The sequence below is a fragment of the Thalassolituus sp. ST750PaO-4 genome (assembly GCF_020320405.1).
GTDB classification, from domain to species: Bacteria; Pseudomonadota; Gammaproteobacteria; order Pseudomonadales; family Oceanobacteraceae; genus Venatoribacter; species Venatoribacter alkanivorans.
Window position 1 is genome coordinate 180,819 of the sequence record NZ_JABVCB010000012.1, and the last position, 57,671, is coordinate 238,489.

47 protein-coding genes and 4 tRNA genes (1 of these 51 only partly in view) are annotated in these 57,671 nt (G+C 52.9%); 37 read left to right on the forward strand and 14 right to left on the reverse strand.

Translation table 11 applies throughout. The features are described from left to right. Positions 1 to 186 precede the first annotated feature (186 nt). The 4 genes from HUF18_RS13935 to HUF18_RS13950 all read left to right on the forward strand — a co-directional run bounded on the left by HUF18_RS13935 (position 187) and on the right by HUF18_RS13950 (position 3,219). Positions 187 to 747 (forward strand): KdsC family phosphatase, encoded by a 561-nt coding sequence (locus HUF18_RS13935; protein ID WP_145468448.1) that lies wholly within the window; start codon positions 187 to 189, stop codon positions 745 to 747. Beyond that, the gene (locus HUF18_RS13940; protein ID WP_225692621.1) at positions 744 to 1,751 is read left to right on the forward strand and encodes an NAD-dependent epimerase; all 1,008 of its coding nucleotides are present in this window, start codon (positions 744 to 746) and stop codon (positions 1,749 to 1,751) included. The genes HUF18_RS13935 and HUF18_RS13940 overlap by 4 nt, the downstream gene beginning before the upstream one ends. Before the next feature lie 7 nt (positions 1,752 to 1,758). Further along, positions 1,759 to 2,526 (forward strand): 3-deoxy-manno-octulosonate cytidylyltransferase, encoded by a 768-nt coding sequence (kdsB, locus tag HUF18_RS13945; protein ID WP_145468452.1) that lies wholly within the window; start codon positions 1,759 to 1,761, stop codon positions 2,524 to 2,526. A gap of 276 nt (positions 2,527 to 2,802) precedes the next feature. After that, positions 2,803 to 3,219, forward strand: coding sequence for a DUF3429 domain-containing protein (locus HUF18_RS13950; RefSeq protein WP_225692622.1), 417 nt, complete (start codon positions 2,803 to 2,805; stop codon positions 3,217 to 3,219). Between the two features lie 23 nt (positions 3,220 to 3,242). Here the strand turns inward: HUF18_RS13950 and HUF18_RS13955 are convergent, their stop codons facing one another. The 3 genes from HUF18_RS13955 to purB form a co-directional block, all read right to left on the reverse strand. Next, on the reverse strand, positions 3,243 to 4,154 hold the full coding sequence (locus tag HUF18_RS13955) for a GNAT family N-acetyltransferase (protein ID WP_145468456.1): 912 nt from the start codon (positions 4,152 to 4,154) through the stop codon (positions 3,243 to 3,245). Beyond that, positions 4,144 to 5,313 (reverse strand): cupin domain-containing protein, encoded by a 1,170-nt coding sequence (locus tag HUF18_RS13960; RefSeq protein WP_225692623.1) that lies wholly within the window; start codon positions 5,311 to 5,313, stop codon positions 4,144 to 4,146. The genes HUF18_RS13955 and HUF18_RS13960 overlap by 11 nt, the downstream gene beginning before the upstream one ends. 78 nt (positions 5,314 to 5,391) lie before the next feature. After that, positions 5,392 to 6,759 carry an adenylosuccinate lyase gene (gene purB / locus HUF18_RS13965; RefSeq protein ID WP_145469057.1) on the reverse strand — a complete coding sequence of 456 codons (1,368 nt, stop codon included), beginning with the start codon at positions 6,757 to 6,759 and terminating at the stop codon, positions 5,392 to 5,394. A gap of 263 nt (positions 6,760 to 7,022) precedes the next feature. On the opposite strand from purB, the gene HUF18_RS13970 reads away from it, so the two are divergent. Continuing rightward, on the forward strand, positions 7,023 to 7,583 hold the full coding sequence (locus HUF18_RS13970) for a DedA family protein (protein ID WP_145468460.1): 561 nt from the start codon (positions 7,023 to 7,025) through the stop codon (positions 7,581 to 7,583). A gap of 96 nt (positions 7,584 to 7,679) precedes the next feature. On the opposite strand, the gene HUF18_RS13975 is transcribed toward HUF18_RS13970, so the two are convergent. After that, positions 7,680 to 8,516 (reverse strand): 6-carboxytetrahydropterin synthase, encoded by an 837-nt coding sequence (locus HUF18_RS13975; protein ID WP_225692624.1) that lies wholly within the window; start codon positions 8,514 to 8,516, stop codon positions 7,680 to 7,682. A gap of 317 nt (positions 8,517 to 8,833) precedes the next feature. Here HUF18_RS13975 and HUF18_RS13980 point away from each other — a divergent pair, with 317 nt between their 5' ends. Beyond that, positions 8,834 to 11,761: a hypothetical protein gene (locus tag HUF18_RS13980; protein ID WP_225692625.1), complete on the forward strand. Its 2,928-nt coding sequence runs from the start codon at positions 8,834 to 8,836 to the stop codon at positions 11,759 to 11,761. Between the two features lie 79 nt (positions 11,762 to 11,840). Here HUF18_RS13980 and HUF18_RS13985 read toward each other — a convergent pair whose 3' ends face one another. Continuing rightward, positions 11,841 to 12,785 (reverse strand): nucleoside recognition family protein, encoded by a 945-nt coding sequence (locus tag HUF18_RS13985; protein ID WP_225692626.1) that lies wholly within the window; start codon positions 12,783 to 12,785, stop codon positions 11,841 to 11,843. Between the two features lie 297 nt (positions 12,786 to 13,082). Here HUF18_RS13985 and HUF18_RS13990 point away from each other — a divergent pair, with 297 nt between their 5' ends. From HUF18_RS13990 to dinG, 6 genes are all read left to right on the forward strand, one after another. Continuing rightward, a complete protein-coding gene (locus tag HUF18_RS13990; protein WP_145468469.1) occupies positions 13,083 to 15,260 on the forward strand; it encodes a malate synthase G in 2,178 nt (725 codons plus the stop codon). A 159-nt stretch (positions 15,261 to 15,419) separates the two neighbouring features. Then, complete coding sequence (locus HUF18_RS13995) at positions 15,420 to 18,437, forward strand: hypothetical protein (protein WP_225692627.1); 3,018 nt, start codon at positions 15,420 to 15,422, stop codon at positions 18,435 to 18,437. A gap of 140 nt (positions 18,438 to 18,577) precedes the next feature. Continuing rightward, positions 18,578 to 19,486 carry a hypothetical protein gene (locus tag HUF18_RS14000; protein ID WP_225692628.1) on the forward strand — a complete coding sequence of 303 codons (909 nt, stop codon included), beginning with the start codon at positions 18,578 to 18,580 and terminating at the stop codon, positions 19,484 to 19,486. 163 nt (positions 19,487 to 19,649) lie between these two features. Continuing rightward, positions 19,650 to 21,170, forward strand: a complete 1,521-nt coding sequence (locus tag HUF18_RS14005) for an ExeA family protein (protein ID WP_225692629.1) — start codon at positions 19,650 to 19,652, stop codon at positions 21,168 to 21,170. A 1-nt stretch (position 21,171) separates the two neighbouring features. Then, positions 21,172 to 21,852: a general secretion pathway protein GspB gene (locus HUF18_RS14010; protein WP_225692630.1), complete on the forward strand. Its 681-nt coding sequence runs from the start codon at positions 21,172 to 21,174 to the stop codon at positions 21,850 to 21,852. A 16-nt stretch (positions 21,853 to 21,868) separates the two neighbouring features. After that, positions 21,869 to 23,959, forward strand: coding sequence for an ATP-dependent DNA helicase DinG (gene dinG / locus HUF18_RS14015; protein ID WP_225692631.1), 2,091 nt, complete (start codon positions 21,869 to 21,871; stop codon positions 23,957 to 23,959). A gap of 66 nt (positions 23,960 to 24,025) precedes the next feature. On the opposite strand, the gene HUF18_RS14020 is transcribed toward dinG, so the two are convergent. Then, a complete protein-coding gene (locus HUF18_RS14020; RefSeq protein WP_225692632.1) occupies positions 24,026 to 25,303 on the reverse strand; it encodes an alpha/beta fold hydrolase in 1,278 nt (425 codons plus the stop codon). Between the two features lie 187 nt (positions 25,304 to 25,490). Continuing rightward, the gene (locus HUF18_RS14025) at positions 25,491 to 26,129 is read right to left on the reverse strand and encodes a hypothetical protein (RefSeq protein WP_225692633.1); all 639 of its coding nucleotides are present in this window, start codon (positions 26,127 to 26,129) and stop codon (positions 25,491 to 25,493) included. Positions 26,130 to 26,398: 269 nt separating this feature from the next. Here HUF18_RS14025 and HUF18_RS14030 point away from each other — a divergent pair, with 269 nt between their 5' ends. Both HUF18_RS14030 and HUF18_RS14035 read left to right on the forward strand, forming a co-directional pair. Continuing rightward, positions 26,399 to 27,649 carry a lipoprotein-releasing ABC transporter permease subunit gene (locus tag HUF18_RS14030; RefSeq protein WP_145468485.1) on the forward strand — a complete coding sequence of 417 codons (1,251 nt, stop codon included), beginning with the start codon at positions 26,399 to 26,401 and terminating at the stop codon, positions 27,647 to 27,649. Beyond that, positions 27,642 to 28,331 (forward strand): ABC transporter ATP-binding protein, encoded by a 690-nt coding sequence (locus HUF18_RS14035; protein ID WP_145468487.1) that lies wholly within the window; start codon positions 27,642 to 27,644, stop codon positions 28,329 to 28,331. Before HUF18_RS14030 ends, HUF18_RS14035 begins: the two co-directional genes overlap by 8 nt. 50 nt (positions 28,332 to 28,381) lie before the next feature. Here the strand turns inward: HUF18_RS14035 and HUF18_RS14040 are convergent, their stop codons facing one another. Continuing rightward, positions 28,382 to 28,927 carry a DUF2062 domain-containing protein gene (locus HUF18_RS14040; protein WP_145468489.1) on the reverse strand — a complete coding sequence of 182 codons (546 nt, stop codon included), beginning with the start codon at positions 28,925 to 28,927 and terminating at the stop codon, positions 28,382 to 28,384. Between the two features lie 57 nt (positions 28,928 to 28,984). Between HUF18_RS14040 and HUF18_RS14045 the strand changes: the two genes are divergently transcribed. The 8 genes from HUF18_RS14045 (at position 28,985) to murB (ending at position 36,992) form a co-directional block, all read left to right on the forward strand. Beyond that, positions 28,985 to 31,327, forward strand: coding sequence for a DNA internalization-related competence protein ComEC/Rec2 (locus HUF18_RS14045; RefSeq protein WP_225692634.1), 2,343 nt, complete (start codon positions 28,985 to 28,987; stop codon positions 31,325 to 31,327). A 115-nt stretch (positions 31,328 to 31,442) separates the two neighbouring features. After that, the gene (locus HUF18_RS14050) at positions 31,443 to 32,075 is read left to right on the forward strand and encodes a MotA/TolQ/ExbB proton channel family protein (protein WP_145468493.1); all 633 of its coding nucleotides are present in this window, start codon (positions 31,443 to 31,445) and stop codon (positions 32,073 to 32,075) included. Further along, positions 32,076 to 32,498 (forward strand): ExbD/TolR family protein, encoded by a 423-nt coding sequence (locus HUF18_RS14055; protein WP_225692635.1) that lies wholly within the window; start codon positions 32,076 to 32,078, stop codon positions 32,496 to 32,498. A 5-nt stretch (positions 32,499 to 32,503) separates the two neighbouring features. Next, the gene (msbA, locus tag HUF18_RS14060) at positions 32,504 to 34,243 is read left to right on the forward strand and encodes a lipid A export permease/ATP-binding protein MsbA (protein WP_225692636.1); all 1,740 of its coding nucleotides are present in this window, start codon (positions 32,504 to 32,506) and stop codon (positions 34,241 to 34,243) included. Positions 34,244 to 34,251: 8 nt separating this feature from the next. Further along, positions 34,252 to 35,259, forward strand: a complete 1,008-nt coding sequence (lpxK, locus tag HUF18_RS14065; protein ID WP_225692637.1) for a tetraacyldisaccharide 4'-kinase — start codon at positions 34,252 to 34,254, stop codon at positions 35,257 to 35,259. Next, positions 35,252 to 35,467, forward strand: coding sequence for a Trm112 family protein (locus tag HUF18_RS14070; RefSeq protein ID WP_225692638.1), 216 nt, complete (start codon positions 35,252 to 35,254; stop codon positions 35,465 to 35,467). Before lpxK ends, HUF18_RS14070 begins: the two co-directional genes overlap by 8 nt. Positions 35,468 to 35,472: 5 nt before the next feature. Further along, positions 35,473 to 35,970, forward strand: coding sequence for a low molecular weight protein-tyrosine-phosphatase (locus HUF18_RS14075; RefSeq protein WP_225692639.1), 498 nt, complete (start codon positions 35,473 to 35,475; stop codon positions 35,968 to 35,970). Beyond that, positions 35,967 to 36,992, forward strand: coding sequence for a UDP-N-acetylmuramate dehydrogenase (gene murB / locus HUF18_RS14080; RefSeq protein ID WP_225692640.1), 1,026 nt, complete (start codon positions 35,967 to 35,969; stop codon positions 36,990 to 36,992). Before HUF18_RS14075 ends, murB begins: the two co-directional genes overlap by 4 nt. Positions 36,993 to 37,081: 89 nt before the next feature. On the opposite strand, the gene HUF18_RS14085 is transcribed toward murB, so the two are convergent. Then, entirely contained in the window at positions 37,082 to 37,807 is a 726-nt protein-coding gene (locus HUF18_RS14085) for a UDP-2,3-diacylglucosamine diphosphatase (protein WP_225692641.1), read from the reverse strand. After that, complete coding sequence (locus HUF18_RS14090) at positions 37,807 to 38,301, reverse strand: peptidylprolyl isomerase (RefSeq protein ID WP_145468505.1); 495 nt, start codon at positions 38,299 to 38,301, stop codon at positions 37,807 to 37,809. The genes HUF18_RS14085 and HUF18_RS14090 overlap by 1 nt, the downstream gene beginning before the upstream one ends. 161 nt (positions 38,302 to 38,462) lie before the next feature. Between HUF18_RS14090 and HUF18_RS14095 the strand changes: the two genes are divergently transcribed. Together HUF18_RS14095 and cysS are read left to right on the forward strand one after the other, a co-directional pair. Further along, positions 38,463 to 40,133 (forward strand): glutamine--tRNA ligase/YqeY domain fusion protein, encoded by a 1,671-nt coding sequence (locus tag HUF18_RS14095; protein WP_225692642.1) that lies wholly within the window; start codon positions 38,463 to 38,465, stop codon positions 40,131 to 40,133. Positions 40,134 to 40,141: 8 nt separating this feature from the next. Further along, the gene (gene cysS / locus HUF18_RS14100) at positions 40,142 to 41,512 is read left to right on the forward strand and encodes a cysteine--tRNA ligase (protein ID WP_225692643.1); all 1,371 of its coding nucleotides are present in this window, start codon (positions 40,142 to 40,144) and stop codon (positions 41,510 to 41,512) included. 79 nt (positions 41,513 to 41,591) lie between these two features. Here cysS and folD read toward each other — a convergent pair whose 3' ends face one another. Next, entirely contained in the window at positions 41,592 to 42,449 is an 858-nt protein-coding gene (gene folD, locus HUF18_RS14105; RefSeq protein ID WP_225692644.1) for a bifunctional methylenetetrahydrofolate dehydrogenase/methenyltetrahydrofolate cyclohydrolase FolD, read from the reverse strand. A gap of 225 nt (positions 42,450 to 42,674) precedes the next feature. Here folD and HUF18_RS14110 point away from each other — a divergent pair. The 10 genes from HUF18_RS14110 (at position 42,675) to HUF18_RS14155 (ending at position 51,464) form a co-directional block, all read left to right on the forward strand. Continuing rightward, a tRNA-Pro gene (locus HUF18_RS14110) sits at positions 42,675 to 42,751 on the forward strand. Between the two features lie 23 nt (positions 42,752 to 42,774). Next, a tRNA-Arg gene (locus HUF18_RS14115) sits at positions 42,775 to 42,851 on the forward strand. Positions 42,852 to 42,878: 27 nt separating this feature from the next. Beyond that, positions 42,879 to 42,954: transfer RNA gene (locus HUF18_RS14120), tRNA-His, on the forward strand. A 171-nt stretch (positions 42,955 to 43,125) separates the two neighbouring features. Further along, positions 43,126 to 44,439 carry a trigger factor gene (tig, locus tag HUF18_RS14125; RefSeq protein ID WP_145468513.1) on the forward strand — a complete coding sequence of 438 codons (1,314 nt, stop codon included), beginning with the start codon at positions 43,126 to 43,128 and terminating at the stop codon, positions 44,437 to 44,439. 114 nt (positions 44,440 to 44,553) lie between these two features. Continuing rightward, positions 44,554 to 45,177 carry an ATP-dependent Clp endopeptidase proteolytic subunit ClpP gene (gene clpP, locus HUF18_RS14130; protein ID WP_145468515.1) on the forward strand — a complete coding sequence of 208 codons (624 nt, stop codon included), beginning with the start codon at positions 44,554 to 44,556 and terminating at the stop codon, positions 45,175 to 45,177. Positions 45,178 to 45,272: 95 nt separating this feature from the next. After that, positions 45,273 to 46,559 carry an ATP-dependent Clp protease ATP-binding subunit ClpX gene (gene clpX, locus HUF18_RS14135; RefSeq protein WP_145468517.1) on the forward strand — a complete coding sequence of 429 codons (1,287 nt, stop codon included), beginning with the start codon at positions 45,273 to 45,275 and terminating at the stop codon, positions 46,557 to 46,559. 131 nt (positions 46,560 to 46,690) lie between these two features. Then, positions 46,691 to 49,081 carry an endopeptidase La gene (lon, locus tag HUF18_RS14140; protein WP_145468519.1) on the forward strand — a complete coding sequence of 797 codons (2,391 nt, stop codon included), beginning with the start codon at positions 46,691 to 46,693 and terminating at the stop codon, positions 49,079 to 49,081. Positions 49,082 to 49,198: 117 nt separating this feature from the next. Further along, positions 49,199 to 49,471, forward strand: a complete 273-nt coding sequence (locus HUF18_RS14145; RefSeq protein WP_145468521.1) for an HU family DNA-binding protein — start codon at positions 49,199 to 49,201, stop codon at positions 49,469 to 49,471. Between the two features lie 14 nt (positions 49,472 to 49,485). Continuing rightward, positions 49,486 to 49,562 (forward strand) — tRNA-Asp (locus HUF18_RS14150). 66 nt (positions 49,563 to 49,628) lie between these two features. Beyond that, on the forward strand, positions 49,629 to 51,464 hold the full coding sequence (locus tag HUF18_RS14155) for a SurA N-terminal domain-containing protein (protein ID WP_225692645.1): 1,836 nt from the start codon (positions 49,629 to 49,631) through the stop codon (positions 51,462 to 51,464). An 87-nt stretch (positions 51,465 to 51,551) separates the two neighbouring features. Here the strand turns inward: HUF18_RS14155 and HUF18_RS14160 are convergent, their stop codons facing one another. The 3 genes from HUF18_RS14160 to HUF18_RS14170 all read right to left on the reverse strand — a co-directional run bounded on the left by HUF18_RS14160 (position 51,552) and on the right by HUF18_RS14170 (position 55,709). After that, on the reverse strand, positions 51,552 to 52,349 hold the full coding sequence (locus HUF18_RS14160) for an enoyl-ACP reductase FabI (protein ID WP_225692646.1): 798 nt from the start codon (positions 52,347 to 52,349) through the stop codon (positions 51,552 to 51,554). A 45-nt stretch (positions 52,350 to 52,394) separates the two neighbouring features. Then, positions 52,395 to 54,128, reverse strand: a complete 1,734-nt coding sequence (locus HUF18_RS14165; protein ID WP_225692647.1) for an ABC transporter substrate-binding protein — start codon at positions 54,126 to 54,128, stop codon at positions 52,395 to 52,397. Between the two features lie 87 nt (positions 54,129 to 54,215). After that, on the reverse strand, positions 54,216 to 55,709 hold the full coding sequence (locus HUF18_RS14170; protein ID WP_225692648.1) for a lytic transglycosylase: 1,494 nt from the start codon (positions 55,707 to 55,709) through the stop codon (positions 54,216 to 54,218). Between the two features lie 126 nt (positions 55,710 to 55,835). Between HUF18_RS14170 and HUF18_RS14175 the strand changes: the two genes are divergently transcribed. The 3 genes in view from HUF18_RS14175 to dnaQ are tightly spaced (at most 1 nt apart) and all read left to right on the forward strand, a layout consistent with a single transcriptional unit that may run on beyond the window. Then, positions 55,836 to 56,606 (forward strand): class I SAM-dependent methyltransferase, encoded by a 771-nt coding sequence (locus HUF18_RS14175; RefSeq protein WP_145468531.1) that lies wholly within the window; start codon positions 55,836 to 55,838, stop codon positions 56,604 to 56,606. A 1-nt stretch (position 56,607) separates the two neighbouring features. After that, on the forward strand, positions 56,608 to 57,048 hold the full coding sequence (gene rnhA, locus HUF18_RS14180; protein ID WP_225692649.1) for a ribonuclease HI: 441 nt from the start codon (positions 56,608 to 56,610) through the stop codon (positions 57,046 to 57,048). Further along, positions 57,045 to 57,671: the 5' portion of a DNA polymerase III subunit epsilon gene (dnaQ, locus tag HUF18_RS14185; protein WP_145468534.1), read on the forward strand. It continues 72 nt past the right edge of the window; only the first 627 of its 699 coding nucleotides appear in the window; its start codon is at positions 57,045 to 57,047; the stop codon falls past the right edge of the window. Before rnhA ends, dnaQ begins: the two co-directional genes overlap by 4 nt.

Here is a 57,671-nt window from a genome sequence, read left to right on the forward strand (position 1 = left end):
TCTTTCTGACCGTTCTGGTTATATTCTTCGTATTAATAACTCATATTTTTTTGCTGTTACAGGCTGGCTTCTCTGCTGCTTTGCCATAACACTGCTTCGTTAAACGCGTTACAATAGCGGTAAAATTCTGGTTTGTTGCTCTATGCATCAGTCAGGCTCCCGTACAGGCGTTGTCAGGATGCGGTTATGGTACATATTCCTAATGTGGTTAAAGAAAAAGCCCGCGCTATTAAAATGGTTGTGTTCGATGTTGATGGTGTTCTGACCGACGGCACGCTGACCTATTCGGCGGATGGCGAACAGGTGAAACACTTTAATGTCAAAGATGGCGTTGGTATTAAGTTGCTGGATAGCTATGACATCGTGACCGCTATTATTTCTGCCAAAGAGTCTGCACCACTGGCGCGTCGTGCCGCAGATCTGGGAATTAAACATTTCTTTCCGGGCACCAAAGATAAATGGGCGGTGTTATCAGCCTTAATGGATGAGCTGTGGTTTGAACCTGGCGAAGTCTGTTATGTCGGCGATGATGTTATTGATCTGAAAGTGATGAAAAAAGTCGGTTTAAGCATTGCGCCAAAAGATGCCTTCTGGATGGTGAAAGACCATTCCGATTTAATTACTGAAGCCGAAGGTGGCCGGGGCGTTGCCCGCGAAGTGGCCGATATTATACTCGGCAGTCGTATGCCGCTGGATGAAGCTTATATCAAGGCCATGCTGCCTGAGTTTGAGGATAAAAAAATATGAAAATTCTGGTAACCGGTGCGGCCGGTTTTATCGGTGCTTTTACCAGTAAGCGCTTTGTTGAGCAGGGTCACGAAGTTATCGGGATCGATAACCTGAATGACTACTACGACGTGAATTTAAAGCACGGGCGTCTGGGCTGGTTGGCTGAACAGTCTGGTTTTACCTTTAAGCAGGTCGAACTTTCTGACCGTGCTGCGGTTGATGCGGTGTTTGCCGAGCATAAATTTGACCGTGTTGTGCATCTGGCGGCACAGGCTGGTGTGCGTTATTCCATTACCAATCCGCACGCTTATGTCGACAGTAATTTAATTGGTTTTGTGAATATTCTTGAAGCCTGTCGTCATAATGAAGTAGGGCATCTGGTGTATGCCTCGTCCAGCTCGGTCTATGGCCTGAATACCAAAATTCCGTACAGCACCTCTGACCGGGTTGATCATCCGGTATCGCTGTACGCCGCGACGAAAAAATCCAATGAATTAATGGCACACACCTATGCCCATCTTTACGGCTTGCCTGTGACCGGTCTGCGTTTCTTTACCGTGTACGGTCCCTGGGGACGTCCGGATATGGCGTACTTCAGTTTTACCCGCGATATTCTCGAAGGCAAAACCATTAACGTCTTTAATCATGGCAAGATGCAGCGCGACTTTACTTATGTCGATGATATTGTCGAAGGTGTAACCCGTATCACCCAGAAAATTCCTCAGGGTGTGAGCGGCTGGACGCCGGAAAGTGGTGACTGCTCGCGCAGTTCTGCGCCTTATAAAATTTACAATATTGGCAACCATAACAGCGTTGAGCTGGGCACCTTTATCGAAACCATCGAAAATGTGTTGGGTAAAAAAGCCAATAAAAACTATATGGAAATGCAACCGGGTGATGTATTGGCGACCTATGCCAATGTTGATGATCTGGTTGAAGATGTTGATTTTGCTCCGAACACACCGCTGGCAGAAGGCATTGAACGTTTTGCCCGCTGGTACCGTGATTTTTATAAGGTATAAGCAATAAATGGCTGATTATAAAATTGTGATTCCGGCCCGCTATGGCTCCAGTCGTCTGCCGGGTAAGCCGCTGATTATGCTGGCCGGCAAGCCCATGATTCAGCATGTTTATGAACGTGCGCTGGCAACCGGTGTGCAGGATATTGTGATTGCCACCGATGACGAGCGCATCCGCGATGCGGCTCTGGCTTTTGGCGCGGATGTGGTGATGACCTCACCGGATCATGAAAACGGCACTGAACGTATTGCTGAAGTTGCGCAGATTAAAGGCTGGGATGCTGAGGCTGTGATTGTGAACCTGCAGGGCGACGAGCCGCTGATCCCGCAGTCTTTAATCGAGATGACCGCTGCCAGTCTGCTGGAAAATCCGCAGGCAGGGATGAGTTCTGTCTGTACTCCTTTAAAACATGCGGCAGATGCTTTTGATCCGAACGTGGTGAAAGTGGTGCTGGATCGGGCGCATTTTGCTATGTACTTCAGCCGTGCTTCGATTCCCTGGGATCGTGATGCCTATAAAATCAGCACAGAGCAGATGACCGGTAAAATGCCGGTGTACCGTCATATCGGTATGTACGGTTACCGCGTGTCCTTTCTGCAGCAGTACACCCGTATGGAACCCTGTGCGCTGGAAGCTACCGAATCTCTGGAGCAGCTGCGCGCACTCTGGTACGGCGTAAAAATCCATATGTCGGTGATCGATCAGGCACCGGGACACGGCGTTGATACTCAGGATGATGTGGCGCGGGTTGAAGAACTTTTACTTGGCCTGAACTGAGTTATTTTTCTTTTTTGCGCTTTATCAGCTTAAAAATGGCTGCAGTGTCCGACACTGCAGCCATTTTTTTAGATACTTTTCTTTCTGTCTGGGCTATTTTTAGCCTGTAAGTCTTTGAAAACAGAGGCTTAAGGCTCTTTTGAATAATTCCCTTGTGTTTGCCTTGTGCATCATCACCTTTCAGATGTGGCGCTGGATGAGGTGGCTGGGGATTCCTAACCGGATTTATTCAGATTGTCCTGCAATACAGACGTTGTTGAAGTAAGGAGTACCACGATGGCATTGTCTATTTCAGAGAAGCTCGGTTATGCCGGTCTGCTGCCTTTTATTGCCGGCGCGACAGCGGTTGTGTTGGGTATCGACGGGGGCGAAGAATTTTTTAAATTATATTCGTTGTTGATTCTGGCATTTATGGCCGGTGGCTGCTGGGGCGTTGAGCAGGCGAATCCGGAGCAGATTGATGAAATCCCGCTGGAGTTATCCATCGGCACTTTCCTTTGGGGATTGCTGGCGTATTTTCTGCCTACGAATGTCGCGGTGCTGATGTTTATGGTTGGTTTTTGGTTGCTGCTCTGGACTGAGACCAATCCGATTTTTAAACGTGCTTATGCCGAGTCTTATAAGCGTTTGCGTAATATTCTGACGGCAGCGGTAACTATTCTGAATGTTATCGTTTTTATCGCCGTTCACTGAGCGGTGATTAACAGGCGGGGCGTTTAAAGCCCCAGTCTGCGTCCTTCCCTGCATGGTTGGCCGTTGCGCCACCATTCCTGAAACTTTTCCAGCTGGCGGGCTACCGTCGCCCGATCGTTCATGCAGGCGGTTACTTTATTGCGCTCAATGCTGATAAAAACCGCAGGCGTCATTAATACCTGGTTGTTATTCACCGCCGAATGAACCTGCAGTTGTATGCGGCTGCTCATTCGTTGCTGTAGCTGTAAGAGCGGATGATCAGCAATGCCCGGATATTCGTGGGCAATTAATATACGGATGCTGCGCTGACGCGCTCCACGCAAATAACGGTTAAAGCAGGAGAGTGTGGTTTTATCCGACCACAATGGGTGGCTGAGGTCGGCAATGCTCAGATGGATGGCGGCCGGGCCAAAGTGACTGGCAATCTGCAGCATCCCTTCAGCCGCTGCAGGTTGTTCCAGTACATACACTTCGTTGTCTTTTCCAGGGATAAACTGTTCGCTGCCCTGGCTGGAGCGTCCCAGTACTTTGCTCATGCGCACATGGGGAATGCCGGCATCCCAGCAGAACTCCGTTTCCGGTGAAAAACCATTGTGATGGTAAAAGCCATAAGCCTGAGTCTGAACGGTTGCGCGCAGAATGCGGCCGCGCATTTCTTTCTCGTAATGGTGTTCTACGGCGCGCAGCAGTCGGGTCCCCCAGTTCTGGTTACGGTATTCAGGCAGTACGGCCATACGTCCGAAATAACCATTGCTCAGCAGCCGGGCGCAGCCGACCGGACGCTTGCCATCGCGGGCAATAAAGTGCACCGCGTTGGCGTCGTCAGCATCCCATTCCATAGCTTCCGGGACGTTTTGCTCCTGAATGAATACGCGCTCACGGATGGCGCGTAAAATATCCCGGTGCTCTTTCCAGTTAGCGGTTTCAATCTCCAAACTCGGTCTCCGGACTGTACAGCATATGACGTTGCCAGAGGCTGGTCAGCAGGCTTTGGGCGGTTGTGCTGGCAGCCAGTGTCTGCAGAACCTCTGTTTCATATTGGCTGTTGTCGGCCAGATAGGCAACTAACGCCAGGTCACCCGCTGGCAGGCTCCAGCTGTGACCAAGGGCGAAGAAGCTGCACTGGTTATCCTGCTGGCTGTAAGCAAAGCGGGCAAATTCAGAGCGGCGCCATTGCTGGTAATGGTTCAGCTCGTCGTGTAATTCATCCCAGCTGGCTTCATCCCGTGGTTCAGGCAGTTGTTCCGGGTATTTGGCTTCGGTCATCAGCTTGCCCAGTACCTGCTGCAGACGCTCGTCATCGTTGAGGGCTGCGGTCAGCAGGGCACGCAGACGCGCGATCGCGTCTTGATCAATCAGGCCCGGGGTCTGGGTTGGGCGGATGCCGGCATCGGTGTAGCGCTGATCTTCACTGGCGCTGGCGAGAATATCGTCCATGGCGGCCTGTGCCAGTTCTGCCTGGCTTGGGGCGCGGAAGCCGATGGAGTAGGTCATGCACTCGCCCTGGGCGATACCGTAGTGGGCCAGCTGTGGTGGCAGGTAGAGCATGTCGCCGGGGTTCAGGGTCCAGCGCTCGGTTTCGTCGAACTGTTGCAGGACGCGGATTTTCGGCCCTTTAAGAATCGGTGAGTCGTCGCTGCACATCTGGCCGATGCGCCATTCGCGCTGGCCTTCGGCCTGCAGCAGGAATACGTCGTACTGGTCGTAATGCGGGCCAACGGAACCGCCGTCGACGGCATAGCTGATCATCAGATCATCGATGCGCCAGCTGGGCAGGAAGCGGAAGTGTTCAAGAATATCGGCGGCTTCCGGAATCCAGTGATCGACGGCCTGAATCAGTAAGGTCCATTTGCGTTCTGGTAGGGCGCGGTAATCGTCTTCTGTGAAAGGGCCGGTGCGGATGGCCCAGGGGCCGTCTTTGCCTTCTTCTTCGACCAGGCGTGATTCAATTTCTTCTTCCAGGCTCAGGCCGGCCAGCTCGGAGGAGCTGAGCAGGGGCTCGAAGTCCGGCCAGGCGTTGCGGATTAATACCGGTTTCTGCTGCCAGTAATCGCGCAGGAATTCTTCAACCGTCAGATGACCCAGAATATGCATAGTGTGTTACTCAGAATACGGATACAAAAAAGCCTCCGCCAGAAAGGTGCTGGCGGAGGCTTCCGATTTTAACGCGGCTTAAACGTTCTTCGCCTGATCTGCGGCATTACCGATGTAGGTAGCCGGAGTCATGGCATTCAGCTCGTCTTTGGCAGCTTGTGGCAGTTCCAGTGAGGCGATGAATTCAGCCATTGCGTCACGGGTAATGGCTTTGCCACGGGTAAAGGCTTTCAGTTTTTCGTATGGCTGTTCAATGCCGTAGCGGCGCATCACAGTCTGTACCGGTTCGGCCAGAACTTCCCAGGCGTTGTCGAGATCCTGAGCGATACGCTCTGCATTGACCTGCAGTTTGCTGATACCTTTCAGGCTGGCCTGATACGCCAGCAGGCTGTAGCCCAGACCAACGCCCATGTTACGCAGTACGGTGGAGTCGGTCAGGTCGCGCTGCCAGCGTGAGATCGGCAGTTTCTGCGCCATATGAGTCATCACTGCGTTGGCGATACCGAGGTTGCCTTCGGAGTTTTCGAAGTCGATCGGGTTTACCTTGTGCGGCATGGTCGAAGAGCCTACTTCGCCAGCAATGGTGCGCTGTTTGAAGTAACCATTCGAGATGTAAGCCCAGATGTCGCGGTCAAAGTCGATCAGGATGGTGTTGAAGCGGGCGATGGCATCGAACAGTTCTGCGATGTAATCGTGTGGCTCGATCTGGGTGGTGTACGGGTTAAAGGTCAGGCCCAGAGAAGTCACGAAGGTCTCTGCGTTGGCCGCCCAGTCGATATCGGCGTAGGCCGACAGGTGAGCGTTGTAGTTACCCACGGCACCGTTGATTTTGCCCAGCAATTCAACCGCTTTGATCTGCTTGATCTGACGCTCAAGACGGGCCACTACGTTGGCCATCTCTTTACCCAGTGTGGTTGGCGAGGCGGTCTGACCGTGGGTACGTGACAGCATCGGCAGGGCAGCGTTTTCGTGGGCCAGAGCGCGGATCGCATCGGCGACTTCCTGCATAACCGGCAGCATGACGTCGTCACGGCCGGCTTTCAGCATCAGCGCATGGGACAGGTTGTTGATGTCTTCAGAAGTACAGGCGAAATGCACGAATTCATTAACCGCCATCAGTTCGCTGTTGTCGGCAAACTTTTCTTTGATGAAGTATTCCACCGCTTTCACGTCGTGGTTGGTGGTGGCTTCGATGGCTTTGATGCGCAGGGCATCTTCTTCACTGAAGTTGGCAACGATGGCGTCCAGCTGTTGCTGGGTAGCTGCCGAGAAGGCCGGAACTTCGGTGATGGCTTCATGGGCCGCAAGGCGCTGTAACCAGCGGATTTCTACTTCGACGCGGGCACGGATCAAACCGAATTCGGAGAAAATCGGACGCAGTTGCACGGTTTTGTTGCCGTAACGACCATCAATCGGAGAAATAGCGGTCAGGGCAGACAGCTCCATTGGGTTCTGGGAGGACATAGCGACTCTCAACGGACAATGAATGTAAGAATTTTAAGGCGCGCAATTCTACCGGATTTTTTTGTATATCTCAGCACTGGCGGTGATTTAACTGCGCTTTCATGTCGCGAGTGCCCGTTGCGGGCGGTGAAGGTGTGCCGGTAAGGGCATTTTGCCGCTGGATTGGGCGTTATTGTCACTCACCCGTCACGCAGTTTCAGGTAGAATGCTGCGCAAATTTACAGGCCGTTAGCTGAGAAGTATTCATGCTGGACTCATTGCTGAGTTATTCCGACAGCCCCTTGTGGCTGGTTCTGGTGGTGATTGTGTCGACCTTTATGCTGGAAGACCTGGCGATTATTGGCGCCGGGATGCTGGCCGCGAGCGGTAAACTGGCGCCGGAAGTGGCCTTTGCGGCAACCTGTACCGGTATGTTTATTGGTGATACGGCATTGTATCTGTTTGGCCGGTTGGCGCATGTCTGGCCCTGGCTGGCGAACAAATTCCGCCATGATCTGATTCAGCGTCAGGTGAAGCCTTTGCAGCAGGCGCCCTGGCATCAGCTGGCGCTGATTCGCTGCATGCCGGGACTGCGTACTTTCGGCTATATCGCCTGCGGACTGGCACGGGTTCCGGGCTGGACCTTTACCCTGGCCAATGTGATTTCTATCGTGATCTGGGCTGCGATGATTTTTGGCGTGGCTTTCGTGTTGGGTAAACAATATGCCGAAACCCTGCATGAGTGGCTGTGGTTTGTGCTGCCGGTGGCTCTGCTGGTGTTTATTCTCGGTCAACGGCGTTTGCGGGCTCGGATGGAAGCCGCCTGAGCGGGATGTGACAGGAGAATTTGTATCATAAAAAAGCGGCCCTGGCGTTATTGCGCAGCGGCCGCTTTTTTTGTGTTGGCTGTTGTTGGCGGAAACTCAGGCCTCCGCAATGGCGCCTTTGTTAACACCTTCAAAAGCACGCACTCTGACCTGGCTGTCAGGGTGTTGCTGTTTGATGGTGTCGGCCAGATGGCGGGCGATAAATTCGACGGTGGTGTCGGTGTTCATCATGTAGTTGCGGCTGGCTGGCAGAGATAATTCGAATTCGCCTTGCTGTGCGCTGTAGCGGAACAGAAGCTGGTTGTTGTCGCTGCTGATCAGATCTTCCGCGCTGCCCAGATAAATATCGGCCCAGCGCTCTGCCCATTGTTGTTCAAGCGTACTGCTGCGCTCATCGTCAAGCCAGATCTGAATGCGTGAGCGATGACCGTGGGCGATGCGCTGGCAGTTGCCGTTGTGTTTTTTCAGGCCGTGACTGTAGTGATAAAACGCGCCATGGATGTCTTCTGCAACGAAGCTCAGGGTCAGCTGCTCGACGTTCACCGGGAAATGGCTGCGCAGCTGTTCACGGCACCAGTGAGCAACGCTGTTGGCGTCGATGTGTTCGGCATCGACCAGGGCAACGGCCTGGCGTGGTGCGCGCATTTCCAGCAGGTCGCCGTTGTCGTACTGCCAGCTGAGTTCGATGATGTCACCGCTGTGTTTCAGGGTCAGGGCCGGTGACTGAACCGGCACCAGCAGGCGGTGATCGAGCTCGTCGTCAAGCCAGTTACGCAGTGTCTTTTTGACGATGCCGAAGTCGCAGACCATGCCTTGTTCGTCGAGGGCGCCGTCGAGCACGGCGGATGCCCACCAGGTTTCACCTACCAGGCCGCGCTTGGCATCCAGATAGCTGAAATCGACATTGGTGAGTTGCTCTACGAATAACTGCATGGTGTTCCTCTGGTGTTCCGCTGAGAGGCAAAGCCCGACTGAGAGGCAAAGCCTGAAATAGCCGCGCATTCTAGCGGAAAGCGGCCATCAGGGCATAGCACTGTGCGGCCAGTGAACCCGGTATGCGCCACGCCGGGAGGGGATTGAACCTGTCTCAGCTGTCCGGGTCTATGCACCACACTGTGTTTATAAAGAGTGGCATTAAGCCGTTCCTGAGCTATCGCCGCTGACAAAGCCTGTTATGATAGGCGGCATTTTTATATCTGAAGGGTGCGTGAGTCGCTGCGTGTCCTGTATTAACTGAGTGATTCCTTTGTATGGCTATGCATAAACTTCTGACCGCTTCTCTGATGTTTCCTGCGCTGGCGGGTCTGATGTCCGGCTGCAGTGACAGCGGCTCTTCTTCTTCCTCAACTGTGTCGGTTTATGTTCAGGCCGGCCAGGAGGATATCAATCATGCCATCGTACGGTCGGTGGCGATTACCGAAGCCGGTTTGCCTAATGAGGATGCTGAAGGACGCCTGGTCCGTTCTGAGTATGTTACCGATAAGCACGGTGTGGTTAAGGCTGTGATTTCGACCGGTGAGCTGCAATTGTTTGAGCTGGTTGGTCGTGATGCTGACAGTGATACGGCGACGGCGGCAACTACTGTGCGTTGTCAGTGGGTTGCTGGTTGTTCAGCTGGTGCGTTTGCTGCGGATATGGAACAGACGGCCAATCTGGGCTGGCGTTCGGTTGCTTACGATCTGAGCAAAAATGAACGCATCCGTGTGACCCCCCTGACGGATCTGGCTGCCCAGCTGGCATTCGATTATGTCTATAACGAGAGTCTGGTCAGCGGTTCCGGCACTGTTGCGGATGTGGCAGTTGGCTGGGTCGAAACCGGCTATTACTCCGCGTATTCCACCGAACAGGCTATCTCGCAGGTTTCCAGGGTATTTGGTATCAGCAATGTGCAGACCACAGAGCCTGCCGATCTTACCCAAATTAATGAATGGCGTGGCGCCGATGCCGCCAAAGCTGCAGACAGCATTCGTTACGGTGCCTTGTTGGCGGCCTGGGCGCATCTGGCTGAAAACCATACTGCAGTCGATGGTGTTAATTTTACCCATGCCGTCGCTGCCGATTTCAGCGCCAATAAAGGCCAGATGATGCAGCAGGGTGGTACGCAGACGCTGACGCTGGCGGCACTGTATACCGATGCGATCAGCAATTTACAGGCACTGAACGTAACGGATGCGACTCTGCAGGGCTACATTGCCGGGGTTGTTTCCGCATTGCAGGCTGATATTGATGGCTTCACCGCCGATCCCCTGACTGCCAAAGTTCCCGATACGCTGTTGTCGCTATTTGGTCAGAGTGACTATGACGATTTTGTGCTGGGCATTAAACGCACCAAGGCTTTTGTCGGGGTTATGCGTAATTACAGCGATACCTTTTTTGAAGACAGCTACAAAGCCAAGGTGGATCAGTATGTTGATCTGCTGAAAAAAATCGGTGATGAGCATGCCGCTAACCTGAATACAATCGTGACGGCTTATCGTGAGACGGCCGAGCTGTATCAGCAGACCTATCTGGCGGGTGCTAATACCTGTGCGGATACTTCGGCCTATGCCTGGGTGACTTCCTGTTCTTACAGCAACCCGACGATGACACTGAATAACGGTACGATCATCGTCAGTCAGGCGGTAGCGGATGTGAACACCACCGATGCCGATGACAAGCCAACGTCATCGAATGCTATTGATGTGCTGATTCGCGGTACCTATGAGCAGGGCACGCTGCGCTTTGTGGTCGATAACGTTTATGAAGACGATAACGCTGCTAACGACATTCTTTCGGCCTCCGGTGTGCGCGTTTATTTCACCACGCCAGTGAGTACTCTGGCTGATCCGGCGGGGAATGAAATTCTGGGCTATGAAATGCGCTGGTCGGATTTTTCACTGTACGACACCAGTCGTGTCGGTGGAGCTGAAGAAGCCGAAGTAACCGGCAGCTATCGCATTTTCTTCCGCGGTGTGAAAGACCCGCAGGACAGTAACAGCGAGCGCCGTTTTAATATTGATACCGTGGTGCTGAATGGTCGTATTTCTGACAAAGTTGGCGACGACAATAAGCAGGATGTGGATTATTCAACCCTGTATGTGGCGGCGACCAGTACTAACGCTTCTGAGCATTATCCGGCGCAGCGTTTTGCTTCGTTCAACGGCTTCTTTACACCCAGTCCGGCATTTGCGGCAGATGTGGTAGATGGTCTTGTGAGCTATGTAACCGGTGAGCAGACGGTGGCCGGTCAGAATGTGCAGTATCTGGATTTTTATGTGCCGCTGGGTGAGTCGCAGCGTTTCCGTTTTTACCCGACGGTGAAACGTGAAGATGTTAATGACGTGGATAAAGATGACGATAAAACCGAACTGGTCAGTACCCATGATCTGGAGATCTGTGATCTGAGCAATTCCGGTGGTGGCTGGGTGGTCAGTTCCTGTAAGCCAAAGCAGCGTCTGTATGCAGAGCGTGATCTGCAGCTGGCCATTAACGATCTGTGGGAAGCGGGTGTGTTTTCACGGATTGAAATTCCGGGACGTGGCCTCTACTTCGTTACCTGGCCAACCAATACAGCGGACGCTAATGGCTGTCTGACGCTGGCACCTCTGGCAACGGCGGAAACATCAATGGACGGCACTTTGTATGATCCTATGGTGTTAGGGCTGAATGCGGTACGTGTTACCAGTGAAGTGCGTCTGAAGGATCAGCCGCGTACCTTGCTGGATGTACTGCTGAATGCGCCAACCATGGATCGCTATAAGCTGACTGCGGCGTTGTCGCATAATTACTCAGGTCTCACCAGCAGCGACGTTTACCTGGGAACGGGGTCGGCACTGGATCGCGTTGTGCTGAGCTTTGATACCGATTCATCGTTTAAAACCACCGGCAGTCTGGCGGTGTACAGAGATGGTGTTGCCCTGACATTAAATGATGGAACAGAAACCACCATCGACAGTGAACTGACCGCCTACCTGCAGCAGAACTACAATCTGTCGCCGCTGCCATATAAGTACATCACCGGCAGTGATGGTAAGTACGATTTGTGTGTGCTGAATAACGTAGCTGAAGTGGCGGATAACACCGTGCTTGCTGATGCGGTATTCACGCTTAACTTCCGCGATGTGGTGTACGGCCGTATCCGTCAGGAGAATGGTATCTGGCTGATCCGCTATATTGATGGCAGCTGGGAGACGCTGTAATTTCACAGCGCTTAATAGGCACAAAAAAAAGCGATCTCCGGGTCGCTTTTTTTGTGCCTGCTTGCAGGGTTGCGGATCTTCAGGCAAACAGCCAGAAATGCCCGGCGGTGCGTAAAGCGATACCAATCAGTGCGCCATAAATGGCTGGGCGGACAACGGCGGCGACAGGCTTGCCTGCGGCAATCAGAATGGCAACGCCGGCAACATCGAGCGGACATAGCAGCAGGCCGGCGAGCAGGTTGATGTCTTGCGCGCTGAGTAATCCGAGCTGCACCTGTTCCATCGCGATACCCATCATGGCGGTGCCGCCGGCGATGTATTTGGTGATGGCCAGCAGCAGAGTTTGCTGTGGAAAACCGATAGCCGTGAGCAGAGGAGACAGCAGGCTTTCGAGTTCGCTGATGGCGCCGGTCAGGCGGATCAGATTCACTGCCACCAGGGCAACGACCAACAAGGGCAGTGCTCCCATGGCGATGTCCCAGGCGTCGCTGCCGGCACGGCGTATGACCTGCAACAGTTTGCCGTGCTCGGGATCGGCCTCTGGCATCAGTTCGGCAGAGGGCGGAGCGCTTTCTTCCACACTCAGCTTGCGGCCGAAAGCATAGTAGGTTGCGGCGGCGGCAATCAGACCGGCAGGAATAGCCAGCAGCAGGGTGGTTGGTATATCCAGCCCGGCGGCGGCCATCGGGAAGACGACATTCGCCTGGGCGAGGGCCAGCACCATGGCCAGGGTCGCGGCGATGTGGCGTGGAGAGGAGCCGTTGCGCGCCATGATGGCCAGTGTTGCGATTGGCGCGGCGAAGCTGACCATGGACACCTGAATCAGGGCGAACACCCCAAGACCCGTCAGGCCGAACGGGCGTAACAACGGGCTGACCACGCGGACAATCCGCTGCAGCAGGCCGCGTGCTTCAAGCCAGCGCATGATGCTGAGCATCACAATCATAATGGGCAGCAGAATAAACAGGGCCAGCTCCACCGCCGAGCGGCCGGAGCTGAGAATGGTGGTGGCTATCTGATCCATAAACGTGGTTCTTGCTGAAAACGCAGACGATAACAGAGTTGCTGGTGTCCGGCTTTGGTTACTTGGTCGGAGATGACCGGTGTTCAGATATATTTATACCGTTATCTACATGGTGATTTTACTTATCCCTGCTGCGGTTTTGGCGTGGTCATGACCGAGGCGGGTTAGCAGTCGCCAGTTCGTTCCTGTATACTGCCGCGTCTTAATTTGTGGCTGGCGATTGTCCGCAGTCGTTCAGTAGTGGTCAGAATGACCGGCAGCAGCCGGTTGTGATTGAATTTTTTTTGAGGCTTAACAATGACTGGATACGTTCAGAAGGGTGGCTTGCAGGTTGCTCAGGCGCTGTACGACTTCGTAAATGAAAAAGCGATTCCGGGTACTGGTATCGATGCAGAGAAATTCTGGGCAGAGTTCGACGTTCTGGCGAACGAACTGGCTCCGAAGAACAAAGCGCTGCTGGCCAAGCGTGATGATCTGCAGGCGAAAATCGATGCTTACCATACTGAACGCAAAGGTCAGCCTCATAATGCTGCAGAGTACAAAGCATTCCTGCAGGAAATCGGTTATCTGCTGCCTGAAGGCGCGGATTTCGAAGCAAGCACTGCTAATGTAGAGCCAGAAATTGGCCAGATGGCCGGCCCTCAGCTGGTTGTACCGGTAATGAATGCGCGTTTTGCTCTGAACGCTGCCAACGCCCGTTGGGGTTCTCTGTACGATGCGCTGTACGGCACCAATGTTATTTCTGAAGAAAACGGTGCGGAAAAAGGCACTGGCTACAACAAAGTACGTGGCGACAAGGTTATTGCTTATGCCCGTGCTTTCCTGAACGAAGCGGCACCTCTGCTGAGCGGCGACCACGTTGACAGCACCAAGTACGCGATCGAAGAAGGCAAGCTGGTTGTTACCCTGAAAGACGGTTCAACCACCACGCTGAAAAACGCTGCTCAGCTGGCTGGTTACAACGGTGATGCTGCTGCACCGGTTGCGATTCTGCTGAAGAATAACGGCCTGCATTTTGAAATTCAGATCGATGCAACCACTCCGGTTGGTTCTACTGACGCTGCTGGCGTTAAAGACATCCTGATGGAATCTGCACTGACCACCATCATGGACTGTGAAGACTCTGTTGCTGCGGTTGATGCGGCCGATAAAGTCGTAACCTACGGCAACTGGCTGGGCCTGATGAAAGGTGACCTGGCAGAAGAAGTGACCAAAGGTGGCAAGACCTTTACCCGTACAATGAACGCTGACCGTGAATACACTGGCCTGAACGGTGAAACCGTGAAGCTGAAAGGTCGTTCTATGCTGTTCATTCGTAACGTTGGTCACCTGATGACTAATCCGGCGATTCTGCTGGCCGATGGCAGCGAAATCCCTGAAGGCATCATGGATGGCATGATCACTACGCTGATCGCGATTCACGACCTGAAAGGCAACGCGCCATTCCGCAACTCTACTGCTGACTCCGTGAATATCGTTAAGCCAAAAATGCACGGTCCTGAAGAAGTAGCTTTTGCTAACGAACTGTTCGGTCGCGTTGAAGATGCACTGGGTCTGCCACGTTTCACCATGAAAATGGGCATCATGGACGAAGAGCGTCGCACTACAGTAAACCTGAAAGAATGTATCCGTGCTGCGAAAGACCGTGTTGTATTCATCAACACTGGCTTCCTCGACCGTACCGGTGACGAAATCCATACCTCTATGCTGGCCGGTGCTTTCGTACCTAAGTCTGTAATGAAGCAGCAGCTGTGGATCAATACCTACGAAAACTGGAACGTGGACACTGGTCTGGAAACTGGTCTGCAGGGCCGTGCTCAGATCGGTAAAGGCATGTGGCCTATCCCGGATGAGATGGGCATGATGATGGATCAGAAGATCGGTCACCCTAAAGCCGGTGCCAACACTGCATGGGTTCCGTCTCCGACTGCAGCGACTCTGCACGCTATGCACTACCACAAAGTAGACGTATTTGCTGTTCAGAATGAACTGAAAGGCCGTGAGCATGCATCTGTTGATGGCATCCTGACTATCCCACTGATGACTGCTGAAGAAGCTGCTGCGCTGACTCAGGAACAGATTCAGAAAGAACTGGATAACAACTGCCAGGGTATCCTGGGTTACGTTGTGCGCTGGATCGATCAGGGCGTTGGTTGTTCCAAGGTGCCTGATATCAACAACGTTGGCCTGATGGAAGACCGCGCGACTCTGCGTATCTCTTCCCAGCACGTTGCCAACTGGCTGGAGCACGGCATTTGTACCCGCGAACAGGTTGAAGACAGCCTGAAGCGTATGGCTGCGATTGTTGATGGTCAGAATGCCGGTGACCCGCTGTACATCAACATGGCACCAGGTTTTGATGGCATTGCCTTCCAGGCCGCGTCTGACCTGATCTTCAAAGGTAAAGAGCAGCCAAGTGGTTACACTGAGCCACTGCTGCACGCTTACCGTCTGAAGTTCAAAGCAGCTCAGTAATCTCATTTGCCTGATCGTTCAGGCTGTGTGAGCACGAAAAGCCCGGATTATTCCGGGCTTTTTTTATGTAAAAGGCGGGTAAACGGCAGGCGCCTGCTGGCTGCGGTCAGACTGGCCGGTTACAATCGCAGGACTTTGGTATTAAAAAGAAAAATAACTATGTTCTCTCTTTCCCGCATATCTCTGTTGCTGAGTGTCTGCCTGCTGGCGGCATGCAGCGGTAATAGTTCCAGTACCACCCGCAAGACCGAGCCGGTCAAATACGTTAATGGCTATCTTGGCAGCAGCAGCGTACAGAATGCTGTTATTCAGGCTGTGCCTGTCGATGTGCAGGGGCAAACCGCAACGGAAATAATCACGACAGATGATGGTAAGGAAGAGGTCTATGTTGGCGCCAAGGCCAGCAGTACAACGCTGGCGTATTACCAGGTAAAACTCGGCAGTGATGATATTGGCCGGCCGATTACGCTGATTGTCGCTGGTAAAGACGACAATGCCACGGTGGAACGTTGTGAGCTGGTTAATGGTTGTTATGACAACTGGGGCTACCGCACAAGCAAAGCGGTTCCTGCGGAATACGAATTACGCGCCTCGGTCGGTAATGCGCAGAATAATATGCGCATTAATGCGAACTGGGTAACGCATCTGGCCAGTGCGCTGGCGTACACCAGTTATATTGATAACAGCGGTGATGGTACTAATCCTGATACACCGAAAGCCGGTGTTTATTCGCCTTTCACCATCGAACGGGCTAATTTGTGGCTGAATGCTTTATTCGATTTGTCGGATGTTATTTCTCTGCGCCCGCTGGCACCGTCGGAATTATATAAAGACAGTGGTCTGGCTTCGGCGATAAAGCAGGAATCCATTTTATACGGTGCCATTGTGGCGGCTGGTCAGCAATTGGCAAAGGAAGCAGGGCAGGATCAGGTTGACTGGCTGGCGGATATGGTTGATGAGTTCCTGCACAATCAGGGGCAGTTATATCAGCGCTCCTCTGTCGCCACCTCTTTTTCTCTGTACCGCATCTACAGTGCGGCGAAAACGCTTCTGCAGGAAAACCGTACTTATATCGCCGGTCAGAATTATTCTGTGCCGTCAGAGCTGGCGGGTGCTATTGCCGTGTTGGATCAGCGTCTTGCCGCTCTGGAAGATAAAACCGATCAGCTGACGAATATTAATATACCGGCCAGCCAGGTCAGCGACTGGCTCGACCGGATTAATAATGCCCGTGCTTTTATGGCGGATCTGAATGAGCGGCTGGTGAACTACAAAGGACAGCATGTTAATACCTGTCCGGCCGGCACGCCGCAGACTGACACCAGTTGTGTTCATAGTTTTATCGACCCTGCGTACGTTGAAAAAACGGTGAATTATTATAATGCGCTCAACAGCATTTATGATGGTGTTGCACCACAGCTGTCTGCCGGTACGGGTACAGTCAAAGATCTGGTGTTGGGATTAATTGCCTGTGTTCATGCTTCTTGTCCCTCTGAGGTAGAGGGTGGTTATGATGCGGTCAATAAAAAACTGACAGCCAAAGGTCTGACTCTGACTCTGGTGCCGGTTGAGCTGGGTGCCGATATTGAGGACGAGGGAAAATATAATGCCTTTGATATTCAGCTGCTCGGTGAGCTGATTGTTGATCCGGATGATCCGGCTGTTCCTAATGTACCCGGCGAGGTCAGTGAACCACTGGACACTGTTGCCAGTATTAAATTTAAAGAAATAAAAACCACCAATGCTGATGACGAAGAGGTTAAAAGCTATTCGCGGGTACGCATTGTTTATAGTGGTGATGAAGGGTATGAGATTCCTCCTGATCCGATTGCCACACCACCTCTAGGTTATGACCTGGAATGGCCGGATGTTGAAGTGCCGGCAATAGTAAATGGCGTTAAGCAGGAATTCAGTCTGTATCTCTCAGCCAAGCTGATAGGTGTTAATGATGTGCTTACTGAAAATTCTCCGCTGCATTACAACCTGACATCGGTTGCCGTGTCACTGGTTGCCAGTAGCGATACGAAAGGGACGATCACCGAAGATGGCAAAGAGGTTGAGCTTAAAGATCTGGCGCAGGTGACGTTGTCAGCCGAGGCAACGAATGCGGCTAACTACTATTCAGATTCGGTCTGGCCGGAGCTTGATGATTTTTTCCGTGTGCGCAGTGGTTATGAGTCGGGCCTGATTGAGCCGGATTTGTTCGAGTACCGGATTATGGAAAATCAAAGCGTGCTGTTCAGTAAGGTCGGTGATGAAGAGGTTTACCGTCAGGCGGACTATATCGACTTTAATACCAAAGGCTATGGCATTAACCGGCTGGAATTCTTTTCTGATGATGGTAAAGGGCCTGAGGGCTTACGTAATTGCTCGGTTATTGAGGATGAATCTGGCGCGCGGGAAACCAGTGTCTGTACACAGGTGAGTGAGGAGAAAGACCTGACGATTCAGGAACTGATTGATAAGGACCGCTTGGAGCTGTTTTCTATCCAAGGTCGTGGCGCTTATAAGCCGTTATTCCCGGATATTGATGACGACGGCAGCTATGAGCTGATTGTTGGCAGTGATGTGCTGCTTGATGGTGAGCTGAAAGCGGTATTTTCCCAGGGTATTAATGAGCTGCATGTGCGTGCAGCACACGAGCTGACAGAGGGGGCCGGTGATAATGTTGAACGAGCACCGCTGGCGATTGTTGATGTGAAACTAACCCGTACAACGAAAGATGTCTGGGAATTAGCGGTTGCTGCCGGATACGACTATGACTATCTGGTGGATGTACTGCCTACAGGTCCCCGGGCCCAGAGTTTGTACCTGTCGTACCTCGTGGGAAATAACTCTGTAAAAGAAAAGGATGAAGATAAGGTTGATATCATTCGCGATTTTACCTTTGAATTAGGTGGGCTGATTATTTACCGAGGTGGTGTAAAACTCTTTACCTCGGAAGAAAAAGGCGAAAGCATTGGTGTCACCCTGGCTAGTCGTGTTGATTACGAACTGAATGGCAGTGGCCAGCCTTGCGGTGTTATTAATCGTAAGGATGAAATCGTGACCGGCAGCTGTAATGCGGTCGGTTATCTGACCTACCGCAACTCCATAGTAGGTGTTATCCGTGAAGAGCGTGATGGCATTTATGTCGTCCGTTTCAGTGATGGTCAGTTCCTGGTGCTTGGCGGTTGAAGAACAAAGTTCACTCTTTCCTTTCTGCGGCGGTATATACCGCCGCATTCAGTTTTTCCTTTTCATCTCAGGCGGCCGATCGGCAGCTGTATTCGCTTCTGGAAATTCATGGCAGTTCACAGCCGGTTTCTCTGACCGATATGACGACTGGCTGGGATGGCGATTTTCAGCCAGGCACTTATGCCTATGCCGATGCCCGGTTTCGTTTTGGCATGCGTTATCAAAGCTGGCAGTTAGAGCGTGAAACGCGCTGGTATTATTACCTGACCTTTAATCGTGATACTTCAGAGTTTTACCGTGAACTGGAGCTGGGGCTGCCCGGAGCAAAAGATCGTCAGTTGGACCTTGAAGTGAAAGGTCTGCAGGCGCGTGGCTTACGTCTTTCTCACCGTTTTGAGTTGCCGGCGCTGAGCATTACACCGGCGCTGGCGTATTACCATGTAGGTCATTTTCAGTTTGGTTCTCTCAGGGGGGCTTCTGTTGCGGGTGATCCGTTGACTGCATCAGCTGTGCTCGATTATCACTTTGATCAGGACAAAATTCTGGAATATCCGGCGGATGTCAGTGATGGTTCCGGCATCAGTATGGATATCTCATTCAGTAGCTTGCTAAGGGAGCGCTGGCAGCTGGATGCCACCTTCACTGATTTATGGAATCGCTGGCAGTTCGATGATGCCGCTTTCACTACCGGATGCATCAATCTGAGTGGTGGGGGGCAGGCGGTTTGCAACAGCTCTGGGGCCGCTTCCGGCCGCTCGGGGCAATCTTCTTATGTAACCGATATTCCCTGGTCATTGAATACCGGTGTTTATGACACGAGTTGGCTGTTGGGGGGACGCTACTTTCAGCATGACCGTTATCAGCGTTTCAGTCTTGCCAAAGACTGGAGGACACCTTTAGGTAATATGGGGATGTCACTTCATTCTACGAATCAGGTTGGAGTGCACTGGCGTTCAGGCTGGCACCAGCTGGAAATAGTCAGCGATGATATGCGGCCCGCTTATGCGCGGGATATTCAGCTGCGTTTGGGGTTGACGCTGGGTTGGTAGCGGGGCGGACTCTGTTTCTCTGTGACTGCTGCCTGTCTTATCTGTCCGTATTTCTGCGGTCTTCTTTCAACTGCGGGATGCGGCAAAATCCGCTATGATGCGCGCTGGATTTTAGCCGGCGTGACGTTGCCGGTAAGCACCGCCCTGAGCAGCAGAGTCTCCGATGTATCTTGAACATTTCGGTTTTCAGCGTTTCCCTTTCACCATTGCACCGGACCCGGATTTTCTCTTTCCGTCGAGCGGGCATCAGGAGGCACTGGCACATCTGCAGTATGCGCTGACCGGGCATGGCGGCTTGATTTGTCTGACCGGTGAGGTAGGTACCGGTAAAACCACGCTGTGCCGTGCATTTCTTGCTCAGACACCCGCTGAAGTACGCACGGCGTATCTGTTCAATCCACAGTTATCGGCGACGGAGCTGTTGCAAAGTCTGTGTGATGAGTTGGGGCTGAGTTATAACCACGATGCATCATTACGTGAGTTGTACGCTTTGCTCAACAAGGCTCTGTTGGAATGGTATGCCGCCGGGCAGCGGGTAATCTGCGTGATTGATGAAGCGCAGAGTATGCCGCCGCCGCTGCTGGAACAAATCCGGCTGTTGACCAATCTGGAAACCCATAAAGAAAAGCTGCTGACGTTGATTCTTGTTGGTCAGCCAGAGTTGCGGGAATTGTTGGCCCGCCATGATCTGCGTCAGCTCAGTCAGCGTATTACCGCGCGCTATCACCTGCAGAATCTCAGCCTGACAGAAACCCGTGCTTATCTGCGCCATCGCTGTGCGCTGGCTGGTGTGGATGGACAGTTGTTCAGCCCGTCCGCCGCACGGCGGCTGTGGCGGGTAAGTGGTGGCGTGCCTCGCCTGATTAATAATCTGGCCGACCGGGCGTTATTGGGCGCTTATGCCCGTGGCGGCAGGCTGGTCGACGTCGCTTTGGTTAAAGGCGCTGAAAGAGAAATCCTTGGACATGGTGCCGGATGGCTTGATCGCACTCCGCGGCGCAGCGCCTTCACTTGGTTGTCGGCATTGATAGGCTTCGCATCCATGGCTGGCCTGCTGGTTCTGCTGTTTGTTTTCAGTCCGGCTTTGAAAGAACAGATTTCAGACTGGCGAGCCCCTGTGACGGCAGACCCGGTATCTCCGCTGGCGCTGCTGACGGCTGCCGGTTTGACCGGAGAGCCTAGCAATGCGGCAGAGGTTATTACCTGTGAGCAGCTGCAGGGCAGCAAACAGTGTTTGTGGGTGGATTGGCCGTGGCTCAGGTTGCAGGGCCTGTCCGTGCCGGTTGCGGTACAGATGAAATCGGCAGAAGGATTCGTTTGGCAGCGCTTTAGTGCTGATCTTAATCCGGCATCGTATGCGGGACAGGCCTTATTACTGTGGCAGCCCCCCGCCGGATACAGCGGCCAGCTGGTTCGTCCCGGACAAAAATCGGATCTGATTCTCTGGATCCGCCGTCAGCTGAATATGGAATGGCAGGCAGACTGGCTGGTGATCAGTCCGGAAGGGCAGAATAATCAGGTTGACTCGCGGTTTTATGATCCTTTGCTGGCCAATCGGGTTGCACAGTTTCAGGCGGAGCATGGGTTGAGTGCCGATAAAATTATTGGCCCGGAAACCTTGCTGTTTATGCAGCAGGCGGAACAGGATGAGGCCCGTCCTGGTCTGGCTGGAGGGGATAATTAATATGTCTTATATCCTCGATGCCCTGAAAAAATCGGAGCAGGAGCGTGCCCGGCAGATGAACCAGGCAATGTCGTTGCAGGACAGTACGTCGATATCCCTGGCGGCAGAAACACCGTTCAGAAGTATTAACCGGATCCTGTTGTCTGTTGCACTGGTTACAGTAATCACGGGACTGTTGTATGGCCTGACTCTGTTAAGTGGTAAATCCGCACCGGTGCCGGTGGAGAATACACCGCAGGTAACTGCACTGGCTGACGATATAACCCCGGCCGCTGAGACAGTAACCTTACGCCAGGCACCGCCGGTTGCTGCGGTAACGCCGGCCGTCGGAGCGACACCGGTTCCGTTGCAACAGACGCCGGTATCGACGCCATCTCCGGCACCGGAAACAGCCATTGATTCTGAGCTGCGGGAAACTGCGCCGCGCGCGGGTGTTGAAACCCGCTCGTTACCTCCGTTAGCGTCTTTACGCCGGATACCGCAGTTAATGATCACCAGTCATATTTACAGTCCGGTGCCGGAGAAGCGTACGGTCAGTATGAATAATCGTGAGTGGAATGAAGGAGACCTTATTGCTCCCGGCATTATTCTGAAAGAAATTACCCCGGGCGGTATTCTGCTGGATGTTGATGGCTGGCCATTGCAGGTTGGCCGCAGCAAAGGCTGGCAGGCCATTCCCTGATGCGAGAAAAGACAGCATGCTGAGCAGTGAAAGCAAAGAACGCATCCAGGCGTTGTATCGTGAGTGCATCAAGGCGCTGGATTTAAAGCCGCGTTATGGTCAGCGGGTAATGATTGCTGAAATAGCCAAAAGCCTGGGCGCTATTCATGAAGATGATAAAGGCCAGCGCGATAATGATAATGGCATTGCGGTGGTGGAAGCGGGTACAGGTACCGGTAAAACTCTGGCGTATCTGCTGGCTGCTTTGCCGATGGCGATTGAAAAAGAAAAGAAACTGCTGATCTCGACGGCCACCGTCGCCTTGCAGGAGCAGATTCTGGATAAGGATCTGCCGAATTTAAAAAAGACCATTTCTCTGCCATTTAATTTTGCACTGGCCAAAGGCCGTGGCCGTTATCTGTGTTTGTTAAAACTGGATAAATCATTGCAGCATTTGTCCGGGTTGTTATCCACGGTCGATTTATTTGAGCAAACACCGGAAGAGCAGGACAGGGAGCTTTATGAATCTTTATTGCAGTCGTATGGCTCCGGTAAATGGGACGGTGACCGCGACCGTCTGACCGATGCCATCGAAGACAAACAATGGTCGCATTTAACCGCCACACACCGTGAATGCTCAAACCGGCGCTGCCCGCATTTCCAGAACTGTGCTTTTTATAAAGCCCGTAATGCGATGGAAGATGCGGATGTGATTGTGGCCAACCACGATCTGGTGCTGGCTGATTTATCGCTGGGTGGTGGTGCTGTTTTACCTGCGCCGGAAAAAACCATTTATGTGTTCGACGAAGGCCATCATCTGGCCGATAAAGCCCTCAATCATTTCCGTCTTGAAATCGGCGTGCGGGCGCAACGCCAGTGGTTGCAGCAGCTGGAAAAAGGCATTGAGCAGTTTGTTGCGGCCAGTGGTATTCCGCACAGCATTATGCATTCATTAACGGAGGCTCCGCAGAATATCCGCGATATTCTGCAAAGCATCAGCCTGGTCTGGCCATTACTGATGGATATGATCGGCGATCAGGAACGGCTGCGTTTTGAATCGGGAAAAATGCCGGAGAATTTACGTCAGCTGCTGATCAATATCAAAGGGCCGTTGCAACCTCTGTTGCTGTGTCTGGATAAGCTCAATGACATGCTGCAGAAATCCCTCGATCCGAAAGAAGATGGTGATTTTACCCGCGACGTAGCAGAAGCCTGGCAGGCGCCAATGGGTATTATGTTTTCCCGTGCGGAGCAATTATCCGAAGCGCTGTCCTGGCTCTGTGCCGAAGAGGCTGAGGGTGCTCTGCCGGTTGCGCGCTGGTTGTCGAAAACCCCGTTTGGTGATGGCTGGGATATTCGTCTGAGTGCCTCGCCCATTGCGGTGGCCGATCAGTTACGCAAAAACCTCTGGTGGCGTTGCTATGGTGCGGTGGTTACCTCGGCAACCCTGACGGCGCTGAACAGCTTTAATAAATTAAGCTGGGAAAGCGGTTTGCCCGACTGGGCAAATTATCAGCGGGTTATGAGTCCTTTCGATTATCAGAAGCTGGGTGAGTTGCAACCGGTGTCGCTGGCATCTGATCCCAAGAGCGATCAGTTTCAGGCGGATATTGAAGACTGGCTGAAAAATAATACCGACCTGAGCCGGGGAACGCTGGTGTTATTCAGTTCCCGTGCCCAGCTTGAGGCCACGCGTGATACGTTTTTGCACGACTGGTATGACCAGCTGCTGTGCCAGGGCTTTTTACCGAAAGCAGAAATTGTCCGCCGCCATAAAGAGCGGATTGATAACGGTGAGGGCAGCATTATTTTTGGTCTCGCCAGTTTTGCTGAAGGGATCGACTTACCGGGCGAATATGTCACCCATGTGGTGATTGTTAAAATTCCGTTTGCGGTGCCCGATGATCCGATTCAGGCTGCGATCAGCGAATGGATGGAAAGCCGTGGACGCAATCCTTTTATGGAATTAACCCTGCCTGCGGCTTCGATTCGTCTGGTGCAGGCCTGTGGGCGTTTAATCCGTACCGAAGAGGATCGGGGACGCATCAGTATCCTCGATAAACGTTTACTGTCGCATCGCTATGGCAAGTTGTTACTGGATTCTTTACCGCCTTTTAAGCGGATTTAATAAAGAAATACGCGAATAAAAAAAGCCCGGTCATTACCGGGCTTTTTTGTGCCAGAGGAGGGGTTTTCAGGCCAACTGCTCTCTGAGGTCATTATCATTCTGATCGCGGATCATCAGTAAATGGCCTTCAAGGTAGGCGAGCAGCTGATCGGCTTCTTTCAGATCGCGCTGAATCAGCAGGCAGCGCAGCTGTTTGCGCTCACGCTCCATAATACGCACATGGAAGCGGGCGCCGGTTTCCGGAATTTCCAGATACAAACCACGGCTGGATTCAGACAGGCTGAGATCCACATGAGTTTGCTCCAGTTCGCAGCCAGCAAAGTTAATATTGTTAATGCGAACAATGTGTTCTTTGCCATTCACTTCATCGATCAGACGATAAGGCTGCTCCAGCGGACGCTGGCGGCTTTGCAGGCGCTGGTCGGCAAGATCATAGGCTTCCGGATTGTATATTTCGGTACCGTCTATACCTTCCAGAGACTCGCCACACATAAAGCTGTGGAACAGGGTGCTTGAGGCTTCTTTACGCTCAAACTGGGCCAGATGATCAGCGTTTTTGATGATGGCGAAAGTAGCATTGGCACACTGACGGGCAACGGCAGCGTTTTCTGATGGCAGGGTGAAGTTATCGAATTCACCGGTTGCAATCATGGTCGGGCATTCGGGGAAGCGTTCGAAGCCCGGGAAATCGAGCAAGCGTTGCGTGTTTTGTGCGTAGCGCTGACGCTCATTGTCGTTCAGTCGGGCAATCTGACGGAACAGAAGACGGCGATAGGTCGGGCTGACTTCGGTTGCCTGCAGACGATTGTGATTGATCAGGTTGCAGACTGCAGTGGTCGCGAAAGCGTTCATATCACCAGCGGCCAGCAACTCCAGCGAGTCTTCCAGCAGGGTGATCAGGCTTTCGCGGCGGAAACAGGTGATGCCCGATAACAGCAGGCGCTCAATCCGTTGCGGGTAGGCCGCCGCAAACAGAGTGGCCATGGCCGAGCCATAGCTGATGCCCAGCATCTGAACTTTATCCAGCTGCTGTTCCTGACAGAACAACTCAATCAGGTCAGCGTAGTCATTCAGGCTGAGTTCCGGAGCAAGCTGATCGTTACTGCCCTGTGAGGGGAAGTCGGCCAGAATTACCGGATGTGTGCTGACGACTAATTCCACTTCGCTTTTGAATGAGGTGAAACTCTGGAATGCACCACCGAGAAAAACGACAGGCGTTTTATGGAGGTTTTCCGGAAGGCTGTATGCCTGGAATTCGACTTTGTACTGCCCGCGGGGAGTATCCAGCAGTTGGATGCGGGGAGTGTTGCGTAGATCGGCGGCAGAGAAGGTAGAGAACTGCATAACACAATTGGCTCTTTTATTCTTATAGTTTCCCGACTCTACCCCATTTATAGACAAATGACCACAGTTGTATGTTTTCTTTACGGAACGCTGATGTTGCTATAAGTGTTTGATTATATTAATGTTTTCATATTTTCGCGGGCCGTTTCCTGAGGCGTTTCAGGGATATTGGCCCGCAATGTCCGACTTATTGCTGAGGAAGATTGATCGTGAAAATGATTTCTGAAGGAGTTACATCTATCCGGTATTCTCCGCCCGGCGTTTGGTGAGTCTGGGCATTGATGTTGTCGCTGTTCGGAATGCTGATAGCAAACTGTCCCGGTGCAATGTTGTATCCCAGGCCGGCCGGTGGCGTGACATCGGGAGTGATGTTGGTCGGGAATTGCAGGTTACCGTAGTCAATCGGCGTACCGGGTTCGAGGCCAAGGACATCACGCAGGTATTCCTCTCGCAGAGCCTGTTGTGGGTCCAGTGCCGGAGTGTGGAAATCGTAGGTGCTTTGACTCAGCAGAGCGTTGTCCCGCTGCTCTGACAAATATTGATCAGCAATTTGGGAGGGGACTTCTGTTCCGCCATTTAACTGATCACTTTCGCTGTAGGGCTTATCCAGTGGTGACACCCGCAGGGAGGCGTCCTCCTGACCGTTTTCCGCTTTCTGGGCGGCGGGCTGACGGCGGACAATGACCGTGGTGTCTTTAATGTAGGCTTCGGTCATTTCTTCGGGCGGAATTTCTGTAATTTCGGCCTGAACGGACGCGCTGATCAGTATGCTGGCCGGCAGTATGAGTGACAGAGGCAGCAACGCGGAAAGAAAAGAACGGTTCATGGCGGTGTGTCCGGTTAGTTTTCCTTTATCCTAGAGCAGGGCGATAAAAGGACAAGGTTCTTTACGTCAAGTTTGCCTCTGGTTCTCTGTGCGGCGTCTGTGGTGGAACTTATGGCCCGGAATGCCGCATATTTTTGTGATTGAAGAGGCATCGTCTCTATACAATCCGCAGCTTTTCCGTGCACGGGTGTCGCTAAATCCGGCATTGTCGGGCACTATTGCGTCCGGATTGTTGTCCACCCCGTTCTCTCTGTTTGATTAAGGTCACAATGAACATTTCAGAATCCTCTCTGCCTTTATGGATAGGCCTGCGTTATCTGGCAGCTAAGCGACGAAATCATTTTATTTCTTTTATTTCAGCATCTTCGATGGTCGGTATGACACTGGGTGTGGCGGTCCTGATTCTGGTGCTGTCGGTGATGAATGGCTTTGATCGCGAATTACGCGAGCGGATTCTCGGAATGGTGCCCCATGGCGTGTTGTATGAACGCGGTGGTATTAACGACTGGCAGGTGCTGGCTGAACAGGTTGAACAGCAGCCGGGTGTCGTGGCTGCCGCACCTTTAACCCGTCTGCAGGGCATGCTGGGTTATGGCGGTCGTGTTCAGGGGGTGATGGTTACCGGGATTGAACCTGCGGCAGAGGCGCGGGTTTCGATTTTGCCGCAGCATGTCATTGATGGTCAGCTGGACGATTTACAGCCCGGCAGTTTTGGTGTGCTGCTGGGCAGTTTGCTGGCGCAACATCTGAATGTTGTGGTGGGCGATAAAATTACTTTGATGCTGCCGGAAGCGACTCTGTCACCGGCCGGGGTATTGCCACGCATTAAACGTTTAACGGTGGTGGGTATTTTTTCGGTAGGAGCTGAGCTGGATGCCAATCTTGCCGTCGTGAATCTGGAAGATGCGCGTAAGCTTGGGCGCATCAATGCTCAGGCTCAGGCTTTGCGGGTTAAATTCAGTAATTTATTCGATGCGCCGGCCGGTATCTGGCGCATGGTCAATACGCTGGATGGTTATTACACCGGCAGCGACTGGACCCGTACCCACGGCAATTTATTTCAGGCGATTAAACTTGAGAAAACCATGATTGGCCTGCTGTTGCTGATTATCGTTGCGGTGGCTGCCTTTAACATTATTTCAACGCTGGTTATGGTCGTAACCGATAAACAAGCCGATATTGCGATTTTACGTACCATGGGCGCACGGCCATCGACCGTGATGGGTATTTTTATGGTGCAGGGTTTGTCTATTGGTCTGGTTGGCGTTGTCCTTGGCACGATACTGGGCGTGTTGGGAGCGTTAAGTATTTCCGAAATTGTTGCCTGGGTTGAGCAGACTTTTGGTTTCCAGATTTTAAGTGCTGACGTGTATTTTATTTCATATTTACCGTCACAGTTGTTATGGAGTGATGTGGTGATTGTAACCAGTGCTTCCTTGTTGCTGAGTTTCCTGGCGACGCTGTATCCATCGTATCGCGCATCGCGTGTTCAGCCTGCGGAGGCATTACGCTATGAGTGAGTCCTGGGTGCTTGAGGCCACGGGCCTGCGTAAAACCTACACATCCGGACCACAGGCGGTAACAGTCTGGCAGGATGTGGATTTAAAGATCAAAGCAGGGGAGTCGGTCGCCATTGTCGGTGCCTCGGGTTCCGGTAAAACCACATTACTGAATGCGCTTGGCGGACTGGACACGGTCGATGCCGGTGCCGTCATTATTGGTGGCCAGCCATTGACCAAATTGAGTGATGCGCAGCGTACCCGCCTGCGTAATCAGGAAATTGGATTCGTTTATCAGTTTCATCATTTATTGCCGGAATTTTCGGCGCTGGAAAATGTGATGATGCCGCAGTTGCTGGCCGGTGTTGCACGTAAGGCCGCGGCCGCCCGGGCGCGTGAGTGCCTGGCGCAGCTGGGGCTTGAACATCGTGTTGATCATAAACCGGCGGAGCTGTCCGGTGGTGAGCGTCAGCGTACGGCGATTGCCCGGGCTCTGGTGAATCGTCCACGACTGGTGTTGCTGGATGAACCAACCGGTAATCTGGATCAGCAAACCGCGCGACAGGTCGAGGCTGCTATGTTAGCTCTGACCGAACAGGCTGAGACGGCATTTATTATGGTGACTCATGACAGTGAACTGGCCGGCCGGATGAACCGCTGTCTGCAGTTGCGCGACCTCACGTTATCTCCCTGGCAGGGATAACGCCGGGAGATTCTTTCACATCGGCCGGCAGTATTAATTACCGCCGGCTGTCAGTTACTTTCTTCGTTTTCTGCGGCACGCTTCAGGCGATTAATACGGCGTTTTTTCCAGTTATTGGCAATATGCAGTCGCCATGCAAGGTGGATGGCAAAATATCCGCATAAACCAAGAAAGATGCCAACGGTCAGTGATCCCACCAGCAAGGGTTGCCAGATGGAAACCAGTTCATTCAGCACCCAGTCGAGTGAAAGCTCAATGCTGAAGCTGTTGCTTGGTGTTCCCAGAAGCCAGGTGCCGAACAGATAAGTACCGTAGAACAATGGGGGAATCGTGATCGGATTGCTGACCCAGACCAGACCAACCGAAATCGGTACATTGGCATTGGCGTAAAAGGCAAAGAATGCAGCAATACCCATCTGGAATGGCATCGGCAGAAAAGCAGTAAATAAACCGACCAGGAATGCACGCGCTACCGAGCGGCGGTTAACGTGCCAAAGATTGGGTTTGCTGAACAGCGGGGAAAGGAAACGCAGAGAAGGATTACTCTGTACCTGTTCCGGCGATGGAAAAAACTTCTGTAAAAACTTTTTAGGCATGAACATCGCCAGCTGATTTATGCGCGCCGATTATGCCGATAATGCCATGGAGTGGCAATGCACCTGATTGTTCTGACCTGTGCCGCTGCTATTGTCGCGGGAACACTGTTGAGTCTTATGCAGGCTCTGGTGGTTCTGCTGCTGGCTGGCATATTACTGGCGCTTGCGGTGTGCTCAGGCTGTTGCCGTAAGCGGAGACTGCTGTTTTTACCTGTTCTGGCGACAGGCCTTCTGTATGGCAGCTTTTGGCTGCAATACAACCTCAGTCACCGTTTGCCAACGGCACTGGACCGCAGCAGGCTGACTCTGGATATCACGGTTGAGCAGGTTGAAGAGCGAGGGCAGGGTCTGCGCCTTATTACCCGCGTTGTTCACGGGCAGTTTTTACCGGGCATCCGGTCCGGATCTGATGCCAGGAATTTGCCGGAATTGCGCCGCCTGCAGCTCAGCTGGTACCGGCCGGCGATGCCGTTGCACAGTGGTATGCAGTTAAGCGCTGAGATTGTGTTGCGCAGTCCACGTGCTTTCGCCAATGGCTTGCCCTTTGATTATGAGGCTTTTCTGCTGTCTTCAGGCATTGATGCCGGCGGCTATATACGCAGTGCCCGGCTGATCGCCAGCGGCGAGCCCTCGTTACGCGATGCATTGCTGGCTGCGCAACGCCAGCTTCATTCGCCGGAGGCCTGGCCCTGGCTGGCAGGGCTGGTGTTTGGTGAACAGCAGGCGTTCAGTACTGGCCAGTGGCGGCTGGCACAGCAGACCGGCACGCTGCATCTTCTTGTTGTAAGTGGTCTGCATGTGGGGATGGTAGCCGCTCTTGGCTGGTTGCTGGCGCTTGCCTGTATCAAGCTTTGGGGGCTGCTCAGTGGCCGCGGTTTACGTCATCCGGCTTTGTTGCGTCTGTTGCTGATTGGCGGACTGACGGCGGGTTACGTCTGGCTGGCGGGAATGGGGATTGCGCTGCAGCGTGCCTGGATCATGATTATGGTGCTGCTGTGGTTATTCTTCAGCGGCTGGCGTTTTAACTGGCTGACGGCGCTTTCTCTGGCGTTGTTGCTGGTGCTGCTGGCTAACCCCCTGATCTGGACCCGCGCCGGTTTTGGCTTTTCTTTTGTTGCTGTATTGGCTTTGCTGGCGTTCTTTGCTGGTCGCCGGCAGGGATGGTTACAGACATTGTTTCTGCCCCAGTGGGTGGTATTTATCTCTATGTTGCCGTTGTTATGGTTCTGGCTGCTGCCGGTCAGTCTGGTGCAGGTTGGGGCGAACCTGCTGGCAATTCCGCTGCTGAGCCTGGTGATTCTGCCACTGGCGTTGCTGGATGCCGGTCTGAGCTGGCTGGCGGGTACACTGCTCAGTGAAGCGCAGGCGCAGATGGTTATCACTGTGCCTGACGCCTTGCTGGCGGTAGTGGGTGAGTTCTTCTGGTCAGTGCTCAATGCCCTGCAGCAACAGTTCTGGGCGGTACACTTTTACCAGCCCTGGCCGTTATTGCTGCTCTGGCCTTGTCTGCTGGTAATGCTGCGTCTGGGTGTCAGCACTGCGCTGAGCTTTGGAGCAATGCTGATGCTGTTGCTGGCGTTGTTCTGGCCTCTGTCATCTGCAGGTCCGTACCGGGAGCAGGCAATGATGCTGGATGTCGGGCAGGGGCAGAGTCTGGCTTTTATCGGTGGGCAACACACGCTGGTTTATGACACTGGTGCGCGCTTCTCGGAACATTTTGATGCCGGTGCAGCATTATTACTGCCATTGCTTAAACAGGCTGGTGTGACTCAGGTTAATACGTTGTTTGTCAGTCATTCCGATCTGGATCATGCCGGCGGCCTGAACTCTGTATTGCAGGATGGATTACCGGTGCAGCAACTGTTGTTGGGACAGTTGTTGCCGGATCTGCCTGTACAGCCGCAGGCTCACCTCTGTCGTGAACTTATAACAGCCGGTTGGCAGGAAGTCGGACCGCATCTGCATTACCGCTTGCTGCTTCTGCCGGATGAGCAGCAGGCACTGGTCAACCCTTCGGATAATAATCAGTCCTGTGTGGTGCAGGTGCGCTGGCATGAACGGCGCTTCTTGTTAACCGGTGATATTGAGCGCGATCTTGAGCAGCGATTGGTTGAGCACTTTGGCGCCGAGTTGCGCTCCGATGTCTTGGTGCTGGCTCATCATGGCAGCCGCAGCAGTTCATCTGCGGCTTTTCTCGACGCTGTAAAGCCTTCGCAGGTATGGATTTCGGCGGGATTTAATAACCGTTTTGGTCATCCTCATGCGGATGTAACGGCCCGGTTGGAGGCGCGTAAGATTCCCTGGTATCTGACGGCGCGCGATGGGGCGGTGTTGATGGCACCGGACGGTCAGGTGACGACGGCACGATCCGGTTGGCAGCCGCCCTGGCGACAGCCTTGATTTTATTCATGATTCTGCTCACAGTCCGGCACTTTCAGCGGCGTTGCGGGTCTTATGCTGCCGCCCGGGCTTGTGCTAGAGTACGGGCCAAAATAACTGGCAGGAGTAGCTGACAATGCTGGAAATCATCCAGAGCGGTGGGTGGATGATGGTACCTATCATCATTTCTTCTATTTTGGCGTTGGGAATTACCGTTGAACGGTTCTGGACCTTACGGGCGGCGCAGATTGCACCGCGTGATCTGCTGGCGCGGGTCTGGGGTTGGATGAAAAACAATCAGCTCGACAGTGCCCGTATCAAAGAACTGCGTGCTTCCAGCCCGCTGGGCCGTGTGTTGGCGGCTGGCCTGATTAACTCCCGCCATGGTCGCCAGATCATGAAAGAAAGCATCGAAGAAGTGGCCTCCCATGAAATTCATGAGATGGAGCGTTACCTTAATGCGCTGGGTACGGTTGCTGCCGTTGCTCCGCTGATGGGTCTGCTGGGTACCGTATTCGGTATGATTCAGGTGTTCTCTGAAATCATGACGCAGGGTACCGGACAGGCGAATATGCTGGCCGGTGGTATTTCTGAAGCTCTGATCACGACCGCAGCCGGTCTGATCATCGGTATTCCGGCTCTGGTTGCGCACCGTATGCTGCAGCGTCGCGTGGATGAAATTGTGGTCTTTATGGAACAGGAAGCCATCAAACTGGTGGATGTTCTGCATGGTGATCGTGAAGTGGCGGATTCCTCAGAGGCGGCCTAAGTGAACTTCAAACGACAGAATCGTGAAGCAGTGGACGTCAATCTGACGCCACTGATTGATATCGTATTTCTGCTGCTGATTTTCTTTATGGTGTCGACCACCTTCACCAAAGAAAATCACCTCAGTATTGATCTGCCGGAGGCGACGGCGGAAGCGTCCGAAGCGCAGCCACAGGCGATTGAAATTCTGATTTCAGCCAGCGGCGAATACAGTATTAATGATCAGACGCTTATCAATCATCAGCTGGATACGCTGAAGCGTGGTCTGCAGAAGGCGTTGGCAGGCCGGCAGACGGCACCAGTGGTGATTACTGCTGATGCCAAAACACCGCATGAAGCGGTGGTGCGGGCGATGGATGCCGCCGGCCAGCTCGGTCTGGTCAATCTGAGCATTACCACCCGTCAACCTGGGAAATCTGAATAAACCCCATGAGTAACGAAACCTCCATCAGGCGTCTGTACGGACGCCTGCTTTCGTATGTCTGGCCACACAAACTGGCCTTTTCCGTGGCCATTGTTGGTTACATTATTTTCGCCTCGGCAGCACCGGCAATGGCGCATCTGATGGGTGTGGTCGAGCAGACCCTGTCAGATCCGCAGCCGGATAAAATTCTGGTGCTGGTGCTGATGCTGATGGGCATCTTTTTTTACCGCGGTATCGGTACCTTTCTGGGTAAATTTTTTATTGCGGTGGTGGGCCGCAATGTCGTGCACAGCCTGCGTACTGAGCTGTTCAATAAAATGACCCGGTTGCCGAGTCATTACTACGATGGTGAATCCAGTGGCCGTTTGATCTCGCGGGTTATTTTTGATGTGGACCAGGTGACCGGCGCCTCAACCCGTGCGTTAACGACCACGGTGCAGGAAGGCGTTACCGTTATTCTGCTGATGGCTTATCTGATCTGGCTGGATTACAGCCTGACGCTGATTTTCCTTGGCTTGGTACCGGTGATTGTTCTGGTGGTTGCTTTCGCCAGTCGCTTCTTCCGTCGTTACAGCCAGCGTATTCAGAAAGCGATGGGGGATGTGACCCAGGTAACCAACGAGAGTATTAATGGTTACCGTGAAGTGCGTACTTTTGGCGGTACTGAATATGAACAGCAGCGTTTCCGTAAAGCCAGTGACTATAACCGCAAGCAATCGCTGAAGTTTGGTCTGACCGAAGCCATTAACGTGCCGCTGACTCAGCAGATTGTGGCTGTCGGTTTGGGTCTGATGGTGTATCTGATGTTTCAGCGGGTGGCCGACGGCAGTATGAGCAGCGCTGAATTCCTGCAGTTTATGACCGCCGCTTCGTTGATCGCCAAGCCGCTGCGCGCGCTGACCGATATTAATGCCGTGATTCAGAAAGGTATGACCGCTGCAGAATCTATTTTCTCGGTGCTGGATGCCGACGCCGAAGTGGATCAGGGCACTAAAACCCTGACCCGCGCTAAGGGGGAGGTCTGCTTCGATGATGTTCGCTTCCGCTATCAGGGCGCCGAAAACGATGCGCTGAAAGGCATCAGCCTGAAAGTGACACCGGGTACCTCGGTCGCTTTTGTCGGTAAATCTGGCAGTGGTAAGACCACGCTGGTGAATCTGATTCCGCGTTTTTACGAAGTAGGCTCCGGCCGTATTCTGCTTGATGGTGACGATATCCGCGATCTGACCCTCGACAGTCTGCGTGAGCAGATTGCCATCGTCAGTCAGCAGGTGACGTTGTTCAACGCCAGCATCCGCGACAACATTGCCTACGGCTCGCTGGCGGATAAAACCGATGAAGAAATCATCGCCGCCGCCAAGGCCGCCCATGCCGATGAATTTATTTCCCGTCTGCCGGAAGGCTACAACACCCAGGTCGGTGAAGACGGCGTGCTGTTATCCGGCGGTCAGCGCCAGCGCATTGCCATTGCCCGGGCGATTCTGAAAAACGCTCCGGTGCTGATTCTGGATGAGGCGACTTCTGCGCTGGATACCGAGTCTGAACGCCATATTCAGGCGGCCATGGAAGAAGTGATGAAAGGCCGTACTACCTTTGTGATCGCCCACCGCCTGAGCACTATTGAAAGTGCCGACCGTATCGTAGTAATCGATCAGGGCGAGGTGCGTGAAGACGGCTCCCATGCCGAGCTGATTGCGCAGCAGGGCATGTACGCTCAGCTGCATCAGATTCAGTTCAGCGAATAACAGTTGCTATGAGCAATGCTCTCGCCGGGCTGGCGGCACGGATTGAACGCAACTGGTATGGCTCGGTGCTGGGCAATCTGTGGCTGCTGCCGCTCTGGCCGCTGGTTTGGGTGGTCGTGCACCTGCGCCGTCGTCGCTTCCTGCGTAATCCGCCAGCGGCCAATCCTGTACCTGTGGTGGTGGTTGGTAATATTACCGTGGGCGGGACTGGTAAAACACCGCTCATTACCTTGCTGGCCGAGCGTGCCCGGGCGCTGGGTCTCAGACCCGCGGTCGTCAGCCGTGGCTACGGCGCTAAAGCCCCGCAATATCCTCTGGATCTGACGGCTGATACGCCGGTAGAGCACAGTGGTGACGAACCCCGTTTGCTGTTTAACCGCCTGAATACCGCTGCCTCCTTTTGTCCGGTAGTGGTCGATCCTGATCGCCGCCGTGCGGTGGCTGATCTTGCGGGTCGGGCGGATATCGTTTTCAGCGATGACGGCCTGCAGCATTACGCTATGGCCAGAGCCGCCGAAATTGTGGTGGTCGATCATGCCCGTGGTTTTGGTAACGGCTGGTTGCTGCCGCTGGGGCCATTACGCGAGCCGCTGGCACGGCTTAAAACGGTGGATCTGGTGTTGCACAACGGCGCGGATTTTCAGGTGCAGCCAACGGCACTGGTAAATGCTGTCAGTGGTGAACAGATTGCTCTGCAAAGCTTCAGTGGCCGCGAAGTGGTGGCGGTTTCCGGTATTGGCAATCCGCAGCGTTTCTACGATTCACTGCGCAGTCTGGGGATGCAACCACGGGAGCACAGTTTTGCCGATCATCATCAGTTTCAGCCCGATGATCTGGCCTTTCATCAGCAAACACCTGATCTGCCGCTCGTGATGACGGAAAAAGATTGGGTAAAATGCCGTGACTTTGCCCGGCCCGACTGGTGGTATCTGCAGGTCAGTGCGGTGGCACAGCCTGAGATAGAAGCGCGGCTGGATTCTTTATTAATGACCTGGAGTGGAAAAACTCATGGATAAGCAATTACTGAGCATGCTGGTATGTCCGCTGTGCAAGGGCAAACTCAAGTATGAAAAAGACGCACAGGAGCTGCTGTGTACCTTCGACGGTCTGGCATTCCCGCTGCGCGATGGGGTGCCGGTGATGCTGGAAGGTGAAGCACGCCGTATGAGCGAAGAAGAAAAGCTCGAAAAAGCGCAGAAAGCCGCCAAAGAACAGACTGAGTAAGCACTGTGCTGCGTGTGCTTTTTGTGTGTCTGGGCAATATCTGCCGTTCACCTACCGCCGACGGCGTTTTCCGCAGCATGGTTGCCTCTGCCGGGCTGAGTGATCAGGTTGAGGTGGACTCCGCCGGCACTGCCGCCTGGCATATCGGCAAAACGCCCGATCCGCGCACTATTAAAGCCGCGGCTGAGCGCGGTTACGATTTATCGGTGTTGCGTGCGCGTCAGGCGCTGGCCGCCGATTTTGATCAGTTTGATTATGTGCTGGCGATGGATCTGGAAAACCTCAGCAATCTGCGCGCGTTAAAACCCGCCACTGCGCGTACTGACCCCCAGCTGTTTTTACGCAGCTTTGCCCGCCGCTTTAACAGCGACGAAGTACCGGACCCATACTATGGCGGTGCTGATGGCTTTGAGCAGGTGCTGGATCTGGTTGAAGACGGCTGTGAAGGTTTGCTGGCCGATATTCGTCAGCGTTTAAACCAGCGCGCAAAGGAAACACCGTGAATCATCCCGTACCCGAGGTGCAGCAGAACTACGATCTGTCGGCACTGAATACGCTGCGCTTACCAGCGCAGGCCGAAGCCTTTGCGCGTTTTTCTTCCGCCTCGGAATTGCTCAGCCTGCTGACGCTGGCGCAACGGAACAACTGGCCGGTGCGGGTTCTGGGCGGCGGCAGTAATGTGTTGCTGGCCGACGACGTGCCCGGTCTGGTGCTGCAGTCGGCCATGACCTCGGTGCGTTTGCTGCGTGAAGATGCCACCCATCGCTGGCTGGCGGTGGATGCCGGCATGAACTGGCATCAGTGGGTACAGGACAGCACAGAGTTTGGCCATGGGCTGGAGAATCTGGCGCTGATTCCGGGTTCTGTCGGTGCTTCGCCGATTCAGAATATCGGCGCTTACGGCGTTGAAGTCGCCGACTGCATCGACTCGGTATCCGGTATTCAGCTCAGCACTCGCCAGTGGTGCACGCTGAGTGCCGCCGAATGCCGCTTTGCCTATCGTGATTCTATTTTCAAGCATGAGCTGGCCGGTGATTTTATTGTCACCCGCGTGGTCTTCCGCCTGGGTAAAACCTTTGCGCCGGATCTGAGTTATGGCCCTTTGGCCAGCTGGGCGACGGCGCAGGGCGATGCGATCAGTCCGCCGGCGCTGATTGAACAGGTGTGTGCGATTCGCCAGAGTAAATTGCCGGACCCGGTGCAAATTCCCAATGCCGGTTCTTTCTTCAAAAATCCGCTGGTGTCGGTATATCAGGCAACACAGCTGAGCGCTCAGCACCCGTCATTACCAACCTATCCGCAGGCCGATGGCCGTATCAAACTGGCGGCTGGCTGGCTGATTGAACAGGCCGGCTGGAAAGGGCGCTGGCTTGGCCCGGTGCGGATGCACGATCAGCAGGCGCTGGTGCTGACCACCAATGGCGCGGCAAACTATACCGATATTGAGCACTTGCGTGATGCGGTGGTCGCCAGTGTGAATGAGCAATTTGGTGTGCAGCTGGAGCCTGAGCCGCAGCCGTTCTGAGCAGATTGCAGAAACACGTCAGTAATAAAAAAGCCGGCATCAAGCCGGCTTTTTTATTACTGCAGTCAGGGTCTGTTTAGTCGCTTCATTCAGAACGTAAACTGACTGAGCTGCAGTCCGCTTTCTTCACTCCAGCGGATCATCCAGCCGCAATCGTCTGACCAGTCGCCCAGCACCAGACGGCGGCGTTCGCATCCGTTGTGCATCCAGCGGTGATCATCCGGGCGGTGGGTATGGCCATGAATCAGGGTGGTAACACCGGCCTGGTCCATTTCGCGGTCCACCTCTTCCGGGGTGACATCCATGATATCGGAGCTTTTCATCTGCTGACCGCTCTTACTCTCGCTGCGAACCTGGCGGGCAAAGGCAATGCGCTCTTCCAGTGGTTTACTGAGGAAGTCCTGCTGCCAGGCCGGGTTGCGGAACATCTGACGGATCTTCATATATTCCACATCAAGGGTGCAGAGGCTGTCGCCGTGCATCAGCAGTACCGCATCGTCACCCAGGGTGATCACGGCCGGATCATCGAGCAGGGTGGCGCCGGTCTGTTCGCAGAAGGTCTGGCCCAGCAGGAAGTCGCGGTTGCCGTGCATCAGAAACAGGCGGGTGCCTTTGTTGCTGAGTGCGCGCAGGGCGTCTTTGATGCTGCTGACGAAGGGATGATCAAAGTCATCGCCCATCCAAACTTCAAAAAAGTCGCCGAGAATATAAAGCGCATCGGCATCCTGCAGATTCTGCAGATAATGCACAAAGCCCTGAGCCATGGCCGGGCGGCCAGGCTCAAGATGCAGATCGGAGATGAAATAAACCGCCATTACGCGATGATTTCAGCTTTTTCGATGATGACGTCTTCGACCGGAACGTCCTGGTGGCCCATACGGGTGGTGGTTTTAACGGCTTTGATGCGGTTAACCACGTCCATGCCTTCAACCACTTCACCAAATACGGCATAACCCCAGCCCTGAGTGGACTTGCTGGTGTGGTTCAGGAAGTCGTTGTCCGATACGTTGATAAAGAACTGCGCGCTGGCGGAGTGTGGGTCCATGGTACGGGCCATGGCCAGAGTGCCAACGGTGTTTTTCAGACCGTTGTCTGCTTCGTTTTCAATCGGCATGTCGGTTTCTTTGTTAACCATACCCGGGGCAAAGCCGCCGCCCTGGATCATAAAACCGTCGATCACACGGTGGAAAATCACGCCGTCGTAGTAGCCTTCTTTTACGTACTTCTCGAAGTTGGCCGCAGTTTTTGGCGCTTTCTCGTGGTTCAGTTCGATTTTGATGTCGCCGAAGTTGGTTTTAAGCAGGATCATGTGAAGCCTCTGTCATTGAATCGTGTATCCCTTCATGGGATTGAGTGCGTATAATACCGCCTTTTTCGCGGCCTGACAGCGCCGTGGCACGATTGCCGGAATTTCCGCCCGGAACAGCCTCCGCGCGGCAAGCTGCCGGTACTACTCAGAAACGGATGGTTATGACAGACACAACTCCAAACAGCCACAATTTCATTGCCAAAATCGTTCAGGATGACCTCGCCAGCGGTAAGGTTCAGAGCGTTGTGACACGCTTTCCGCCTGAGCCTAACGGTTATCTGCATGTGGGCCATGCCAAATCAATCTGCCTGAACTTCGGTGTAGCCGAACAGTTCAACGGCCAGTGTAACCTGCGTTTCGACGACACCAACCCGGAAAAAGAAAGCCAGGAATTTATTGATGCGATCAAAGACGACATCACCTGGCTGGGCTTTAACTGGGCCGGAGAGGTGCGTTATGCCTCGGATTACTTTGACCAGCTGCATCAGTGGGCGTTGCACCTGATCCGCGAAGGCAAGGCTTATGTCTGTGACCTCAGCCCGGAGCAGGCGCGTGAATACCGTGGCACCCTGACCGAAGCGGGTAAAAACAGCCCGTTCCGTGAGCGCACGGTAGAAGAAAACCTGGCGCTGTTTGAGAAAATGCGTGCCGGTGAGTTCAACGAAGGTGCCTGCGTGCTGCGCGCCAAAATTGATATGGCATCGCCAAACATGAACCTGCGCGATCCGATCATCTATCGTATCCGTAAAGTGCATCACCATCAGACCGGTGATAAATGGTGTATTTACCCGACCTATGACTTTACCCATGGTCAGTCGGATGCCATCGAAGGCATTACTCATTCGGTCTGTACGCTGGAATTTGAAGACCACAAACCACTGTACGACTGGTTTATTGCCAACCTGCCGGTGCCGGCACAGCCGCGTCAGTACGAATTTGGCCGCCTGAATCTGGATTACACCGTAACCTCCAAGCGTAAGCTGAAAGCTCTGGTGGATGATCAGGTTGTTGCTGGCTGGAATGATCCGCGCATGCCTACCATCGCCGGTATGCGTCGTCGTGGATTTACTCCGCGCTCGGTGCGTAATTTCTGCGAAATGATTGGTGTGACCCGCAGTGACGGTATGGTCGATGTGGCGATGCTGGAGCACGCGCTGCGTGACGATCTGAACAAGCATGCACCGCGTGCGATGTGTGTGATCCGGCCGTTAAAAGTCGAGATCGAAAATCTGGCCGCCGATCATCTGGAAATGCTCAGCGCCGAATATCATCACGAGCTGGATCTGGGTTCGCGCGAAATGCCGTTTACCCGTGAGATCTATATCGATCAGGATGATTTTAAAGAAGAGTACAGCAAGAAATTCAAAAAGAAATTCACGCCGGGTAAACGTATCCGTCTGCGTCATTCTTATGTGATCGAAGCAACCAGCTACGAAAAAGACGAAGCCGGCAATGTTGTGCTGGTGCGGGCGAAATTAATCGAAGGCACGCTGGGTGAAAATCCGGCCGACGGTGATAACCCGAAAGGGGTGGTGCACTGGGTTTCGGCCAGTCATTCGGTGCAGGCAGAATTGCGCCTGTATGAGCGTCTGTTTAATCACCCGACGCCGGATAAAGTCGACGGCGATTTCATGCAGTTTGTAAATCGCGATTCGCTCACCGTTACCACCGGCTGGGTTGAACCTGCGCTGGCCAATGTCGGTGCAGAAAGTAATTTCCAGTTTGAGCGTGAAGGCTATTTTGTTGCTGACCGCTACGATCACAGCGCTGACAAGCCGGTCTTTAACCTGACCATTGGCTTGCGTGAAGATAAATCACTGCAGGCAGATTAAGGCTGATTATGACTTTGCAGATTTTTAATACGCTGACGCGTCAGAAAGAAGAATTTAAACCGTTACAGCCTGGCAAGGTTGGTATGTATGTCTGTGGTATGACGGTTTATGACTTCTGTCACCTGGGCCATGCCCGGGTGATGGTGGCGTTTGACGTTATTGCCCGTTACTTGCGTCATCGTGGTTATGAGGTGAATTACATCCGTAATATCACCGATATCGACGATAAAATTATCAAACGCGCTAACGAAAACGGCGAAGCTTTTGATGTGTTAACCGAGCGCTTTATTGCTGAAATGCACAAAGATGCCGACCTGCTGGAAATTGAGCGTCCGAATGCAGAGCCAAAAGCCACGGCGCATATCGATGATATTATCCGTCTGGTCGAAACCCTGATTGCCAAAGGTTATGCCTACGCGCCGGGGAATGGTGATGTGTATTACTCGGTGCGTAAATTCGAAGGTTACGGCAAATTATCCGGGAAGATTCTGGATGATTTAGAAGCCGGTGCGCGTGTCGATGTTGACGAACATAAAGAAGATCCTCTGGATTTTGTGTTGTGGAAAGCCGCCAAAGCCGACGAACCACACTGGCATTCACCGTGGGGTATTGGTCGCCCAGGCTGGCACATTGAATGTTCGGCGATGTCATCCTGCTGTCTGGGTGAGACCTTTGATATTCATGGTGGCGGTCCGGATCTTAAATTCCCGCACCACGAAAACGAAATTGCCCAGTCGGAAGCGGCTACGGGTAAAAAATACGTGAATACCTGGATGCATGCCGGTGCGGTTCGTGTTGATGGTGAAAAGATGTCCAAATCGCTGGGCAACTTTTTTACCATCCGCGAAATTCTGGAAAAATATCCGGCGGAAGTGGTGCGTTTTTTACTGCTCTCCAGTCAGTATCGCAGCGCGATCAATTATTCCGAAGACAGCCTGAAAGAAGCGCACACCAAGCTGGAGCGTTTTTATAATGCGCTGCGTGGTGTTGTGGTTGGCGAGGTTGCGGATATTGATAATGAATATTCGCAACGCTTCCATGCTGCAATGGATGATGACTTCAATACGCCGGAAGCCATTGCCGCCTTGTTTGACCTGGTGCGGGCGGTGAATAAAGCAGAAGGTGCAGAGCAGGCAGCGCTGGCCGGTCAGTTGCGTTATCTGGCGGGTGTTCTGGGTTGTCTGCAGTCTGAGCCGGAAGCCTTTTTGCAGTCCGGTGCCGATGTGGATGAGGCCTGGATTCAGGAGATGATCAGTAAACGTGCTGAGGCGAAAAAAGCCAAAGATTTTGCTACGGCAGATCAGGTGCGTGATGAGTTGCTGGCGCAGGGAGTTGTGCTGCGTGATGGTCCGGAAGGTACCAGCTGGTCAAAGCAGTAATCCGCCGTTAGCGGCAGATATGAAAAAGCCCGGACAGAGCGATCTGTCCGGGCTTTTTTGTTTTCTTAATATTCAGTGATTACTGCTTGTGCAGGGTCTCACAGGCAAACAGGGTGTTTTCCAGCAGTTTGGCGCGGGTCATCGGGCCTACACCACCCGGAACCGGGGTGATGAAGGCAGCGCGTTCGGCGGCGGCGGCAAAATCCACATCGCCAATCAGTTTGCCGTCAGCCTGGCGGTTAATACCAACATCTATCACGGTGGCGCCGGGCTTGATCCATTCACCTTTGACAATACCCGGCTTACCAACGGCAACGACCACAATGTCGGCCTGCTGAACGTGATGTGCCAGATCTTTGGTGAAGCGGTGGCAGGTGGTTACTGTGCAGCCTTTCAGCAGCAGTTCCAGTCCCATCGGGCGGCCAACAATGTTGGATGCGCCAACAATGACCGCATGCTTGCCACGAACTTCCTCGCCGGTGCCTTCCAGCAGATCAACGATGCCGGCTGGGGTGCAGGGGCGCAGCATCGGCATGCGCTGTGCCAGGCGGCCAAGATTGAATGGGTGGAAGCCGTCAACATCTTTGGTTGGGTCGATACGCTCAAGAATTTCATCGGCTTTCAGGCCGGCAGGTAAGGGCAGTTGTACCAGAATGCCATCAACACTGCTGTCATGGTTCAGCTCGTCGATCAGGTCCAGCAGTTGTTGCTGGGTGGTTTCTGCCGGCAGGTCAAAGGCCTTACTGACAATGCCGACCTGTTCGCAGTCTTTACGCTTATGCGCCACATAGACTTCGGACGCAGGGTCGCTGCCTACTAATATGACCGCCAGACCGGGTGCGCGCAGACCTTTCTCTGTGCGGGCCTGAACCTGCTGTTTAATGGATTCGCGAATCGCTTTGGCAGTGGCGTTGCCATCGATCAGTTGAGCGGTCATAAGCGCAGTAAACCTGTAGCAGTTATCAAAGCGCGCGATTTTCTCATGTGCGCTGAGAAAAACAAAGATACCGCTGGCGCCAGCCTGCGGATAAATGCAGAAACGCTCAAAAAATCACCGAACCGATTGTTTTTATTAATTTTTTTCAAAAAGTCGTTGACGGGGTGGGGGCTCATCTATAATATGCGCAGCCACTTGCAGGGCACTTCGCAAAGCAAGTAAGTTCGGGGTATAGCGCAGTCTGGTAGCGCGCCTGCTTTGGGAGCAGGATGTCGGGAGTTCGAATCTCTCTACCCCGACCACTAATGTCTGAATGAATTGACATGCGCCCGTAGCTCAATTGGATAGAGCATCGGCCTTCTAAGCCGAGGGTTGCAGGTTCAATCCCTGCCGGGTGCGCCATTTGGCAATCTCAGCAGAACTTTTGTGGTGGCCGTAGCTCAGTTGGTAGAGTCCAGGATTGTGATTCCTGTTGTCGCGGGTTCGAGCCCCGTCGGCCACCCCACTTCCCCTTCTTAATTCCTTTTGTTTATATCTCCTAAGTGTTTGATTGCTCAAGCATTCTAAATGGTTTTATTCGGGCAGTGCCTTGCGCTATAATCCGCGCCTTTCTGATTTTATCGGCGCCGGGCGAGGCCTGTGCGTTATTTTTTGAACAGTATATTGAGAGGCATCTATGCAAGTGTCCATTGAGACCACTTCCGGTCTTCAGCGTGTAATGACCATTGGCGTTCCTGCAGCAGAAGTAGAAGGTAAAGTAACTGCTGAACTGAAGCGTATCTCCAAAGGCCAGCGCGTAAATGGTTTCCGTAAAGGCAAGCCGCTGCCTCCGGCTGTTGCCAAGCGTATGTTTGGTAAGCAGGCGCGTTACGAAGCTATCTACCAGCAAATGCAACAGTCTTTCTTTAAAGCCGTGCAGGACGAGAATGTAAAACTGGCCGGCATGCCAACTTTCGAGCCTACCGTTGATGAAGACGGTAAGGATCTGGAATTTAAAGCGACGTTTGAAGTCTACCCGGAGATCACTCTGGCCGATTTCGGCAGCATCGAAGTTGAACAGAAAACTGCTACCGTAACCGACGCGGATCTGGACACCATGCTGGATACTCTGCGTAAGCAGAATGCCAAGTGGGAAGAGTCTGCTGAAGCTGCCGCTGATGGCGACCAGGTAGTGATCGATTTCGAAGGTTTCATCGACGGTGAAGCATTTGAAGGTGGTGCAGCCAAAGGTTACAGCCTGACTCTGGGTTCCAACTCTATGATTCCTGGCTTCGAAGCGGGCCTGGTGGGTGCGAAAGCCGGCGAAGAGAAAACTCTGGACGTTGCTTTCCCTGAGGACTACCACAAAGAAGAACTGAAAGGTAAGCCTGCTCAGTTCAAGGTAACCGTTACTGCGGTTAAGAAGCCTCAGCTGCCTGAACTGAACGAAGAATTCTTCAAAGGTTTTGGTGTCGAAACCGCTGATGAAGCTGAATTCAAAACCGAAATCCGTAAGAACATGGACCGTGAACTGGCCCGTGCTCTGCGCAGTCTGACCAAGCAGCAGGTTATTGCTGGTCTGGTTGCTGCTAACACCGTTGAAGCTCCGTCTTCTCTGGTTGATCAGGAAATTGATCGTCTGCGTAAGCAGGCTGTTCAGCAGTTTGGCGGTGGCCAGCAGCTGGATCCTAACATGCTGCCAGCTGAGCTGTTCAAAGATCAGGCTGAGAAGCGCGTTGTTATCGGTCTGCTGATGAATGCGGTTATCGAAGCGAACGAATTGACGCCTTCGGCCGAAAAAGTGGCTGAATTGATTGAAGAAGTTGCCGCGACTTATCAGGATCCTGAAGAGGTGCGCAACTACTACAACAGCAACCCGCAGCAGAAATCTCAGGTAGAAGCGCTGGCTCTGGAAGAGCAGGCGGTTGAGAAAGTTCTGGCAGGGGCTAAGATCAGCCAGTCAGAAGCCACTTACGAAGAAGTGATCCGCGCGGCTAATCAGCCTGCCTGATCACTCGACAGAGTGACTGACACAACGCCAATCAATGGCTAAACTCAGAGACAGCCGCACACATTGCGGCTGTTTTTGTAAAAAAGCTAATTATGTCAGGGAGTACAGGGTCGAATGTTTGACTCCATGAAACAACAGTCAGAAATCATCCAGGCAAGCGGTCTGGTACCAATGGTGGTAGAGCAGTCAGCCCGCGGTGAGCGTGCTTACGACATCTACTCACGCTTGCTGAAAGAGCGCGTAATCTTCCTGGTTGGCCCGGTCGAAGACCATATGGCTAATCTGGTGGTGGCGCAGTTGCTGTTCCTTGAGTCTGAGAATCCGGACAAGGATATTCACCTGTACATCAACTCGCCGGGTGGTTCGGTGTCTGCAGGTCTGTCTATTTATGACACCATGCAGTTTATCAAGCCGGATGTCAGTACGATGGTGATTGGTCAGGCCTGCAGTATGGGGGCATTTCTGCTCGCAGCTGGCGCCAAAGGCAAGCGTCTCAGTGTGCCTAACTCCCGCGTTATGATTCACCAGCCGAGTGGCGGTGCGCAGGGGCAGGCAACGGATATTCAGATCCATGCGCGTAACATTCAGGACACCAAAGAACGCCTGAACCGTATTCTGGCTCATCATACCGGGCAGAGTATTGAACAAGTGACCGCGGATACTGAACGTGACAACTTTATGGATCCGGAAGCTGCGCTGGCTTACGGTCTGATCGACAAGGTTGTTACAAACCGCTGATTGACTTAAGGCTGGATTACTCTGTTTCCGGCCTTGAAATACCCGATAAAAAGATCCATCTTCTGGATCAGTGCAACGAATAATGAGGCAGTCGAATGACCGACGATACAAAGGGCAAAGGCGACGATAGCGGTAAGCTGCTCTACTGCTCGTTTTGCGGCAAGAGCCAGCATGAAGTACGCAAGCTGATTGCCGGGCCTTCGGTGTTCATCTGTGACGAGTGTGTCGATCTGTGTAATGACATCATTCGTGAAGAAGTGCAGGAAGCCGAGAACAAAGGCTCAGGCGATAAACTGCCGACGCCAAAAGAAATCAAGGCGACACTGGATGAATACGTTATTGGCCAGGAGAAGGCCAAGATCGTTCTCGCGGTAGCGGTTTATAACCACTATAAGCGCCTGCAGAGTGGTGAAGGTAAGGCAGAGGTTGAGCTGTCCAAGAGTAATATTCTGCTGATTGGGCCAACCGGTAGTGGTAAAACTCTGCTGGCTGAAACACTGGCACGACTGCTGAATGTTCCTTTTACCATTGCTGATGCAACCACGCTGACTGAAGCAGGTTATGTGGGTGAGGATGTTGAAAACATCATTCAGAAGCTGTTGCAGAAGTGTGATTACGACGTTGAGAAAGCTCAACGTGGTATTGTTTACATCGACGAAATTGACAAAATTTCACGCAAATCTGATAACCCATCGATTACCCGTGATGTGTCGGGTGAGGGTGTACAGCAAGCACTGCTGAAACTGATTGAAGGTACAGTCGCTTCTGTTCCGCCGCAGGGTGGCCGTAAGCATCCGCAGCAGGAATTTCTGCAGGTAGATACCTCCAATATTCTGTTTATCTGTGGTGGTGCTTTTGCCGGCCTGGATAACATCATTCGTGATCGCTCAGAGAAGAGCAGTATTGGCTTCTCGGCTACCGTGAAAGGTAAAGAAGAGCAGAAGGCGGTTGGTGAGGTTCTGCGTGAAGTGGAGCCGGGTGATCTGGTGAAATACGGTCTGATTCCGGAATTCATTGGTCGTTTGCCGGTTGTGGCAACGCTGGATGAGCTCGATAAAGATGCGCTGGTGCGTATTCTGACTGAGCCACGCAACTCTCTGGTGCGTCAGTATCAGAAATTGTTTGAAATGGAATCGGTTGAGCTGGAATTCCGTGACAGTGCGCTGGATGCGATTGCAACCTGTGCGATGGAGCGTAAAACCGGTGCCCGTGGTCTGCGTTCGATTATGGAGGGTGCATTGCTTCACACTATGTACCGTATTCCGTCGGAAGAGCATGTGGCGAAGGTAGTGATCGAAGAAAGCGTGATCAATGGTGAGTCTGAGCCGCTGATCATTTATGAAACCGCTGATGTTGGTAAGGTGTCTCCGGACAACGACTGATACGGATCATAATCCCGTCAACAAAAGGAGCCTTTGGCTCCTTTTGTTTTTTCAGGCCTTGTATTTCTTGCGCTTCGCCCTCACTTCCTGACATATTGGCGTCAAAGACGCAGTTTTTAGGTGCATTGTTCATGACTCAAGAAGTATTACCACTATTACCCCTTCGTGACGTGGTCGTTTTTCCTGCCATGGTGATTCCGCTGTTTGTGGGACGGGAAAAATCAATCAACGCACTGGAAGAAGCGATGAGTCTCGACAAGCGGATTATGCTGGTCGCACAAAAAGATGCATCGGATGATGAGCCGGGCTGTGAAGATATGCATACTGTCGGCACCATCGCCAATATTCTGCAGTTATTGAAACTGCCGGATGGCACCGTAAAAGTACTGGTTGAAGGTGATGTGCGGGCGCAGCTTTCTGAATTGATTGACGAAGAAGAATTATTCCGTGGCACGGTTGAAGCCATATCTGCGGATGAATTAACGGAACGTGAAAACGAAGTTCTGGTTCGCTCCCTGACCGGGCATTTTGAACAGTATGTCCAATTGTCTAAAAAAGTTCCGAGCGAAGTATTGTCAACGATTTCCGGAATCGAAGACGCTTCGCGTCTGGCCGATACCATTGCAGCACATATTTCACTGAAACTGGATGAAAAGCAGAATGTTCTGGAAATGCTCGATCCGCGTGAGCGTGTCGAACATTTAATGGAATTAATGGAATCCGAAATTGATCTGCTGAAAGTTGAAAAACGTATCCGTGGTCGCGTTAAAAAACAGATGGAAAAAAGCCAGCGCGAGTATTATCTGAATGAGCAGATGAAGGCTATTCAGAAAGAACTCGGTGATCTGGAAGACGGCAGCAATGAGTTTGATGAACTGACTCATAAAATCGAACAGTCCGGCATGACCAAAGAAGCCCGTGAAAAGGCTGATGCTGAGCTGAAGAAATTACGCATGATGTCACCGATGTCAGCCGAAGCTTCGGTTGTACGCGGCTATCTGGACTGGTTGGTTAACCTGCCGTGGAAAAAGCGCAGCCGCGTAAATCATGATCTGACCAATGCCAAAGAAATTCTGGATGCTGATCACTTTGGCTTGGAAGAAGTGAAAGAGCGTATTCTGGAATACCTCGCAGTTCAGACCCGTGTGAAAAAAGTAAAAGGTGCTGTGTTGTGTCTGGTTGGGCCTCCGGGGGTTGGTAAAACCTCTCTGGGTAAATCCATTGCCCGTGCAACAAACCGCAAGTTTGTGCGTATGGCGTTGGGTGGTGTGCGTGATGAGGCGGAAATCCGCGGGCACCGTCGCACCTATATCGGTTCGATGCCAGGCAAGCTTGTGCAGAAAATGTCTAAGGTTGCGGTGAAAAACCCATTATTCCTGCTCGACGAAATCGACAAAATGGGCATGGATCATCGTGGCGACCCTGCATCTGCATTACTGGAGGTGCTTGATCCCGAACAAAACTCGACCTTTGCGGACCACTATCTGGAAGTCGATTACGATCTGTCAGACGTGATGTTTGTATGCACGTCCAACAGTATGGATATTCCTGGTCCGTTGCTGGATCGTATGGAAGTGATCCGTATTCCGGGTTATACCGAAGCCGAAAAAGTCAGCATTGCCCGCCGTTATCTGTTACCGAAGCAGATCAAGCTGAATGGTTTGCATGAGCGTGAAATTGAAGTGAGTGATGATCGCTTGCGAGACATTATACGCCATTACACTCGTGAAGCTGGCGTGCGTGGTCTTGAACGTGAGATTGCCAAGCTTTGCCGCCGCGTTGTCAAAGCTAACATGCTGGAGAAAAACCAGCAGACCCGCGACATCAGCGCTGAGCTTCTGGACGAGTATCTGGGTGTACAGAAATTCCGTTATGGTCTGGCCGGGTTGGATAATCAGATCGGGCAGGTGACAGGTCTGGCCTGGACCTCGGTTGGTGGTGAATTGCTGACACTGGAATCGGCTGCGACCCCTGGTAAGGGGCGTATTGTGAAAACAGGCTCTCTGGGTGACGTTATGCAGGAATCCATCCAGGCGGCGCTTACTGTCGTGCGTAGCCGTGCTGTTGGTATGGGAGTGTCGCCCGAGTACTTTGAAAAGCACGATCTGCATGTGCACGTCCCTGAAGGTGCTACACCGAAAGATGGTCCAAGTGCCGGTATTGGTATGGCAACGGCCCTGGCTTCTGTGATGACGGGCATTCCTGTGCGTGCAGATGTCGCGATGACGGGTGAGATTACCCTGCGCGGTAAGGTATTAGCCATTGGTGGCCTGAAAGAGAAACTTCTGGCGGCTCATCGTGGCGGTATTAAGACCGTAATTATTCCAAAAGAGAACGAAAAAGATCTTCGCGACATTCCGGGGAACATTCTGGAAGATATGAATGTTGTGGCGGTTGACTGGATTGACGAAGTGCTGGATCTGGCACTGGAAAGCAAACCGGAGCCTCATGTTGGTGAAATTATCACCAAAGATGAGGCTGCCGGTAAAAAAGACGACAATACCAGGCCGAGCACACACTAAGGCCGCTTGACGGTCTGGGGAGCGCTTGGTATAAATCGTCGCTCTAATATTTTCCTGTAGCGATCGCCCAGTCGCATAACAAGAATTCACTATTGCGCACAGAGTAAGGGGATAAGTGTGAACAAATCTGAATTAATCGATGCAATCGCAGCTTCTGCGGACATTCCAAAAGCAGCAGCTGGCCGTGCTTTAGACGCCATGATCGAAAGCATTGGCGGTGCACTGAAAGAAGGCGATCAGGTCGCTCTCGTTGGTTTTGGTACTTTTATGGTTAAAGAGCGTGCTGCTCGCACTGGCCGTAACCCACAGACCGGCGCTCCGATCGAAATCAAGGCAGCTAAAGTTCCTGGCTTCAAACCAGGCAAAGCACTGAAAGACGCTGTCAACTAAGTTAGTTGGATTAAGGACCGGTAGTTCAGTCGGTTAGAATACCGGCCTGTCACGCCGGGGGTCGCGGGTTCGAGTCCCGTCCGGTCCGCCAAAATTAAAAGCGCATCCCTGATGCGCTTTTTTTGTATTGGTGGCTCGAATAATCATTGGAGGAAGCATGCTACAGACAATGCGCGATAATGCTCAGGGTATGATCGCTAAAGTAATTGTATTTTTTATTATCTTTGTCTTTGCGCTGTGGGGCGTTGAAAGCATTGTCAGCCTGGGCGGTGGAACACCGGCCACAGCGACAGTTGGCGATCAGGAAATCACGGAAGCAGATATCGTACGGACCGTTGAACAACAGAAAGCTAACCTGCGTCGTCAGTTTGGTGAGCAGTATGATGAAAATCTGTTTAACGAAAAATTTCTGCGTCAATCCGCGCTTGAGCAGCTGATTGAGCAAAAAGTTGCTTTGGTTCAGGCTGATAAACTGGGGTTGCGTGCAGCTTCCAGTGCTATTGATGAAACCATTGTAAGCATTCCTGCTTTCCAGCAGGATGGTCGTTTTGATAAAGAACAGTTCCAGAACGTACTGCGCATGAATGGCCTGTCACCACTCACGTTCCGCGCCAGCCTGGCGGACGATATCAAAACCAATCAGGCGCGTGCGGCTTTTGTTTTAAGCAGTGTGGAAACCCCGTTTGCTGTTCAGGTGAGCGAAGCACTGAATAACGAATTGCGCACCTTCAGTTTCTACGAAGTCAACGCCAAAGATCTGGAAGCCAGTATCGAATTATCGGATGAAGATATTCAGTTGGCGTACGAAGCAAATAAAGACCGTTACAAAACTGAAGAGCAGGTGCGTATTCAGTATGTACAGCTTAAACGTGCTGACATCGCAGCTAAGCAGGATGTGACAGAGGATGAGTTGCAGGCCGCTTACATCGATTATCAGTCCCGTGAACTGGCGAAAGAGCAACGCAGTTCCAGCCATATCCTGATTGAAGTAAATGATGATCGCAGCGATGCTGAAGCTCTGGCTCTGGCTGACGACATTAAATCACGTCTGGATAAAGGCGAAGATTTTGCTGCACTGGCAAAGGAATACTCTGATGATATCGGTACCAAAAATGCCGGTGGTAATCTGGGCCTGAGCACCAAAGGAAGTTTTGTTCCGGAATTTGAAGATACTCTGTATGCGTTGCAGAAAGACCAGATTTCTTCACCGGTTAAAAGTGAATTTGGCTACCACATCATTCGCCTCGACAGTATCGTAACGCCAAGTGTTAAATCACTGGCTGATGTTAAAGCTGAACTGAGCCGTGAGGTTCGTGAAGGTAAAGCGGAAGCGGTTTATGCCGAGCAGATGCAGGAGCTGTCGAATATTTCATTCTCCGCTGAATCCATCGACGATGTTGCCAAAGCATTGAATCTGGAATTACAGAGCACGGAATTTTTCAGCCGTGAAAATGGTAACGGCATTGCTCTGAACGAAGGTGTACGCCAGATTGCTTTTGAAGAAAATGTGATGCTGGATAAGCAAATCAGCGAAGTCGTCGAGCTGCAGGATGGTGCTGTTGTTCTGGCGGTGAGTGAGCATAAAGACGCATCGGTAAAACCTCTGGCTGAAGTTAAGCCTGAGGTTGTGATGAGCCTGAAGCGTGAACGTGCGCTTGCCCAGGCCCGTGTGTTAGCCGATGCGATCGTCAGTGGTGATGAGCAGGCAAAAGCCTGGAAGAAAGTTTCAGCGACCTTCCAGCAGTCCAGTGAGGCTCCTCGTCTGGCGCAGCAGAAAGCGTTTGCACTCACCGTTGGTCAATCGGATGTTGTTAAAACTCCGGGCGGCTTTACTGTTGTAACGCTGGATGCGGTTGATGCAAAAAACTGGCAGGACATGACCGTTAGTGACGAAGCGAAAGAAGCAGGGCGTGCCCAGAACAGCCGCGCTGATATGCTGAGCTATCAGGCATGGGCTAAGTCAGCCACTAAGATTGAGCGTTCCGGCTCATAATATTGGCAGATAGTGTCAGGCAATAAAAAAGGGGCTCAGGCCCCTTTTTTATTAACTAATTTTTGTTTATTACCTTATTTTTGCGGCTCAGGATTCTTCCATCTCATCCACGCTCATGGCGCAGGTGTTAAAGCCGCCATCAACATAGATATTCTGCGCGGCAATACCAGATGCCAGATCAGAGCACAGGAAGGCTGCGGTATTACCCACTTCGTCGATGGTGATGTTCCGGCCTAAAGGTGCACGGTCTGCGTTCTTTTTCAGCATGCGGCGGAAGCTTTTAATACCAGCCGCTGCGAGGGTTTTAATCGGACCTGCTGAAATGGAGTTAACACGGATACCTTCTTTGCCCAGAGAACCTGCAAGGTAGCGCACCGATGCTTCCAGAGACGCTTTTGCCAGCCCCATAACGTTATAGTTTGGCAGGGTTTGCTGGGAGCCATGGTAGGTCAGGGTCAGCATGGCGCCGTTACGTCCCTGCATTAACGGACGTGCGCCTTTCGCCAGGGCGACAAAACTGTATGAGCTGATATCGTGAGCAATACGGAAACCTTCGCGGGTAGTCACGCTCAGATAATCGCCATCCAGTTCGTGAGCCGGTGCAAAGCCTACGGAGTGAATCAGAATGTCGAGATGACCCCATTTCTTTTCCAGTTCGGTGAAAACGGCAGCGATTTCTTCATCAGAGGCTACGTCGCATGGCAGGCAGATATCAGAATCCCAGCCGGCGGCCATTTTCTCTACGCGTTCTTTTAATTTTTCGCCCTGATAGGTAAAAGCGAGTTCTGCACCTTCGCGATGGAACGCATCAGCAATGCCATAAGCAATAGAATGCTTGCTGGCCACGCCAACAATCAGAGCTTTTTTACCGGTTAACATACCCATGTTGAGATCCTTTTATTCCGGACTGAAACAGTCGGTTTTTGGTTGTCAGAGCTGATTATTGTTCAGTCTGTATTGAATATTAATATGTGGCTTACTGTCATCGTTTTTACCACGCTCAGGTTTCGCCAGTATGTCAGCACGTTGCTTGCGGTCTATCCAGAAAAGTCCGCCGGTAACGGCATCAAAAGGGTCGAATAAATCAGTGCTGATTCGTGTTCCCTGATTTTTGGGCAGCTTTAACCATTGCCAGCTTGCTGAGCGGCAGTAGGGATAGCCGTAGCCCGTATGAAATATTGATTCATCCTGCAGGTACTTAAAAAGCTGTTCTGCTGTAGCCGTATTGCCTGTCCCGGATATAAAACGCTGTACCGCATCCATGCTGATAAAAATCTGCCCGTTTCCGGAATGGAATAGCGACAGAAAATTCTCGCCATCCAGCGGGGATGAAAAGCGGAGCCAGGTAAGATCGTAATTGGCCTGCTGCAGGGCACTGCGTAATTTCGCAGGTGAAACTTTTTCCAAAAGGATATTCATCCCCTTTGTCTTTGCCTGTTGCTGCAGCAGGCGCAAAAACATCAGATCCTGCTGGTCGCTGTAGATTAGGGGCAGCTCGTCTGGCAATACCGATATTTCTGCATTCGGCTGTTTATCAGATGCCTCAGAACGGCGGATAAAATCAGTGCTGAGTGATTCAGCTTCGTTTAGTTCTGAGATGGCTGTTTGCGGACTCAGTGCCGAGAGAACGGCAGCTCGCTGGGACTTACTGCTCAGGCTCGGGTGATTGGCATTTAACAGCAGGCCAGTGAAGGGGAGCGGAGCCTGATGGTAGAACTGAATCCGGTTAATTCGTTTGCTGTTGCTGAGCTGGCTAATCTGCTCAGATTGCCAGTTTTCGGTTGTGTTAAGCGGAATGACATCCAGTTCACCGCGTTCCAGCAGATCGACAACAGAATAGTCCTTGTCCGGCATACGCAGGTTAACCCGGCGGACATTGAAGCGATGTTTAAAATACCGCTTGTCACGTCCCCACCAGTCACTGGTTTCGCGCAAGACAATCTGCGCGTTAGGGTTCAATTGCGCGAGATAATAAGGTCCAGTTGTTGGCTCGGGGTACCAGTCAAAACTTTTTGGCCAGCCGCGTGGATTACGGTAAACATGGGCGGCAAAAGGGCGCAGTGAAGCCAGTTCGCGAATGCTGTTCATAGTGGCCGGCTTTTGCAGAACCAGGGCAAATCTCTGCTGGTCAAACACTTCCAGCCCGCTGATCAGTTGTTGCAGACGTTCTGCCTGCCAGACAGCCGCTGTCGCCGGGTCAGTTAGGAATTCGAGAGTAAAACGTATGTCCTCGGTGGTGACTGCGACACCATCAGACCAGCGCGCATCGGCGTCCAGTTCAAAATACAGTCGCATGGCCTGCTCATTGACCAGCCAGCGGCTGGCCAGCATAGGAATCCAGCGGGAGTCCTGTGGGTGGCGGGCGATAAGCGGCAGTTGCAGGTTTTCCAGCGTAGCGCTGAAGCTGTGTGGTGTTTGCGGGCCGATGCGGCGGATATTTGGAGGGAAGTGCAGTAAGGGCTGACGTGAGATGCCGCCACGTTGTGCGTTTGCATCTCCCCAGGGAGCGCTGTCGTCATTGCTTTGCCAGGCAACGCCGGCCAGCTCACTGCTGGGGTTGTCAGATACAGCAATGCTGGCACGGGCAATCTGGCTGAGTAGTATAAGGCTGATCAGGAGAGCCAGCGGCAGGACTGATCGGTTGTTGAGTGGTATGAGCGTCATATGGCCCATCCTATGGGCAGTGCCTGCACTTTGGCAATCCGTAGTTATTCCACATATTGTGTCCACAGCGTTAATAATGACGCCCGCTCAGCGCATAACGTCCACATAGAGCGTTAATGTCTGGCCCGGTTGCAGATATTTCTCTTTTACCTGTGATGAATTCCAGCGCTTCACGTCAGAGACCCGGACGTTGAATTTTTGTGAGATACGGGCCAGAGAATCACCGGGGCGGACGCGGTAATTCACTTTGCGGATAACTTCGCGCTTGCCCGGCATGTTTTTCTTGCTCCAGATTACCAGCGTTTGTCCGGCGCGCAGTGGATCGCCGGGTGCCATGCCATTCCAGCGCGCCAGCTCGCTGACTTTAACATCGTGTGAACGGGCGATTTCCCAGAAGCTGTCGCCTGAGCGGACGCGGTATTCAACCCGTTCGCTGTTACCCGGGCGGCGCAGTGTTTTCAGACGGTCAAGGCGCTGGGATACGCTGTGCGAATAAGCGTCCTGGCTTTTGAAAGCGCCGGGAATCAACAGCTGTTCACCCGCGCGGATAATATTGCCGCGAATGCCATTAGCCTGCTTCAAAGCTTCCGGGGTGGTATGAAACTGCTTGGCAATGGTTATCAGGCTGTCACCGTTACGGACTGCATAGCGTTGCCACTTCAGGCGGGCGCTTGGTGGCAGTGCTGCCAGTTGCTCGGTGAAGACTTCGTACTGAGCCACAGGGATCAGTACCTCGTGCGGCCCCGTCGGGCGTGTGGCCCAGCGATTAAATCCGGGGTTGAGTTTGTAGATTTCATCGAGTGGTGTCTGGGCCAGTTCTGCCACCTGTGACAGATCAATCTGACCACCGGTTTCTGCCACGGCAAAGTAGGGTTCATCCGGCACGGGCACCAGTGTGACCTGATATTCTTCTGCCGATTTAATCAGTTTTGCCAGAGCGATGAGTTTGGGTACGTAATCACGGGTTTCTTTGGGCAGATCGAGCGACCAGAAATCGGTTGCACGACCACGGGCACGGTTTTTACGCATGGCCTTCCGCACGGTACCGGCTCCGGAGTTATACGCCGCCAGTGCCAGCAGCCAGTCACCGTTAAACTCACGCTGCAGGGCATCAAGATACATCAGTGCGGCCTCAGTAGCGGCACGGATGTCGCGCCGGCCATCATGCCACCAGTCCTGCTGCAGGCCGAAATCGCGACCGGTCGACGGAATAAACTGCCACACACCGGATGCACGACCGTGGGAGTAGGCAAAAGGATCAAAGGCGCTTTCCACAATCGGCAGCAGGGCCAGTTCACCGGGAACATTGCGCGCTTCAATCTGCTCAGCAATAAAATGCAGATAGCGCACCCCACGTTCCGCTACGCGATCCATATACGCCTGGTGTGACTTATACCAGTTCAGCTGCGCTTCAATCCGCGGGTTGTCGATATTGGTGTCCAGCTGATAAGAGGCAATGATACGTTGCCAGATATCTTCATAGGTTGTATGGGATATATCCTGCGGTTGCCAGTCTTCAAGGACGGTCAGAACCATATCGGAACGTTTTTGTTCCGGCTCGCTGTCTGTTCTGGTGGTCAACTGGCTGCAACCAGCCATAAAAAGGACAGACAGTAATAGAGTGAATTGCTGCATGTGATTACAATGTCGCTACGTGGCCGGCCAGTCTAGTTTCCAGGGCGTCGGGTAGCAAGTAAACGAGGTCATATGAATACCGTCGGCAGCCGGATCAAACCGGAAATTTACCAACGCTGGCTACTGCGCCCGGCGACTCAGCGGCTGTTGGCTCTCGAAGCCGGCTGGTTGCGCGATTGGGTCAGTCAACTGCATGGTTGTCATCTTCTTTACAGTGGCATTGATGCCGAACCCCGTTTTCTGCAGCGCAGCCGTCTGCAGCACAGTTTCCGCATGGGGCTGCCGTGGGCCCGTGGAGTAGTTGATCCTCAGGGGGAAATGGCTGATGGCGCCTGGCCCTTTGCTGATGAAAGTCTGGATGTGGTGGTGTTGCAGCATTCGCTCGATATGAGCCACCGTCCGCACCAGATGATCCGGGAAGCGGCGCGAACGGTCATGCCCAACGGTTATCTGATTGTGGTTGGCTTTAACCCATACAGTTGGTGGGGAGGTATGCGTTGGCTGAGAACCTTCTCAACTGAGCTGCCGTGGCTGACTAACCCGGTCAGCGAATCCCGTCTGCGCGACTGGTTGCTGCTGCTGGATTTCCGGGTCGAGCAGGTATCTCCGGTTGCTCATGCCTGGCCTCTTAATATTATTTCTGAATCGGTCAGCCGGCGGATTGATCGGGTACTGGCTGGAACACGCTGGCTGCCAGCGAACGCCTATGTACTTGTCGCCCGCAAGACCGTAGCCGGACTGACACCCATCCGCCCACGCCGTTGGCAGTTGGCTGAAGCAGGCTTCGGTTTGGCGACTCCGGTCGCATCAAGCGTGGCCGGTACTCAACATTGTGGAAGATAACATGACTGCAAAAGTCGAACTGTTTACCGATGGTGCCTGCAAAGGCAATCCTGGCCCGGGTGGCTGGGGGGCTTTGCTGCGTTACGGTGACATGGAGAAAGAACTCTTTGGTGGCGAAGCCGATACCACCAATAACCGCATGGAACTGATGGCTGCTATCGAAGGCTTAAAGGCACTGAAACGTCCGTGTCAGGTCATTCTGACCACGGATTCGCAGTATGTGATGAAGGGCATTAACGAGTGGTTGGCCGGCTGGAAAAAGAAGGGCTGGCGTAATGCCGCCAAGCAACCGATTAAGAATCAGGACTTATGGCAGCAGCTGGATGCCGAATGCCAGCGTCATCAGATTGAATGGCGCTGGGTGCGTGGTCATACCGGCCATGCAGAGAATGAACGGGCCGACCAGTTGGCCAATAAAGGCGTTGCCGGAGTAAAAGCATGAGACAGGTCGTACTGGATACTGAAACCACCGGTATTGGTGAGGGGCACCGTATCGTTGAAATTGGTTGCGTTGAGATTTTCGAGCGTAAGCTGACCGGGCGGCATTATCACGTCTATATCAATCCGCAACGTGATATCGACCCGGAAGCTGCCGCGGTACACGGTATTACCAACGAATGGCTGATTGAGCAGGGGGCCCCGGTTTTCGCTCAGGTTGCGCAAGAATTCCGCGAGTTTATTGCCGGTTCGCAGCTGGTGATCCATAACGCGGCGTTCGACGTGGGCATGATGGATGCCGAGTTCCGCCGCCTGAACTTATCCATGACCCGCGACTTCTGTGGTGTGCTCGATACGCTGAAAATGGCCCGGGATCTGCACCCAGGGGCAAGAAACAGCCTGGATGCTTTGTGTAAGCGTTATGGCATCGATAACAGTCATCGCGATTTGCACGGCGCTTTGCTGGATGCTGAGATTCTGGCGGATGTTTACCTGACCATGACCGGTGGTCAGACCGCGCTGGCATTGGCGGTTGAAGAAGAAAAAGAAGAGGAAGAAGTGGTGATCGATATCGGTGATATCGACCTGGATGCAGTTAATCAGCGTATCATCCGGGCCAGTGCTGAA

Excerpts from the sequence above, each read along its gene's own strand:
- HUF18_RS13935 (WP_145468448.1), top strand. The coding sequence starts at position 187 with ATGGTACATATTCCTAATGTGGTTAAAGAAAAAGCCCGCGCTATTAAA.
- HUF18_RS13940 (WP_225692621.1), top strand. The coding sequence starts at position 744 with ATGAAAATTCTGGTAACCGGTGCGGCCGGTTTTATCGGTGCTTTTACC.
- kdsB (WP_145468452.1), top strand. The coding sequence starts at position 1,759 with ATGGCTGATTATAAAATTGTGATTCCGGCCCGCTATGGCTCCAGTCGT.
- HUF18_RS13950 (WP_225692622.1), top strand. The coding sequence starts at position 2,803 with ATGGCATTGTCTATTTCAGAGAAGCTCGGTTATGCCGGTCTGCTGCCT.
- HUF18_RS13960 (WP_225692623.1), bottom strand. The coding sequence starts at position 5,313 with ATGCATATTCTGGGTCATCTGACGGTTGAAGAATTCCTGCGCGATTAC.
- purB (WP_145469057.1), bottom strand. The coding sequence starts at position 6,759 with ATGGAGCTGTCTGCCCTGACCGCTATTTCTCCGATTGATGGTCGTTAC.
- HUF18_RS13970 (WP_145468460.1), top strand. The coding sequence starts at position 7,023 with ATGCTGGACTCATTGCTGAGTTATTCCGACAGCCCCTTGTGGCTGGTT.
- HUF18_RS13975 (WP_225692624.1), bottom strand. The coding sequence starts at position 8,516 with ATGCAGTTATTCGTAGAGCAACTCACCAATGTCGATTTCAGCTATCTG.
- HUF18_RS13980 (WP_225692625.1), top strand. The coding sequence starts at position 8,834 with ATGGCTATGCATAAACTTCTGACCGCTTCTCTGATGTTTCCTGCGCTG.
- HUF18_RS13985 (WP_225692626.1), bottom strand. The coding sequence starts at position 12,785 with ATGGATCAGATAGCCACCACCATTCTCAGCTCCGGCCGCTCGGCGGTG.
- HUF18_RS13990 (WP_145468469.1), top strand. The coding sequence starts at position 13,083 with ATGACTGGATACGTTCAGAAGGGTGGCTTGCAGGTTGCTCAGGCGCTG.
- HUF18_RS13995 (WP_225692627.1), top strand. The coding sequence starts at position 15,420 with ATGTTCTCTCTTTCCCGCATATCTCTGTTGCTGAGTGTCTGCCTGCTG.
- HUF18_RS14000 (WP_225692628.1), top strand. The coding sequence starts at position 18,578 with ATGACGACTGGCTGGGATGGCGATTTTCAGCCAGGCACTTATGCCTAT.
- HUF18_RS14005 (WP_225692629.1), top strand. The coding sequence starts at position 19,650 with ATGTATCTTGAACATTTCGGTTTTCAGCGTTTCCCTTTCACCATTGCA.
- HUF18_RS14010 (WP_225692630.1), top strand. The coding sequence starts at position 21,172 with ATGTCTTATATCCTCGATGCCCTGAAAAAATCGGAGCAGGAGCGTGCC.
- dinG (WP_225692631.1), top strand. The coding sequence starts at position 21,869 with ATGCTGAGCAGTGAAAGCAAAGAACGCATCCAGGCGTTGTATCGTGAG.
- HUF18_RS14020 (WP_225692632.1), bottom strand. The coding sequence starts at position 25,303 with ATGCAGTTCTCTACCTTCTCTGCCGCCGATCTACGCAACACTCCCCGC.
- HUF18_RS14025 (WP_225692633.1), bottom strand. The coding sequence starts at position 26,129 with ATGAACCGTTCTTTTCTTTCCGCGTTGCTGCCTCTGTCACTCATACTG.
- HUF18_RS14030 (WP_145468485.1), top strand. The coding sequence starts at position 26,399 with ATGAACATTTCAGAATCCTCTCTGCCTTTATGGATAGGCCTGCGTTAT.
- HUF18_RS14035 (WP_145468487.1), top strand. The coding sequence starts at position 27,642 with ATGAGTGAGTCCTGGGTGCTTGAGGCCACGGGCCTGCGTAAAACCTAC.
- HUF18_RS14040 (WP_145468489.1), bottom strand. The coding sequence starts at position 28,927 with ATGCCTAAAAAGTTTTTACAGAAGTTTTTTCCATCGCCGGAACAGGTA.
- HUF18_RS14045 (WP_225692634.1), top strand. The coding sequence starts at position 28,985 with ATGCACCTGATTGTTCTGACCTGTGCCGCTGCTATTGTCGCGGGAACA.
- HUF18_RS14050 (WP_145468493.1), top strand. The coding sequence starts at position 31,443 with ATGCTGGAAATCATCCAGAGCGGTGGGTGGATGATGGTACCTATCATC.
- msbA (WP_225692636.1), top strand. The coding sequence starts at position 32,504 with ATGAGTAACGAAACCTCCATCAGGCGTCTGTACGGACGCCTGCTTTCG.
- lpxK (WP_225692637.1), top strand. The coding sequence starts at position 34,252 with ATGAGCAATGCTCTCGCCGGGCTGGCGGCACGGATTGAACGCAACTGG.
- HUF18_RS14070 (WP_225692638.1), top strand. The coding sequence starts at position 35,252 with ATGGATAAGCAATTACTGAGCATGCTGGTATGTCCGCTGTGCAAGGGC.
- HUF18_RS14085 (WP_225692641.1), bottom strand. The coding sequence starts at position 37,807 with ATGGCGGTTTATTTCATCTCCGATCTGCATCTTGAGCCTGGCCGCCCG.
- HUF18_RS14090 (WP_145468505.1), bottom strand. The coding sequence starts at position 38,301 with ATGATCCTGCTTAAAACCAACTTCGGCGACATCAAAATCGAACTGAAC.
- HUF18_RS14095 (WP_225692642.1), top strand. The coding sequence starts at position 38,463 with ATGACAGACACAACTCCAAACAGCCACAATTTCATTGCCAAAATCGTT.
- cysS (WP_225692643.1), top strand. The coding sequence starts at position 40,142 with ATGACTTTGCAGATTTTTAATACGCTGACGCGTCAGAAAGAAGAATTT.
- folD (WP_225692644.1), bottom strand. The coding sequence starts at position 42,449 with ATGACCGCTCAACTGATCGATGGCAACGCCACTGCCAAAGCGATTCGC.
- tig (WP_145468513.1), top strand. The coding sequence starts at position 43,126 with ATGCAAGTGTCCATTGAGACCACTTCCGGTCTTCAGCGTGTAATGACC.
- clpP (WP_145468515.1), top strand. The coding sequence starts at position 44,554 with ATGTTTGACTCCATGAAACAACAGTCAGAAATCATCCAGGCAAGCGGT.
- clpX (WP_145468517.1), top strand. The coding sequence starts at position 45,273 with ATGACCGACGATACAAAGGGCAAAGGCGACGATAGCGGTAAGCTGCTC.
- lon (WP_145468519.1), top strand. The coding sequence starts at position 46,691 with ATGACTCAAGAAGTATTACCACTATTACCCCTTCGTGACGTGGTCGTT.
- HUF18_RS14155 (WP_225692645.1), top strand. The coding sequence starts at position 49,629 with ATGCTACAGACAATGCGCGATAATGCTCAGGGTATGATCGCTAAAGTA.
- HUF18_RS14160 (WP_225692646.1), bottom strand. The coding sequence starts at position 52,349 with ATGGGTATGTTAACCGGTAAAAAAGCTCTGATTGTTGGCGTGGCCAGC.
- HUF18_RS14165 (WP_225692647.1), bottom strand. The coding sequence starts at position 54,128 with ATGACGCTCATACCACTCAACAACCGATCAGTCCTGCCGCTGGCTCTC.
- HUF18_RS14175 (WP_145468531.1), top strand. The coding sequence starts at position 55,836 with ATGAATACCGTCGGCAGCCGGATCAAACCGGAAATTTACCAACGCTGG.
- rnhA (WP_225692649.1), top strand. The coding sequence starts at position 56,608 with ATGACTGCAAAAGTCGAACTGTTTACCGATGGTGCCTGCAAAGGCAAT.